At 50.9% G+C, this 57,671-nt stretch carries 56 protein-coding genes (2 of these 56 cut by a window edge); 1 reads left to right on the forward strand and 55 read right to left on the reverse strand.

What is annotated here, in order from left to right; all coding sequences use genetic code 11:
* Together M2298_RS14150 and M2298_RS14155 are read right to left on the reverse strand one after the other, a co-directional pair.
* Positions 1 to 2,352, reverse strand: the 5' portion of a protein-coding gene (locus M2298_RS14150) for an S-layer homology domain-containing protein (RefSeq protein WP_280648684.1). The gene continues 843 nt to the left of window position 1, outside the view; the window shows 2,352 of its 3,195 coding nt (coding positions 1-2,352); the start codon lies at positions 2,350 to 2,352; its stop codon lies beyond the left edge, outside the window.
* A gap of 456 nt (positions 2,353 to 2,808) precedes the next feature.
* Entirely contained in the window at positions 2,809 to 4,011 is a 1,203-nt protein-coding gene (locus M2298_RS14155; protein ID WP_280648645.1) for a TolC family protein, read from the reverse strand.
* A 286-nt stretch (positions 4,012 to 4,297) separates the two neighbouring features.
* On the opposite strand from M2298_RS14155, the gene M2298_RS14160 reads away from it, so the two are divergent.
* Entirely contained in the window at positions 4,298 to 4,960 is a 663-nt protein-coding gene (locus tag M2298_RS14160; protein WP_122962614.1) for a YigZ family protein, read from the forward strand.
* 86 nt (positions 4,961 to 5,046) lie between these two features.
* Here the strand turns inward: M2298_RS14160 and M2298_RS14165 are convergent, their stop codons facing one another.
* From M2298_RS14165 to M2298_RS14425, 53 genes are all read right to left on the reverse strand, one after another.
* Positions 5,047 to 9,543 (reverse strand): S-layer homology domain-containing protein, encoded by a 4,497-nt coding sequence (locus M2298_RS14165; protein ID WP_173596377.1) that lies wholly within the window; start codon positions 9,541 to 9,543, stop codon positions 5,047 to 5,049.
* A 186-nt stretch (positions 9,544 to 9,729) separates the two neighbouring features.
* Positions 9,730 to 10,830, reverse strand: a complete 1,101-nt coding sequence (locus M2298_RS14170; protein ID WP_063229025.1) for a glycosyltransferase family 4 protein — start codon at positions 10,828 to 10,830, stop codon at positions 9,730 to 9,732.
* Between the two features lie 27 nt (positions 10,831 to 10,857).
* Entirely contained in the window at positions 10,858 to 11,610 is a 753-nt protein-coding gene (locus M2298_RS14175) for a WecB/TagA/CpsF family glycosyltransferase (RefSeq protein WP_254456799.1), read from the reverse strand.
* Positions 11,611 to 11,665: 55 nt separating this feature from the next.
* Positions 11,666 to 12,124 carry a 3-hydroxyacyl-ACP dehydratase FabZ gene (gene fabZ, locus M2298_RS14180; protein WP_063229023.1) on the reverse strand — a complete coding sequence of 153 codons (459 nt, stop codon included), beginning with the start codon at positions 12,122 to 12,124 and terminating at the stop codon, positions 11,666 to 11,668.
* Positions 12,125 to 12,288: 164 nt separating this feature from the next.
* The gene (locus M2298_RS14185) at positions 12,289 to 12,810 is read right to left on the reverse strand and encodes a CDP-alcohol phosphatidyltransferase family protein (RefSeq protein WP_063229043.1); all 522 of its coding nucleotides are present in this window, start codon (positions 12,808 to 12,810) and stop codon (positions 12,289 to 12,291) included.
* A gap of 147 nt (positions 12,811 to 12,957) precedes the next feature.
* The gene (locus M2298_RS14190) at positions 12,958 to 13,212 is read right to left on the reverse strand and encodes a DNA-directed RNA polymerase subunit beta (protein WP_063229022.1); all 255 of its coding nucleotides are present in this window, start codon (positions 13,210 to 13,212) and stop codon (positions 12,958 to 12,960) included.
* 24 nt (positions 13,213 to 13,236) lie between these two features.
* Complete coding sequence (locus M2298_RS14195; RefSeq protein ID WP_122962610.1) at positions 13,237 to 14,070, reverse strand: flagellar hook-basal body protein; 834 nt, start codon at positions 14,068 to 14,070, stop codon at positions 13,237 to 13,239.
* 15 nt (positions 14,071 to 14,085) lie between these two features.
* Positions 14,086 to 15,057, reverse strand: coding sequence for a flagellar hook-basal body protein (locus tag M2298_RS14200; RefSeq protein ID WP_173596376.1), 972 nt, complete (start codon positions 15,055 to 15,057; stop codon positions 14,086 to 14,088).
* A 6-nt stretch (positions 15,058 to 15,063) separates the two neighbouring features.
* Positions 15,064 to 16,080, reverse strand: a complete 1,017-nt coding sequence (mreB, locus tag M2298_RS14205) for a rod shape-determining protein (protein ID WP_122962608.1) — start codon at positions 16,078 to 16,080, stop codon at positions 15,064 to 15,066.
* Positions 16,081 to 16,157: 77 nt separating this feature from the next.
* Complete coding sequence (spoIIID, locus tag M2298_RS14210) at positions 16,158 to 16,445, reverse strand: sporulation transcriptional regulator SpoIIID (RefSeq protein WP_005831806.1); 288 nt, start codon at positions 16,443 to 16,445, stop codon at positions 16,158 to 16,160.
* Between the two features lie 182 nt (positions 16,446 to 16,627).
* Positions 16,628 to 17,353 carry a M23 family metallopeptidase gene (locus tag M2298_RS14215; RefSeq protein WP_063229018.1) on the reverse strand — a complete coding sequence of 242 codons (726 nt, stop codon included), beginning with the start codon at positions 17,351 to 17,353 and terminating at the stop codon, positions 16,628 to 16,630.
* Between the two features lie 91 nt (positions 17,354 to 17,444).
* Positions 17,445 to 18,461, reverse strand: a complete 1,017-nt coding sequence (gene spoIID / locus M2298_RS14220) for a stage II sporulation protein D (protein ID WP_122962607.1) — start codon at positions 18,459 to 18,461, stop codon at positions 17,445 to 17,447.
* 243 nt (positions 18,462 to 18,704) lie between these two features.
* On the reverse strand, positions 18,705 to 20,030 hold the full coding sequence (gene murA, locus M2298_RS14225) for a UDP-N-acetylglucosamine 1-carboxyvinyltransferase (RefSeq protein WP_122962606.1): 1,326 nt from the start codon (positions 20,028 to 20,030) through the stop codon (positions 18,705 to 18,707).
* 18 nt (positions 20,031 to 20,048) lie between these two features.
* Positions 20,049 to 20,795, reverse strand: a complete 747-nt coding sequence (locus M2298_RS14230; protein ID WP_122962605.1) for a YwmB family TATA-box binding protein — start codon at positions 20,793 to 20,795, stop codon at positions 20,049 to 20,051.
* Between the two features lie 101 nt (positions 20,796 to 20,896).
* A complete protein-coding gene (locus M2298_RS14235) occupies positions 20,897 to 21,127 on the reverse strand; it encodes a DUF1146 family protein (protein WP_063229014.1) in 231 nt (76 codons plus the stop codon).
* A gap of 113 nt (positions 21,128 to 21,240) precedes the next feature.
* Positions 21,241 to 22,767: an NADH-quinone oxidoreductase subunit NuoN gene (nuoN, locus tag M2298_RS14240; protein ID WP_122962604.1), complete on the reverse strand. Its 1,527-nt coding sequence runs from the start codon at positions 22,765 to 22,767 to the stop codon at positions 21,241 to 21,243.
* Between the two features lie 3 nt (positions 22,768 to 22,770).
* Entirely contained in the window at positions 22,771 to 24,312 is a 1,542-nt protein-coding gene (locus M2298_RS14245; protein WP_173596375.1) for a complex I subunit 4 family protein, read from the reverse strand.
* Positions 24,296 to 26,218 carry an NADH-quinone oxidoreductase subunit L gene (nuoL, locus tag M2298_RS14250; protein ID WP_122962602.1) on the reverse strand — a complete coding sequence of 641 codons (1,923 nt, stop codon included), beginning with the start codon at positions 26,216 to 26,218 and terminating at the stop codon, positions 24,296 to 24,298. Before nuoL ends, M2298_RS14245 begins: the two co-directional genes overlap by 17 nt.
* Before the next feature lie 26 nt (positions 26,219 to 26,244).
* Entirely contained in the window at positions 26,245 to 26,556 is a 312-nt protein-coding gene (gene nuoK, locus M2298_RS14255) for an NADH-quinone oxidoreductase subunit NuoK (RefSeq protein WP_122962601.1), read from the reverse strand.
* Positions 26,553 to 27,062, reverse strand: a complete 510-nt coding sequence (locus M2298_RS14260; protein ID WP_280648646.1) for an NADH-quinone oxidoreductase subunit J — start codon at positions 27,060 to 27,062, stop codon at positions 26,553 to 26,555. The genes nuoK and M2298_RS14260 overlap by 4 nt, the downstream gene beginning before the upstream one ends.
* A 1-nt stretch (position 27,063) precedes the next feature.
* A complete protein-coding gene (gene nuoI / locus M2298_RS14265; RefSeq protein ID WP_063229008.1) occupies positions 27,064 to 27,477 on the reverse strand; it encodes an NADH-quinone oxidoreductase subunit NuoI in 414 nt (137 codons plus the stop codon).
* A gap of 105 nt (positions 27,478 to 27,582) precedes the next feature.
* Positions 27,583 to 28,593 carry an NADH-quinone oxidoreductase subunit NuoH gene (nuoH, locus tag M2298_RS14270; protein ID WP_173596373.1) on the reverse strand — a complete coding sequence of 337 codons (1,011 nt, stop codon included), beginning with the start codon at positions 28,591 to 28,593 and terminating at the stop codon, positions 27,583 to 27,585.
* The gene (locus M2298_RS14275; protein WP_063229006.1) at positions 28,590 to 29,738 is read right to left on the reverse strand and encodes an NADH-quinone oxidoreductase subunit D; all 1,149 of its coding nucleotides are present in this window, start codon (positions 29,736 to 29,738) and stop codon (positions 28,590 to 28,592) included. The genes nuoH and M2298_RS14275 overlap by 4 nt, the downstream gene beginning before the upstream one ends.
* A 3-nt stretch (positions 29,739 to 29,741) precedes the next feature.
* The gene (locus M2298_RS14280; RefSeq protein ID WP_280648647.1) at positions 29,742 to 31,067 is read right to left on the reverse strand and encodes an NADH-quinone oxidoreductase subunit C; all 1,326 of its coding nucleotides are present in this window, start codon (positions 31,065 to 31,067) and stop codon (positions 29,742 to 29,744) included.
* The gene (locus M2298_RS14285) at positions 31,064 to 31,582 is read right to left on the reverse strand and encodes a NuoB/complex I 20 kDa subunit family protein (protein WP_063229004.1); all 519 of its coding nucleotides are present in this window, start codon (positions 31,580 to 31,582) and stop codon (positions 31,064 to 31,066) included. Before M2298_RS14285 ends, M2298_RS14280 begins: the two co-directional genes overlap by 4 nt.
* Positions 31,573 to 31,944 (reverse strand): NADH-quinone oxidoreductase subunit A, encoded by a 372-nt coding sequence (locus tag M2298_RS14290; RefSeq protein WP_063229003.1) that lies wholly within the window; start codon positions 31,942 to 31,944, stop codon positions 31,573 to 31,575. The genes M2298_RS14285 and M2298_RS14290 overlap by 10 nt, the downstream gene beginning before the upstream one ends.
* 303 nt (positions 31,945 to 32,247) lie before the next feature.
* Complete coding sequence (locus tag M2298_RS14295) at positions 32,248 to 32,988, reverse strand: DUF6042 family protein (protein WP_122962598.1); 741 nt, start codon at positions 32,986 to 32,988, stop codon at positions 32,248 to 32,250.
* Between the two features lie 213 nt (positions 32,989 to 33,201).
* On the reverse strand, positions 33,202 to 33,600 hold the full coding sequence (locus tag M2298_RS14300; protein WP_122962597.1) for a F0F1 ATP synthase subunit epsilon: 399 nt from the start codon (positions 33,598 to 33,600) through the stop codon (positions 33,202 to 33,204).
* Between the two features lie 27 nt (positions 33,601 to 33,627).
* The gene (gene atpD, locus M2298_RS14305; protein ID WP_122962596.1) at positions 33,628 to 35,037 is read right to left on the reverse strand and encodes a F0F1 ATP synthase subunit beta; all 1,410 of its coding nucleotides are present in this window, start codon (positions 35,035 to 35,037) and stop codon (positions 33,628 to 33,630) included.
* Between the two features lie 48 nt (positions 35,038 to 35,085).
* Complete coding sequence (atpG, locus tag M2298_RS14310) at positions 35,086 to 35,949, reverse strand: ATP synthase F1 subunit gamma (protein ID WP_063228999.1); 864 nt, start codon at positions 35,947 to 35,949, stop codon at positions 35,086 to 35,088.
* A gap of 75 nt (positions 35,950 to 36,024) precedes the next feature.
* Positions 36,025 to 37,536: a F0F1 ATP synthase subunit alpha gene (gene atpA / locus M2298_RS14315; protein ID WP_063228998.1), complete on the reverse strand. Its 1,512-nt coding sequence runs from the start codon at positions 37,534 to 37,536 to the stop codon at positions 36,025 to 36,027.
* A gap of 40 nt (positions 37,537 to 37,576) precedes the next feature.
* Complete coding sequence (locus tag M2298_RS14320) at positions 37,577 to 38,104, reverse strand: F0F1 ATP synthase subunit delta (protein ID WP_122962595.1); 528 nt, start codon at positions 38,102 to 38,104, stop codon at positions 37,577 to 37,579.
* Positions 38,101 to 38,604, reverse strand: coding sequence for a F0F1 ATP synthase subunit B (gene atpF, locus M2298_RS14325; protein WP_122962594.1), 504 nt, complete (start codon positions 38,602 to 38,604; stop codon positions 38,101 to 38,103). Before atpF ends, M2298_RS14320 begins: the two co-directional genes overlap by 4 nt.
* 189 nt (positions 38,605 to 38,793) lie before the next feature.
* Positions 38,794 to 39,015 carry a F0F1 ATP synthase subunit C gene (gene atpE, locus M2298_RS14330; RefSeq protein ID WP_005831752.1) on the reverse strand — a complete coding sequence of 74 codons (222 nt, stop codon included), beginning with the start codon at positions 39,013 to 39,015 and terminating at the stop codon, positions 38,794 to 38,796.
* Positions 39,016 to 39,070: 55 nt separating this feature from the next.
* Complete coding sequence (gene atpB, locus M2298_RS14335; RefSeq protein ID WP_063228994.1) at positions 39,071 to 39,886, reverse strand: F0F1 ATP synthase subunit A; 816 nt, start codon at positions 39,884 to 39,886, stop codon at positions 39,071 to 39,073.
* 65 nt (positions 39,887 to 39,951) lie between these two features.
* Positions 39,952 to 40,320 carry an ATP synthase subunit I gene (locus tag M2298_RS14340; RefSeq protein ID WP_063228993.1) on the reverse strand — a complete coding sequence of 123 codons (369 nt, stop codon included), beginning with the start codon at positions 40,318 to 40,320 and terminating at the stop codon, positions 39,952 to 39,954.
* 11 nt (positions 40,321 to 40,331) lie between these two features.
* Positions 40,332 to 40,541 carry an AtpZ/AtpI family protein gene (locus M2298_RS14345; RefSeq protein WP_005827760.1) on the reverse strand — a complete coding sequence of 70 codons (210 nt, stop codon included), beginning with the start codon at positions 40,539 to 40,541 and terminating at the stop codon, positions 40,332 to 40,334.
* Positions 40,542 to 40,678: 137 nt separating this feature from the next.
* Positions 40,679 to 41,869: an acetyl-CoA C-acetyltransferase gene (locus tag M2298_RS14350; RefSeq protein ID WP_063228992.1), complete on the reverse strand. Its 1,191-nt coding sequence runs from the start codon at positions 41,867 to 41,869 to the stop codon at positions 40,679 to 40,681.
* A 124-nt stretch (positions 41,870 to 41,993) separates the two neighbouring features.
* Positions 41,994 to 42,812 carry a malonyl-ACP O-methyltransferase BioC gene (bioC, locus tag M2298_RS14355; protein WP_217022119.1) on the reverse strand — a complete coding sequence of 273 codons (819 nt, stop codon included), beginning with the start codon at positions 42,810 to 42,812 and terminating at the stop codon, positions 41,994 to 41,996.
* On the reverse strand, positions 42,760 to 43,518 hold the full coding sequence (locus M2298_RS14360) for an alpha/beta fold hydrolase (protein ID WP_280648648.1): 759 nt from the start codon (positions 43,516 to 43,518) through the stop codon (positions 42,760 to 42,762). The genes bioC and M2298_RS14360 overlap by 53 nt, the downstream gene beginning before the upstream one ends.
* 1 nt (position 43,519) lies before the next feature.
* Entirely contained in the window at positions 43,520 to 44,710 is a 1,191-nt protein-coding gene (gene bioF / locus M2298_RS14365) for an 8-amino-7-oxononanoate synthase (protein ID WP_242773945.1), read from the reverse strand.
* Between the two features lie 17 nt (positions 44,711 to 44,727).
* On the reverse strand, positions 44,728 to 45,723 hold the full coding sequence (gene bioB / locus M2298_RS14370; RefSeq protein WP_242773942.1) for a biotin synthase BioB: 996 nt from the start codon (positions 45,721 to 45,723) through the stop codon (positions 44,728 to 44,730).
* Positions 45,724 to 46,458 carry a dethiobiotin synthase gene (gene bioD / locus M2298_RS14375; protein ID WP_280648649.1) on the reverse strand — a complete coding sequence of 245 codons (735 nt, stop codon included), beginning with the start codon at positions 46,456 to 46,458 and terminating at the stop codon, positions 45,724 to 45,726. It lies immediately after the preceding gene.
* Entirely contained in the window at positions 46,455 to 47,852 is a 1,398-nt protein-coding gene (gene bioA, locus M2298_RS14380; RefSeq protein WP_122962588.1) for an adenosylmethionine--8-amino-7-oxononanoate transaminase, read from the reverse strand. The genes bioD and bioA overlap by 4 nt, the downstream gene beginning before the upstream one ends.
* 134 nt (positions 47,853 to 47,986) lie before the next feature.
* A complete protein-coding gene (locus M2298_RS14385; RefSeq protein WP_122962587.1) occupies positions 47,987 to 51,151 on the reverse strand; it encodes a phosphodiester glycosidase family protein in 3,165 nt (1,054 codons plus the stop codon).
* A gap of 237 nt (positions 51,152 to 51,388) precedes the next feature.
* Complete coding sequence (gene wecB / locus M2298_RS14390) at positions 51,389 to 52,537, reverse strand: non-hydrolyzing UDP-N-acetylglucosamine 2-epimerase (protein WP_173596364.1); 1,149 nt, start codon at positions 52,535 to 52,537, stop codon at positions 51,389 to 51,391.
* Positions 52,538 to 52,555: 18 nt separating this feature from the next.
* Positions 52,556 to 53,185 (reverse strand): uracil phosphoribosyltransferase, encoded by a 630-nt coding sequence (gene upp, locus M2298_RS14395; protein ID WP_122962586.1) that lies wholly within the window; start codon positions 53,183 to 53,185, stop codon positions 52,556 to 52,558.
* A gap of 210 nt (positions 53,186 to 53,395) precedes the next feature.
* On the reverse strand, positions 53,396 to 54,646 hold the full coding sequence (locus M2298_RS14400) for a serine hydroxymethyltransferase (protein ID WP_122962585.1): 1,251 nt from the start codon (positions 54,644 to 54,646) through the stop codon (positions 53,396 to 53,398).
* 45 nt (positions 54,647 to 54,691) lie between these two features.
* The gene (locus tag M2298_RS14405; protein WP_122962584.1) at positions 54,692 to 55,261 is read right to left on the reverse strand and encodes a TIGR01440 family protein; all 570 of its coding nucleotides are present in this window, start codon (positions 55,259 to 55,261) and stop codon (positions 54,692 to 54,694) included.
* The gene (rpiB, locus tag M2298_RS14410) at positions 55,262 to 55,717 is read right to left on the reverse strand and encodes a ribose 5-phosphate isomerase B (protein ID WP_063228980.1); all 456 of its coding nucleotides are present in this window, start codon (positions 55,715 to 55,717) and stop codon (positions 55,262 to 55,264) included.
* Positions 55,718 to 55,867: 150 nt separating this feature from the next.
* Positions 55,868 to 56,326, reverse strand: coding sequence for a low molecular weight protein arginine phosphatase (locus M2298_RS14415; RefSeq protein ID WP_122962583.1), 459 nt, complete (start codon positions 56,324 to 56,326; stop codon positions 55,868 to 55,870).
* 32 nt (positions 56,327 to 56,358) lie between these two features.
* On the reverse strand, positions 56,359 to 56,919 hold the full coding sequence (locus M2298_RS14420; RefSeq protein WP_063228978.1) for a manganese efflux pump MntP: 561 nt from the start codon (positions 56,917 to 56,919) through the stop codon (positions 56,359 to 56,361).
* A gap of 55 nt (positions 56,920 to 56,974) precedes the next feature.
* Positions 56,975 to 57,671, reverse strand: the 3' portion of a protein-coding gene (locus M2298_RS14425; RefSeq protein WP_173599031.1) for an L-threonylcarbamoyladenylate synthase. The gene runs 383 nt beyond the window's last position; the window shows 697 of its 1,080 coding nt (coding positions 384-1,080); its start codon lies beyond the right edge, outside the window; its stop codon occupies positions 56,975 to 56,977.

Raw genomic sequence — 57,671 nt, forward strand, 5'->3', positions numbered from 1 at the left:
AACGTTGCCGCTCTCTGCATCTTTAGTCAGAACTTTGATGGTATCTTGTTTGTTGGAAGTGTTATAGTCTTGAACAACACCATAAATAGTGTCGCCTTCAAAACCTTCACCTTCAACTACGAAGATTGCTTCTACTTCATCTTTCTCTTCATCGATGGAGTAGTAAACTTTCAGATCGCTTTCATCCGCAACGTCTTTGAACTTCGCAACGCCAGCGTTTTTCAGTTCAGCGCGTTTTCCGGAATCATCCAGTTTACCAGTCATTTTGAAGATAGCAGTTTTGTCAGTTACTTCGTAGTCGCCAACAACATCGTCTTTTTCATCCGCCAGTTTATCCCAAGCAGTTCCGGAAGAAGGAATCAGTTTGGAATTGAGCAGCTTAACTTTGTCAACTTCACCTTTGGAATCGAAAGATACTTCCAGCAATGCGATGGAGTCATCTTTGCTTGGTTGGAAAATAGCTTCGATGTCGTCACCGTTTTTGCCATCTTTGTTGAAGCTCTTGCCATCTTTATCGTAGATGTCTTTCTTCTCCAAAGAGATGGACTTAGCTTTACCTTTTTGAGTCATAACAGTAAAGTCATAAGTGTCTTTGGAAGAGTTGTATACAGCACCTTTTGTGATGATAGCTTTTTGTTTGCGATCGTCGATTGGATCTTTTGTTTCAACGTGACGAACGCGGCCGGAAGCATCCAGGACCAATTTCACTGTTTCGCTATCCAGGTTGCTGATCAGATCCCAGTTGGAATCGTCGAGTTTCTTAACGTCTTTGTTACCGTTGTCGGAGTAAGTAGCTCCTTTGTAGATACGGTAAGTTTTGTCTCCAACAGTCAGACGGTAGTCAGTAGTGCTGCGGCTAACTACTTTGTCAACTTTACCTTCTACTACTTGGCGGTTAGCGAATACCAACAGTTTGTCATCATCGCCATCCGCATAGTAAACGGAGTATACGTCTCCTTCTTTCAGGTCGCTCAATTTAGCTGGTTTGCCATCGAGGAATACCAAGAAGTCTTTACCTTCTTCTTTGTCATCCAGCTCGTTGTATTTACCAGTATCGAGGTTGGTGATTTTCTTTTTCTCAACATCGATTTTACCGATAACTTCAGAACCGTATTTCACTTTGGAATTTTGGTCCATTTGAGTGTCATCGATTACGTGCATGTAAGAAATTTCGTTGTTGTCATCCAATACAACTTTCACACCGAAAGAATCGTTAGCAGCGATGATGTCTTTCAGAGCATCAACTGGATCGTTGTAACGAGTGAAGTTGTAAGTGATTTTTGTGTTTTTGTTTACGCGGTAAGTTTTGCCACTAGCATCCAGTTCGATTTTCAGATCGGACAGGGAAGAAGTGCTCAGGTCTTTACCGTCGGAAATGGATTTGCCTTTCAGGATGAAGTCGCTCAGACGATCCAATACTACTTCTTCGTCTTCGGAACCTTCCATCCAAACGATTACGTTTTCACGGTCTTCTTTGATCCACACTTGTACGCGTTGACCATCGAAATCGTTAGGGTTGATGCCATCAGCTACTTTGTAAGTAGTGTTGCCCAGACCAGCATCTTTACCGTTCAAAGTAACTTCGTTAGCTTTCAATTTGCCCAGACCGATAGCTGGTACGTTAGTCACGAGTGGCAGATCTTCGGAATCACGATCTTTCTTGTGAGCCCACTCCATGTCAACAACGTTAACTTTCAGGTATTTCGTCAGGAGAGTTTTGTCAGTTACTTCGTAACGAATGTCCGTTCCGAATTCAACTTGCTCCATCAGGTCTACGCGAAGAGCGTTGTCGAGCATTTTGAAGATGTCGCCGCGAGTTGCTGCATTGTTAGGAGTAGTGATGCTCTTAGCAATGTTCAGCTCGGAAGCTTTGGAGATCATGTTGTTAGGCCATCCGCTGGAGTTAACAGCTGGACCATATCCCAGAGCGCGAACGATCATAGTTACTGCTTCAGCGTAAGTAACTTGGTTTTGTGGTTTGAAAGTTTTGTCCGGGAAACCTTTTACGATTTCTTCACCGGATGCTACGTTTACGAAACCAGCGAACCAGTCAGTAGAACGAACGTCTGTGTAAGTAGTGTTGAACTGTGCCAGTTTCGCACCTTGCTCCAGTCCGCGAGCGCGAACGATCAGAGTAGCGAACTCTGCACGAGTGATAGTTTTGTCTACACCGTATTCGCCGTTGCCATAACCTGCTACCAGGCCAAGAGCTTCCAAGCGCTTAACGGTTTTTTCCATAGCTGCATCCATTTTTGGAGCTGCTGTAGTAGTTGCATCTTCTGCTGCGAAAGCCATTGGAGCAACGGAAAGTGCGAGTGCACTAGCCAATACACTGTTAACGACCTTTTTCATAACCTTGTGTTCTCCTCCTCTAGTATAAACAAATTGTTCTTGGGGAATATTTGTTGTCAATCTATCTTTCTTTTTAAAGCCCGAATCCTGCAAGCGCGTGTCACCTCCTTTCGCAGGTCAGCTTCGCTTTTTTGCGTTAAAAATCTCTAGTATATTCAGTATTGTGTAAAATGCAACAATCACTAGTGTAACATAACTGCTAGTATTCGTGAATCTTTTTTACACAATTCCCCGTATTTCGTGTGACATCCTATTAAACGCCTGAGCTAATCAAAAGTTGCGGCGCCTTCGAAAAAAATTTAAAGATTTTTTCGTGGGTTCTTATTCACCTGTCAATTATGTACGAAGTGACATCCGCCACAATTCGTATTATAGGGTACGCAGGGCGGACTGTCACGACTGAACCTTTTTCCAATTCCATTCAAAACCTTACAAATCTTTCTTCCCTAACTCAACTTAGTTTCCAAGCGCTGTTTCAAAGTTCACAACCGCCAGATTGTAGTTGAGAATTGCCTTTTGGTACTGGTTCTCACGATCGGACAATTCTTCTTCTGCCTGAATCACTTCGAGCGTGGTTGCAAGTCCATTTTCAAAGCGCAGATTCGTCAAACGATAGCTTTCAGCAGCGGAATCCTTCGCTTTTTTCTGGAATTCAATAGCCTGCTTGGCTGCGTTCAGGTTCAGATAGGCTTGAGCAACTTCCTTGGAAATCGTGCGTTTTTGCTCTTCGATCGCCAATTTTGCCTTTTCCACGTTATTGCGAGCTTGTCGGCCTGGCAATGTGGAAAGCGCGGAATATTCCTCGATCAGCTTCACATTCAGCTCTGCAAGCTTCAGCTCTTCCTGAACTCTTGTCAATTCAATCCGTTTGGAGAGTGCTTGTTTTTGCGCTTCTTCCATTGTCAATGTAATCGGAGCTGTCTGTTTATTTGCAGCTACAATCTTCCACTTTTTCTGCAAATCGACCCCAAGGAAATCATTCAAATCCATACGTGCTACTTCCACGCTGTTTGCGGCACTTGTCAAAGCTGCCTGTGCCCCAGACAAGCCCATTTCTGCCTGCAAAACATCTGTTTTTGCTTTGGTTCCGACATCAAAAGCAGCCTTGGCTACTTTCAGTTGAGTTTCGGCGCGGGACAGACTTTGTTTTTTCAAGTCGTAGTCATCCTGAGCAAAAATCATGTTGTAATAAGCTTGTTGCGCACCCAGCTTAATTTTGCTTTCTGTAGCTGTTACCGCAAGGGCATTCAGCTTCTTGTTCATTTCACCTTGGGCATTTCCGACGTGTTTCGCTTTAGCAAGCTCAAGCGATTCGATCATCTCGGCTGGCATATCTGCAGATGTTTTATAAGAAAGCGACTCGTTAATATCTGCATTTTTGGCATCCAGGCGAGCGTTGTTCAAAGTAACATTTGTTTGCAGCGCTTGCTGTACTGCTTTTTCCAGAGTCAACTCTTCTTCGGCCGTTGCAGGTGCAGTTGTGGTTCCTGTTTCCGCCGCTACTTTTTCAGTGGAAGCCTGAGCAGCCACAGGTGCTTGTGTCGCCGCCTCTGTTGCTGTATTCGCAGACGCTGTCAAAGCCCCTGCTCCCAGTGTCGTTGTGAGTACAGCTGCCAAACTGATGCTCATCCATTTTTTGCTTGAGTATGGAAAATTCACGTAATTCCACTCCTTTATTTTGTATTGATCATAAAATTTTTCACCACTTGAAATATTACAGTTTGTCCCAAGATCACTATATCACAGAGTAATGTTTCGTACACGAAAAATTAGTGTCGTACCAGCATTTTCATAAGGGATTATACGCACTCTACCATGTATAGATCATCCCTTTCTGATTTAGTCCTTCATTTCCACATAGATTACTACGATTATGTGTCAAAAACATTTCAGGATTCGCCAACATTATTTTGACATGATATCCTTTTCTTGAGGTGATTGTACGATGTTAACGGAATACAAAACTGTCGCTGGTTATGGAGAGGACTATATCGTCATCGAGCGCTCCCGCTTCATCGGCTATGCGCAAAGGGTTACGACGGAAGAAGAAGCCGTTGCCTTTATCGCCATGATCAAAAAGAAGCACTGGGATGCGACGCATAACTGCTCGGCTTTTGTCATCGGCGAAAACGATCAAATTCAACGTTCCAGCGATGACGGCGAACCGAGCGGTACCGCTGGCAAACCGATCCTGGAATGCATCAAGAAAAATGGCGTAAAGGACACGGCTGTGGTCGTCACTCGTTACTTCGGCGGAATCAAGCTGGGAGCTGGCGGATTGGTTCGGGCTTATACAGCAGGAACCGTCACTGCTTTGAAGGCCGCCAAAATCGTCATCCATACTTTGCACCAAACGATCTCTGTGAGCGTGGACTATACGTGGTGGGGAAAAGTCGAAAACGAACTGCGCGTTGGCGAGTACCGGGTGAGTGGTACTGACTTTACAGACAAAGTTACCGCGCATGTCCTCATACCTGAAGGTGAGCAAGATGCGTTTGTGGCTCGCTTTACCGATTTGACGAATGGACAGGCTCAAATTTCTTTGGGTGAAAAAGAGTATGTCGAGGTTCCTGTAGAAGCTGTGGGAGATGAGCAGGGAGAAGCCTGATTTTATTGAGGGAGATAACAAAGAAAAGCTGAAGGGGCAGACGCCGTCTTCAGCTTTTCTTCTATTATATATGCGTAAGTTTGGAACTACTGCTTAGGCAGTTTTTTGAGTTGGACCATCACACGAACAGTGATAACGGCCATCTCGGCACGAGTCAGGTTATTTGTAGGTTTGAAACTGTAAGTTGGCTTTTTCACATTGGCTTCATTCGGCTCGCCGTTCATCAACTTGGCTTTGTTCACAACGAGAACAGAAGGTGCTGCGTAGTAACCAATATCTTTTGCATCTGTAAACAGTTTGTTCAGAGCAACTTTGGAAGCATCAAGCGTTCCTACTTTCAAGTTCAAAGCACGTGCAATCATGATAGCAGCCTCTTCGCGAGTCAGTGAGTCATCTGGTCGGAAGTAGCCTGGCTGCTTTCCACGAATAATACCTGCTCTCGCAGCAGTCTCGATGTACTTGTACTGATAATCCCATGTATCACGATTTGGACGTACATCCGAGAATGTCGGCTCAGATGGATCACGTTCATTGCTATCGCGATAAGGACCAGCATTGATTGGCAAAGCCAGAGCTTTTACAAGCATCGTTGCAAACTCACCACGAGTCATGTCCCGGTTTGCTCCGAAGCTGCTGCCGCTGTATGCCGGCATGATTCCTTTTGCATACAATGTTTCAATGGCATCTCGGGCAAAGTCATGGCTCACTACGTCATCATAGGACTCTCTAGTTTTCATGACCATGTAGAAACCAAATCCGGCAAATGGCACTTGTACTGTTTTGGAGCCAGTATTCACAACTCCACCGATGTTTTTCCATTCATTCCCGTTATGGTAGTAAATCGTGAGGATGTTGTTTGCTGCATTTACGATAGAAGAATCGTACTTAATCGTAAGCGTTCCTCTGCGGCTTGGAACCAAATTGTCTTGCCAACGGCTCTTGAAATCTTCCGCATCGCCTTCGTCATAATAAGGATCTCGACCGAATGGCGCTTCCGTATCCCCTGCGTCTACATAGTAGAGTGGGCTTGCGTAGTTGAAGTTGGATTCAAGTACGAGCCTATCTTCCATGTTGTCATCAGCAATGTTTACTTGGCCGGTAGTACGGTCGGCAATACCGAAGTACAGCGGGATATCAACGAAGATATCTCCATTCGGGTTCTTGACCTCTTGACCTGCTCGTCCATCATCTGGCGACAAGAGAACAGTACCTGCCGGGAACTTCAATTCAAACTGCTTTTCAAACACGCTGAATGCTACTTTCTTGCCTAACACATCGCGATACTCAGCACCGTTTACAGACGAGTTTGCGTTGTAAATCTTGATCTCGTCATTGTACGTACTGTCTCCCACCACTACGGAAAACTTCACCGTATTCAGACCCTTTTTCAGCGGGACAGTGGATGTAAATACATAGTATGTCTCTGGAATGGTTTTTCCTTGTTCATCATCGTAGTAGAAGTCAGGGTTTGTTGTATTCGTTACTTTCGCTTCTGTTTTGCCAAACAATACTTTGTTTGCATTCTCAGCGAAGACTTTTACAACAGCGCTGTTGCTGTTTACAATGATGTACTGGTCTGTTTCTTTTGCCTTGACTGGGGAAAGAACTTCCCAGCTGGAATATTTTTGCTCGATATTGATGTCGTAACGGATCACAGTTCCGTTGTCATCTTCTGCGACGATCGTGTAAACTGTCGTTCCGCCTTTTTTCAGGGTCAGCGGGAAGAGTGCCAGTTTTTTTTCCTGTTCTTTTGCATCCGTCACCGCATCCTGAACTTCCTCAACCAAATCCCCGTACTTCTTCGAGCTCATCTTCCCTTCGAACTTGGAGCGAGACAAAGAGTCGATATTGTGGTCATCGAACAGATCTCTCAAATCATTGTTCAGGGCTGCTTCCAAGCGAGTATTCACATACTCCTGGTTCGTTGCATCCTGATCCCAGTCTCCGCTCTTGTAACGGAAGTCGTTGATGCGTTTACCGTTTTTCTCGATGTAAACATGCGTAGCGTCGTTAACGGTAAAGCTCAAGTTGCTCAAGAAGTTTGCTCCCGTACGGTAAGACGGATCAGCAGCTTTCTTCGTCAATTCTTCTGTATCACCGTTGGAGATAATCTCCAGCTTCACATCCTCAATAGATGGTGTCTTGGATGTGTTATAAGAAACATTGTAAGTAAACACGGTTTTAGGGTCGTCCGTCAAAGTAATTTTCAAGACGTTGTTCCCTTTTTTGTAAGGCAATTGATCTTTAAGGATCGAAAACGTTCCCTTATTCGTATCCACGTCAGAAATAGTAACGGGAGTGCCATTCAGAGTGGCTTCAATATTCGTGGATTTCAACACATAATTGTATACTTTCCCATCCAAGTTCCGGATATCATTTTCACTTTTCACTTGATATCCATCTTCAAAGCTTCGAACTTGTCCAGATGCGTCAACATAAGTCAGTTGTGCATACGGTGTAATTCGAATATCAAGTGTATAGGCCGTTGACGTCGGAGTACCTCCCGTATAGTCAATAACCAATTTCCCAGTGCCTTGTGGCAGTTTTTTCAGGGTAAGTGTAAATTGATTGGAACCTGGTGTAATCACATAGTCCTGGTTCGCTGTTAATGTTTGATTGTTATACTTGACTGTAATGCTGCTAGCCAAAATATTTTGCGTCTCTACCTTCAATTCCAAAGGCGAGGACACAATGGTGTTTGCTGCTGTTTGGGACAGGACTTGACCATTCGCCAGGTTTGTTACTCGTTCAAAGCTTGGTTTTGTGCTGTCCAGATATTTAAACTCATACTCGTAGTTTGCAATCCCGATATAGCCCGACGGGGATGTAACCGAACCGCTGGAGTCTTTGGACAAATACTGATAGCTCAGTGCAACTTTATAAGTTTTCCCGTCCTGGAATGCTCCTGCTGGTACATTAAGGTTAATCGCATATTCTGTAAATCCGCTTTGTGGATTGCCGATAGGAGTGAACGTTACTCCTTCAGCTGTTTTGTATTCTGTTTTATTTGTTCCTTCGTAAATCGTCACCTTAAATTCCTGGAACAACTGCTGTCCTGCAATGTCCACATACTTCAACAAGGCGGAACCGTTCAAGTTCATCGCAGTAGATGTAGCAGCTCCTTTAAGCACCGCCTGCTGATTCGGCTGCAATGCCACTCCACCCAAGCTTACCTTGTAAAATTGATCGGAGCTTCCTGCTGAAGTAGTCGTGACGAGCAATTTCCGCACAAACGTTCCTACTTCTTTGTTTTGGTTAAACACGCGAATTTCCAATGTGTTTTCACCAATCTGCGATGGAATGCTCAGTCCAAATGAACCTGTTCGGTTGACCTGAGTCTTTACTACGTCTCCTGTGCGAACGTTTTTCACTTCAACGGTATCAGCATTGAGCGCTTTCCCGTCCATGTTCAGGTTCAGACGATTTAAAGATGGTACGGTAATATAGGTTGGGTTGCTTGTAACATTCGGATCGTTCAGCACCGTATCGTTAACTCTCAAGTCACTCACGAGCGGTGTATTGTTGTATTGCACGAAAAATTGATAGTGCTCTTTCGTAACATTGCCTACTTTTTCGTAAAAAGAAATCTGATTCAGCCCTGGCTTCAGGCCGATATTGCTGAATGTAAATGTACTGCCGCTAACAGATGGTGCTGTATTGCTCAAATCTTGAATGGTCTGTCCATTGTTGGTTAAAATTTTCAAGCGCAGGCTGCTGCCTGTCACACCGCTTCCAAACGTACCTACGATATTAATCGTAGAATCACCGTAAACAACCGGATTGTAGGCGGTTGTTCCGCCAGAGAAGTTCGTGATCGTGATCGGACTGTTCAGCGAGTTGTACTCGTAATAAATAACATCTCGCTCGCCTGTATTGGAAGCAAACAGTTGAACAGCGTTTAGGCCAGGCGACAAATCAAAATCTGGCAGTGTTCCCCCGCCCCCATACACAGTGCGGACTGTAGTGCCGTTTACTTGTACTTCGACAGCCTGTGTTTTATCGATGGTCGCTGCGACCCCGTATGTGTATTTCAAGCCAGATACGGTTCGATTCGTTACTTTTTTCGGATCGCTAGCATGCTCCCCTTGACCAGTATTGTCAAACTTCAGGGGCCCTGTTCCAGATGCAGCTGGATTGGGTGCATACTGGATGTAAAACTCAGCTGTATCATTCGTTGGATCTGTCGTTACTTTAGGTCTAACTGTAACTCTTGTAACTGCTCCACTGCTGTTTAGATTAAAATCTGGCAAGGTGATGATGTCGTTAGCAAACACTGTATTATTGATGAGCGGAACCCCATCTACCGTGATGTCAACACCTTGCCCATTTTTGGAGGTATCCTTATAGGCCAGTTGGATTCCATATACCAGTTTCGAAATTGTCTTGAAAGGCGCAGCATATGTTTGCCCATTACCACTGCCTGATGCGATATATGCTGCCGGCACAACAACACCCGTCGTCGTATTCCAATTAGAACCCAGTGCCGCAGACGCAGGCAATGCCGGCAACACTCCCGTAACAACAAGCATCATCGTCAAGCACATTACCAGCCAGCGACGAAATTGTTGAATTGGCTTATTCATTTTTTCACCTCTCCATTTTATTCATAATCTAATATTTGTCCCATTCTCTGTTGAAGTTGAGATGGGCTCGGACCTTCCCCTTTCCTTTATCGGCTAATTTCCTCCCTCAGTTAAGTGCTTCCCCCTAAAAATTGGCGAAAAAAGACCACTGCATAAACCATGCAGTGGTTCCGTTTAACTCATATCCTAATTCGTCCGTCTCTCCTGCTCCGTCTGCTTGATCTTCAACCGTCTGTACGCATTGATCAGCGGACGGTGGCGGCGGCTGACGAGGCCGACGATTTCTGTTCCCAGGTGGATTGCGATCAGGAGTACGACCATGACGATGATGGTCGTCCACTTCGTCGTCTTGGTGAGCAGGATCGCCATCGTACCGAAGAAGATGCTGATCGAGTAGATGGTGAGCACGGTTGAGCGGTGGGACAGGCCCATGTTCAACAAACAGTGATGCAAGTGTCCTTTGTCCGGACTGGAAATCGGCTTTTTGTTGACGATTCGGCGCACGATGGCGAAGAACGTGTCCCAAAGCGGAACGCCGAGCACGACGATCGGGATGATGAAGGAAACGAAGAGCGCTTCCTTAAAGCCCATAATCGACAGCGCAGCCAGGTTAAAGCCGAGGAATAGCGAGCCGGTGTCGCCCATGAACAGGCGGGCCGGGTGAAAGTTGAAGTAAAGAAATCCAAGAATAGCTCCGAGAAGCACGAAACAGTAGGCAGAAACTTTGTAATCGCCCATCAGAAGAGCCATGACGCCCATCGTCGCTGCTGCAATTGCCGATACGCCGGCAGACAGACCGTCCAGGCCGTCAATCAGATTGACCGCATTGGTCACACCGACGATCCAGAACATGGTGATCGGAACAGCCAGCCAGAAAAGCCAGCCACTGCTAAAGTCGATACTGCCCGAGTAGGGCAGGTTGACGACTCCGATCTTGAGACCGAACGGAATGACGACGATTGCGGTTGCCACCAGTTGACCGAGCAGCTTCCATTTTGGCGAGAGCTGGTACTTGTCGTCCAGCATGCCTACGGTCATGACGATCGTGCTTCCAATGAATATTCCAAGCATTTCCGACATGCTGGAGTAGGGCACGAACAAGAAAAAGGCGACGAGATAACCCAGGTAAATAGCAAGTCCACCCATGCGCGGCATGATTCGCGTATGTACCTTGCGCTGGTTGGGAGCATCTACTGCCCCGACCTTTTCAGCCAATTTCTTTACATACGGTGTTGCAATAAACGATATGATCAGCGAAGTCAGAAATCCGAGGATTAATGTAGACATCGACTGTTCTCCTCTCTACGGATGCATCTAGGAACGGCTACTCCATTTTTCTTTTAATACGGTCAAAACAAACCGGGGAATAGCCAGCTGACGCTTCCAGCGAGAAGGCTGCGAAGCTAGTCGGTAAAACCATTCCAAATGCAATTTTTGCCAAATTTCTGGCGCTCGTTTTACTTTTCCGGAGATGACATCAAAGCTGCCGCCTACCCCCATCATCATCGAGGCATTCAGCCGATCGCGATATTTTACCATCCACTCGTCCTGCCGTGGCGCGCCGAGCGCAACGAACAGCAACTCCGGCTTGGCTTCTGCGATCTCCTGTACAATCTTTTCCTCGTCCTCTGCCCGGAAAAATCCGTTCCGATACCCGACGAGACGTGCGTTCGGGTAGCGAGCAGCCAGCTTTTCCGCAGCCAGACTGATGACATCCGGCTTGGCTCCCAGCAGGTAGACGCCCCACTGGTGCTTGTTCGCTTCCGTCATCAATGCTTCCAGCAGCTCCACGCCCGTAACGCGCTCACGAATGGGTTGATTCGTCCATTTCGCAGCGTAGACGATCCCGATTCCATCCGGAACGACATAGGCTTGTTCCACAATCGACTGAAACGCGCGATTTTCCCGCGCCAACATGACGATCTCGGGATTGGCGGTTACGACATGGGTCTTTTGGCCGTTTTCAATACGCTCTGCGATATATGTGACTGTCTCGTGGAAGCCACGAGTTGAAAATGGCACACCTAATATGGTTGCGACCTGTTTGGCCAATGTTTTCACCTTCATTATATAAGTTGCCCACTAGCCATTTTACCCGAAAAGAAAAGCACATTCAAGATGATCATGAATGTGCTTTATTTCCTGCAGTCAGCGCAAACATCAATTCGCCTTCTGCGACTACTTTCCCATTAACGATCGCTTTCCCGTATCCTTTGCCTACCGTACCGCGCACGCGTGTAAGCTCAACGTCGAGTGTCAGCGTGTCGCCAGGCTTCACCTGATCTTTGAAACGGAACCCGTCAATCCCGGCAAAAAGTCCGATTTTGCCTTGATGTTCTTCCATGCTGAGCATCGCTACAGCTCCAACTTGCGCCAGTGCTTCCACAATCAGGACGCCAGGCATGACTGGATAACCAGGGAAATGTCCTTGGAAAAACGGCTCGTTGACAGTGACGTTTTTGATTCCGACTGCCCGTTTTCCTTGCTCCAGCTCTTCAATCTTGTCCACCAGCAAAAAAGGATAGCGATGAGGAATGATTTCCTGAATTTGCATGATATCAAGCGGTGCTTTGATTTCCATATGTAATCGCTCCATTTCCATACTTATCTAGACTTGTCCGTGCATGAAGACCAGTTGGCAAACTGAGAATAAACATAACTCCCGCCTCCGACATGTCGGCACAGCGGGGTTAAAATAACAAGGGCACTTCCTCCCCAAACGGGAAGTGCTCTTTTATCCATCCCTTACGTGCGGTTTAACAGACGAAACTTCCCCAAGTAGATCGCGCTCGTAATGAACGAGAACGCGATTACCGTCCACAAAATCGCTTCGCTGTATGGGAATCGGTACATAGCAAGCGGGATGACCACATACAAAAGAACCGTTGTCAACTTGCCAAACGCGTTTGCCGGCACCGTTTTTTTGCCCCGGAAGTGATAAACAGCTCCTGTAATAATCATAGCCAAATCACGCAAAAAGAAAAACAGGGCGGCCCAAACGCTGATCCGCTCTGTCAAAAACAATGAGGCGATCACCGCCAACATCATTAACTTGTCTGCCAGAGGATCCAACATCATACCGATTGTGGTTACAAGCTTATGTTTCCGCGCGATGTACCCATCTGCAATGTCCGTGACTCCCGCCAAAATCAGGATAGCCAGAGCGATTTCAACGTGGTACGGAATCCCGGAAAAAAAGACATACAGGTACAAAGGGATGAGCACGATGCGAAAGATCGTAAGCAAATTAGGAAGATTCACGGACATCCCTCCGTAGTAAGAATCGTCGCTTCCTTTTTCAACCACTCGATCTATTATACTCTGTGGACAAACTGTGCAACAAGTCCCTCTAAAAAACAGGCAGCCCCAACCATCAGGTTCGGGCTTGTCCACCTTGCTTTTTCTCTTGGATGCTTACGTGTTTGCAAACAGCAAGTCCCACATGTGTTTGTACGTGCCAAGATCAAATACTTCCGCTGTCGGCTTGTGTCCCACAACTCCGTACCCGATTGCCAAACCGATGACGAGAGAGAAAAACAACAGGATCGGGACCAGCACAATTTTGGCAATCGTCACTCGCCAGTTTCTGCCGCTCCGTTCCCGCTCTCTCGGCTTCGTCCTAACCTCTTCGGTATCACGCGGGAACCTTCTGCCCTTCCCTTGTTCCATGCTCCTCTCCTCCGTCATCACTGATTATCTGCTGCGCAACGAGTTGGCAATGCCCATCATTTGGTCGCTGATGCCAATCGCCCGTGAGTTCAACTGATAGGCACGCTGAATGTTCACCAGTTGCGACATCTCTTCTGTCATCGTTACATTGGAGCCTTCGAGCGCTCCTTGACGCAACGTGGCAATTCCTTCATCAATCGCGTTAGCATACTTGGTCGCAGGATTTTCTCCGGAAGCAAGCTCTGCGTCGAACAAGTTTTGCCCCACCTGTTTCAGTTGATCGGGATTATCCACTTTCCAGATGCCAATGTTGCCATAGGCGACTCCGTTTGCTGTCAACGCGCCCTCTGGCGTAATCTCGATATTTTGCACTGGCTCAGGCAACACGATGTTTACTCCGTTGTTGTCCGTGAGAATGTGTCCCGACGGCGTGTGCAGCACGTAGCCGCCTTCGTCATCGTCAAACTGCACCTTGAAGGAGCCATCTCGTGTCAGCCGGCTTTCTTCCTGGATAACCGCACCGTTCGCATCTTTGATTTTATGCGTGACCAAAAAATAACCTTGCCCTTCAATGGCTACGTCTGTCGGCACATCTGTCATCTTGACGTTGCCTTGTCCGAGATCCAGCTTCGACAAGCCGAGACGTGCACCACTGCCAACACGCAAGCCTACTGGCGTATTGCGGTTTTGATTATCCGCTGCCGGCTGCTCGGTCATCGAATCGGAGAGAAGCTCGGAAAACGATGCCACCCTGCGCTTGTATCCGTTTGTATCGATATTCGCCAGATTGTTGGCCGTATTGTCCAACGCCTGTTGAATACCGCGCATGGCCGATGTGGAAATATTAAGCGACTGCATCCTTCCTACCCCCTATTATCCGTTCACTCGTCCGATTTCATTAGCAGCCTTGTCCAGCGTACCGTCAATCGTCGTAATGACTCGCTGGTTTGCCTCGTATGCACGCAGTACGCTCATCATGCTTGTCATAGTTTGAGCCGGGTCAACATTGGACCGCTCTCTCCATCCTTGCTGCGTACCGTATCTGCCTGCAACAGTCGGCGTATCGTACTCTCCGGCAGCCAATGCAGCCTGGTCTTCCGCTTCCGCGATGTCGATCGCTTTTACCTCTGCGTCTCCTTCATAGCGGAAAATGTTCGTTCCCTCACGAACCAGCTTCTGAGGGTCTGTCACGACGCTCAGGCCGAGCCTCTGGTGGTTGGTCAACACCTGGTAGTCCTTGCTGACCGAATCCCGGTACAACAGCTCGCCAGCCTGATTGATCTTCAAGTCTTGCCCGACATTGACCCCTGTAAGCGGATCATTGTTCAGCCGAATCGCCTGATTTTGATTGTCGAGAACGTAATATCCGTCTGGCGTCACCAGGTACCCTTCCGCATTGACGCTCCAGTTTCCGTTCCGCGTGTAGCGAATATCTTCTTCCTGGGCTGGCTGGGTCAAATCTTCAATCCGTGCCACGCTGTAAAACAGACGGCGCTCATTTCCGTCCTGATCAGGCTGGAGGTTGTCCAAAAGCGCCACATCGTACGGATTGCGCGTCTCTTCAATATCTCCTTGCGTAAAGGCAGGGATCGCTTCCGACATGTACACCCCTGAGTTCAGCCGTCCGATGATCGCAGGCTGGCCAGGCATGGTCGGAACGCCCGGGAAATCAGGTCCTTCGGAATCGCGCATGCGCGAAAGGAGCTGCTCCGGGAAAGCGCGCATGACACCAACATCCTGTTTGTATCCAGGCGTGTTGATGTTAGCCAGGTTGTTCGCCAGCGAATCTTGCCTGTTTTGCAAGGCAAGCATGCCAGATGCAGACGTATACAAGCCTCTGATCACGTAATCTTACCCCCTGAATAATCGCTTATTCGAGTGAGCCGGCACCTTGTCCAGATAGTCCAGCATCATTCCGGTTCCTTTGGCTACACACATCATCGGCTCGTCCGCTACCAGCACAGGAACCTTCAGCTCCTCTGCCAAAATCTCGTCGATGCCATGCAAAAGTGCGCCGCCGCCAGTCAGGAAAACACCCTTATCAATTATATCGGCAGAAAGCTCGGGAGGTGTTCGTTCCAAAACAGATTTCGAGGCTTGTACAATCGCACTCACCGACTCGGCCAGGGCTTCTTGGACTTCGCCGGATTGAATGGTAATGGTTTGCGGCAATCCGCTTACCATGTCCCGACCACGAATGTCCATTTCGTCCTGGCGCCCGCCGGATACGGTTCCGATTTGAACCTTGATATCTTCAGCTGTACGCTCTCCGATCAGCAGTTTGTATTTATTTTTTATGTACCGCATAATAGCCACATCGAATGTGTCCCCAGCTATTTTGATGGAGGAAGACGTGACAATATCGCCCATCGACAGCACCGCTACATCGGTCGTACCCCCACCGATATCCACTACCATATTGCCGGACGGCTGAAAAATGTCCATACCTGCCCCAACTGCGGCAACTTTCGGTTCTTCTTCGATAAACACCTGTCTTGCGCCTCCACTGCGCTCGGCTGCTTCGCGAATCGCCTTTTGCTCTACCGAGGTAATGTTCGTTGGGCAGCAAATCAGGATGCGTGGACGTGCAAACATGCTTTTTCCACCGATTTTGTTCAAAAAGTGCTTCAGCATCGCTTCTGTAATCTCAAAATCGGCAATAACACCTTCGCGCAAAGGTCGGATCGCCACGATATTTCCTGGGGTTCGGCCCACCATGCGATGCGCTTCGTGCCCCACGGCCAATACTTTTCTAGAATTGCTATCTATTGCCACGACAGATGGTTCGTCTAGGACAACACCCTTGCCTTTTACATACACCAAGACATTGGCCGTCCCCAAGTCGATTCCGATATCTTTGCCAAACATGAAAGGTCCTCCCTGTTACCAGTTACATTTCTACCTAATATCATAGGCTCTTCTACGTGAGAGGACAAGGAAATTCTTTATTGCACGCTCTCCTCCTGTTCAACTCGGACTTTTTTACTACGCCGCTTGTATTTGATTTTAGTCGCTTCGCCTCCCCGCAGATGTCTGATAGCTTTGTGATATTCCAAAATTTCCTTAACTTGGTTAGCCAACTCCGGATTTATTTCAGGCAGCCTTTCCGTCAAGTCCTTGTGCACTGTACTTTTGGAAACTCCGAATTCTTTGGCGATCATCCGAACCGTATTTCGCGTCTCTACAATATATCGGCCAATCTTGATGGTCCGCTCTTTGATGTAGTCGTGCACATTACTCGCCTCCTTGTATCTACATTGTCTGATACAATATATGGGTGGGCAGGGACACATATTCTACGTTTCCAAGCCTGACAAGCCAGCACGGCCGCATCTTTTTTCAACAGTTTGTACCAACAGCAAAAAAACACCCGCAAATCGCTTGATTTTACGGGTGTTTTCCATCATTTCGCTAATTATTGATTTTTCGCTTCCGCTTGAATCAAATATTGTTGTGGATTCACTGGCTTGTCGTCGACACGTACTTCGAAGTGGAGATGCACTCCGAAATCTTTCTCGAACTCGTTGCGGCCTGCTGAACCGATCACTTGGCCCTGGGTCACTTCATCACCTGGTTTGACTGTCGTGTTTTCCAGGCTTTGATAGACCGTCACCATTTTGTCAGCGTGCTCCACTTCAACGGTTTTGCCGACGAGCGGATCGTTTTCCACCTTCACGACTTTTCCGGCGAGGGCAGCCACGACATCAAAGCTCTTGCCATCAGTTGCTTTCAAATCAATTCCGGTGTGCGGGTAAAAAGAGTTGCTGTACTTGACCAGCGCCTTTTGCTGCTCGTCTTTGGACGCTTGTTCGTCGTAGTAGCTCATTCCCATTTCATACTGGACATTTTTCCCTACAGGCCATGCCAACGGTTGAACGCCACTTGTCACAGGTACCGCTTCATCGTTTTGCTTCGGTGTCTCAGGAGTCGCTGGAGTTGTCACTGCCACGTTATCCCCGACATTTGCCACTTTGGATACCGTGTCCATGACGCTGCCCTGATACCACATCACAAAAGCGAGAATGATTGCTGCGGTTCCGATGTAGATTGCGGGGAACGCCCACTTCTTACCCAAAACTTTTTTCCAGGAGCTTGCCTTCTTGAATGGAATCGGTTGATTTTGATTCTTTTGATCTTCCATTTTATTCATCACCTCATCCCTCAGTATCGCCAGAATTTTGGCGTATAAACCTGAGAGAGTAGGGAAAAGTAAAAATTTGCGTTCTTTTTCGCTAGGCGCGCACGATTTGAGAGTAATCCTGGAGGTTGATTCCCTGGTAGAAGTGCTTCACGATCTGCTCGGCATTTTTTCCGCTCTTGGCCATGCCGTTTGCTCCCCATTGGCTCATGCCGACTCCGTGGCCGTATCCTTTGGTTGTAATAAACACCTGGTTGCCTCTCAGCTCCAACGTAAAAGAAGACGAGTTCAAGTTCAGCTTTTCGCGAAATTCCCGCCCGCTAAACTCCTTGCCGCCAATGCTGATTTTCCCCACGCGATTTCCCGTCGTGCGCGACTCAATCCGATACCAGGCTCCGTTGGAGGAAGCCTCCTGCACAAGCTTCACGCCCAATTCCTTTTCCAGCTCAGCCGTGGACTTGACCACTGTTTCCTCGTAGCGCGGGGATTCGATATCCCATGGACTTGCCACACTTTTCAGGTACGGAATCGGCTTTTCCCAATATTCGTTCGAGTTCTCGGTAAAGCCGTTGCTGGTGGAAAAGAACGTGGCGTCAATCGGCTCTCCCTGATAAGTCAGCACGACGCCCGCTGTTGCTTGCACAGCCTGCTCTATGCGCTTGCTTTTCCATTCGTACTGGTCTCCCCAGCGTGCACGGCGCTGCGCTTCATCCATATACACCTGATGAGCGACCGTATCCAGCACCTGTCCTCCCGCGGGCACATCATCGAACTTCCCTTGCTTCAGTCTGCGTACGATATACGTCCTCGCTGCCATCGCCTGGGCCTTCAACGCTTCCAGTTCGAACTCGGCCGGCATCTCAGCCGCTACTACCCCTTCGATGTACGTCTCCAGCGGCAATGTTTCCACAACCTTTTTTTCGGTACGGTACACCTTGATGGGAAGCGATTGGGCAGCTCCTGCTGTCGCCGGTTTGTTCTGCTGCTGAACGGCTTCATGTGGGGATGCTGCGGACTCGTGCGAAGGTGCAAACAGATAAACCAGAGCAGCCGGCATCAGGACGAGCAAGATCGGCAAAGTGATAAACCCTATGAGCAAGTAGCGTTTCATCCAAGTGATCCTCCCCGTTAAGTGCTAGACACTTTCAGTCTATGTATGGCAAAAGACCGATAGAACGAGAGAGTAAGAGAGTAGCGAGGGCGACAACAGCTGCAAGCAGACCTCTGCCGGAGCCGTATTGGAAGGGGAAGCAGCTTGGCTTGGGTCTTCGCGCTGACCATTTTCACAAACGAAAAAAAAGATCCCCTGCTTTCGCAGAGAATCTTCGTGTTTGTCATATAGCTGACACATTCGTTACGCAAAATTAGGAGAGAAGCTTACCTTGATCGTATCTGGCAAAACCGCTTCCCGCTTTTTCTCCTCAGGAGTTACGCGCTCCACATCCGCTCCGAGTGCCAACAGCTTTTCCGTGAAGTTCACATACCCGCGGTCGATATGGTGAAGAGCCGTTACCTCTGTCTCTCCTTCCGATACCAACCCAGCCAGCACCAGAGCTGCACCTGCGCGCAGATCGGTTGCCGCCACTTTGCTTCCGGTCAGCTTGGAGCCGCCTTCCACAATGGCACTGCGTCCTTCGATTTTGATATTGGCATTCATGCGGCGGAACTCTTCCACGTGCATAAAACGATTTTCAAAAACCGTCTCGGTCACGATGCTCGTGCCTTCGGAAACAAGCAAAAGCGCCATCATTTGCGACTGCATGTCAGTCGGGAAGCCCGGATATGGCAGCGTCTTGAGATCGACAGCTTTCAGAGCACCTGTGCGGCGAACGCGGATGCCGTTTTCCTGCTCGTCTACCTCTACGCCCATTTCACGCAGCTTGGCTGTTACGGATTTCAGGTGATCGCAAATCGCGCCTTCTACGAATACATCTCCACCCGTGATCGCTGCTGCCACCATGAAGGTTCCAGCTTCAATCCGGTCAGGAATGACGCAATGCGTGCAGCCCTTCATCTTTTCCACGCCTTCGATGCGGATAGAGCCTGTTCCCGCACCGCGGATTTTTGCTCCCATCCGGTTCAGGAAGTTGGCCAGATCGACAATCTCCGGCTCCTCCGCTGCGTTTTCAATCACGGTCGTGCCTTCTGCCAAAGCGGCAGCCATCATGATATTTTCCGTTGCGCCGACGCTTGCGATATCGAGGTAAATCTTTGCCCCTTTCAATCGCCCGTCTGCTTTTGCTTCAATAAACCCTTGTCCGATCTCGATTTTGGCTCCCATAGCCTCAAACCCTTTAAGGTGTTGGTCGATCGGGCGGGTACCAATGGCACAACCACCTGGAAGAGCGACACGAGCCTGTCCTTTTCTAGCCAAAAGCGGCCCCATTACCAGGAAAGAAGCACGCATTTTGCGGACCAGTTCATAAGATGCTTCGACGCTGGTAAGCTCAGAAGCATTGATTGTCAGCACTTCATGATCATATGTAAGGGAGATTCCCATCGATTTCAAGAGGTCGCATATCGTCCTGACATCGTCAAGAGCAGGTACATCCGAAATAACGCATGTGCCTTCTTCTGCCAGGATAGATGCTGCAATAATAGGGAGTACGGCATTTTTGGCGCCAGATACTTTCACATTACCCGCCAATGCCTTACCACCACGGACAATAATTTTATCCAATGTGTACCCCTCCGCGTGCTAATATTCCACTGTGATGATTGGTGTACCTACAGTAACCCATGTGCCAGCATTGCCGCTGTCACGGTGAGTCGCTACCTGCAGATTCATCTTTTGCCCGTTTAACGCAATGAATGGTTCCCACATAGGGGTATGTCCAGAAATACTGACGACCGTCTCATCTTGTAAACGTTCCAATTCTGTTGCCTGGAGGGTAGCAAAAATCGACATAATTTTACCCCCCTGTTGGTCAACACTCATCTTAACATTGTACAATCCGCGAATACAAGTGCTAATTTGCGGAATAAAGTCGGCATTTTTCAGGGCTTTCGCGAAGGTTTCCTGTATCTGCTCTATATATAGTAGGGATTCACGGCTTCCCGATAACTGCAGCACTAGATATGTGTCAAATGAACCATTTTCAGGAACACTTGTCATCTCGTAGCGCACGGAAACGCCGTTTTGCTTATATGTCGTTCGATACATAAGAACATCGTGGTTCCGCGATTCTTCGATGAGCGAAAGCGGAATCTCTAGCTGTTTTGCCCACATCTTTGCCAACTCAGTGACTTCTTCCTGCCGCTGTACTTCCCCCAGCGCCACTCTCGCACGAACCTGAATGGACACGCCCGTCGCTCCCGAATCCTCAAGCGTTTGCAAGAGCTTGCTCGCAACAGGTTTTGCTTCCGACGCCTGCGCAGGCATCCAATAAACAGCGCCAGTGACCAGCAACAAAGCAAGTACAAGAAGGCCAGACCATTTCCCCATTTTATATCCTCTCCCCATGTTTCACGTACATCTCTTTGTACTTCCCATTTTGCACATGAAACTGGGTGGATATACCAGCAAACTGAATGAAGTTTGGGCGATTAGGAAAACAGATTGCCGAACGTCATGGACCAGCCGAGATAATCGAGGAAAAATCGCGATACTTCGTAGCCGATTACGATCGACAGTAAAATTTGCAGCAGCTTCGCTTGCGCTCCCGCCGGATGCTTCAAGATTTTTTCAAAACGAAATGATTGCAGAGCCCACCATGCGAGTGCAATGAATACAATCGACAAGACGATGCTCAATACGCCGTATACTTCTTGCGGCATGCTTGTTCCTCCTCATGCAGATCAGTCAGCCATCTTCGTCAAAAGAAAAAGGGACAGCCCGAAAAGCGAGCTATCCCTTCTATTGTACATGATGTAGCCATCCGTTACGAGTGTCACTGAAAGTTGGGAGGAAGCATATTCCCAAAGTCAAAAGACGGATTGAAATGAACTTGCACATAATCGGTGACCAGACCAGGGAATGCCCCGAACACGACTGTCAGGATGGCCAGCACGAGGACCAGAGTCCAAATGCCTTTTGGCACGGCAAGCGGAGCTTCGCTCGTTCCCTGACGCATGTACATCTGTCTGATAATCCCGAAGTAATAATAGTAGGAAATGACGCTTGTGACGATCATGATTGCCGCCAGCCAGTAATTTTCCTGGGCCAGCGCACCCATGAACAGATAGAATTTCCCGAAGAATCCTGCGGTGACAGGAATCCCTGCCAGCGACAGAAGGAAAATGCTCATCGCAATCGCCATGACAGGAGAACGGTGATACAAACCGGCAAAACCTTTCAGATCTTCTGTTCCCTGCTCACGTGTCACCACCATGATGACGGCAAAAGCACCAAAGCTGACGAGCATGTACCCGAACAGGTAGAAGATCACTTCACCGAAAAACAAAGTCGTCGGCGGCACAAACGGAACGAGTATATACCCCGCCTGCGCAATTCCCGAGTAGGCCATCATGCGCTTGACGTTTGTTTGTCTGAGCGCCATCGTGTTCCCGATAATCATGGAAGCAGCCGCCATGATGCCGAGATAGAGACTCGCCTCCTGGAAAAAGAAGCGATCCGTTCCGTTCGAAACGTTGAAAAACGAGATCAGCAAGACTCTGAATACGAGCGAGAAGCCTGCCGCTTTTGATACGACGGCCAGAAAAGCCGTTACGGGAGTCGGAGCGCCCTGGTATACATCCGGAGCCCACATGTGGTTAGGCGCCGCGGATATTTTAAAAGCAAGCCCGACCGCCAGAAACGCAAATGCCATGTACACGAGGAACTGATAGCCCGCCATTCCCGCTTCTGCGAGACGGAACGAAATCTCGTAAATATGTGTCGTACCCGTCAAGCCGTACACGTACGACATCCCAAACAAGATGACGGCCGTGGCGATTCCGCCCGATACCACGTATTTAAAAGCTGATTCATTCGATTGCAGCGACTTTTTTCTCAATCCCACAAGCACGTAGGATGACAGGGACAGCAGCTCAAGTCCGACAAACAGCGTGATCAGGTCTGCCGAAGACGCCATGACCATGGCCCCCAAAAGTCCTGTCAGCATCAAATAGTAATACTCTCCTGTGTGGGTGACCTCCCCCTTTTTCAGATACGAAAGAGAGAGCAAAATCGCAAATGCCGTCCCGGCCAGGAATAGCAGCTTGAAAGCATTGCCGTAGTCATCGATGCGGATCATGTCCGCCATGTAGCTGTACGGCTTGTCGAGCACATTCACATTGACGAAGACAAAGACCGCTGCCAACACTACCCCTGCAAGCGACAGCCAACCGATCACCTGTCTACCGAGACGCTTGCCCGCAAACAAATCCAGCAGCGACAGAAACGTCGCAAATCCGAGAATGATAAATTCGGGCAGAAGGTAGCTCCAGTCATATGAGAATATATCTTTTACGTCCATGGATTACCCTCCTATTCCCGTTACAATCGGTACGATCGTCTTCAGAGCCTGCTGCATCGGATTTCCCAGGACAGCTGGATATACGCCGATGAGGATAATAAACCCGAGAAGCACGACCATCGGAATCACTTCCATCGGCTGTGCATCCGCAAGACCTGTGAAGCGGCTTGGTGTCGGCCCAAATGTCGTTCGCATGATCGCTCGCAACAAATAGACGGCTGTAAGCACGATGCCAAGCGCCCCGATCGCAGCCAGTACAGGCATTCGACCGAACAGTCCCAGGAAAGCAAAGAACTCACTGATAAATCCGGACATGCCAGGCAGTCCGAGCGATGCCATACCGCCAGCCAAAAAGACGCCGCTGACAAATGGCATGGATTTGGACAAGCCGCCAAGGTCGTCGATCATCGAAGTTTGCGTCCGGTCCCAAATGACGCCGATCAGGAAGAACAACAGCGCCGAAATAAAACCGTGAGAGACAACCTGGAACATCGCTCCTTGAAAGCCGATCGAGTTCATGGCCGCAAAACCAAGGAGAACGATCCCCATATGGCTGATACTGGAGTACGCCAGAACCATTTTCAAATCTTTTTGCACAAAAGCGAGCACCGCGCCATACAGCACGTTGATGATTCCCAGGATCGCCAGCCATGTAGAGAACTGGTACGCCTGTTCCGGGAAAAATCCGATGCCCATTCGCAAAAGTCCGTATGCCCCCATCTTCAGCAAAATGCCGGAGTGAATCATGACGATGGACGGCGGAGCCTGTACGTGCACTTTCAGCATCCACGTATGGAACGGAAACACCGGAAGCTTGATCGCGAAGGCAACGAACAGGGCCATGAACAAGGCGAAGCGAACTGTTGGCGTCAGCGCTGCTGTGACCGGATGGTCCGGTGTCGTCAAAATCGCGGCAATCTGATCGATATTCAGTGTCCGCATGACGACGAAAATAGCGATGAAGGCCAGCAGCATGATGCCGGAACCGATTCCGTTGTACAACAGGAACTTGTTGGCCGCATGCTCGCGTTCGCCATAGCCCCATATTCCGATCAGGAAGTACATCGGCACCAGTGTCAGCTCGAAGAAAATGAAGAACAGGAACAGGTTGTCGGCTGCGAAAACTCCGAGCATCCCGATCAGCAGCAGATGGAACAAGATGAAAAATTCCTTCAGCCGCTTTTTGATCTGCCAGGAAGCGACCGCAGCGAGAGTTCCGATAATCGCTGTCAGCAAAATCAACGGCATGGAAATCCCGTCCACACCAAGCTCATAGTTGATTTCAAAAGCGAATACCGTACCTGTCTGAGCAAGTCCGATCGGAATGGAAATCCAGTCATGACGTTCGACAAACTGCAGATTGGATGTATCGTAATTGAACAAACCGAACATCCAAAATGCCAGGATCAACGGCAACAAGGTTCCCAGTATCCCGACCTGCTTGATTGCCGCGAATCGACGACCAGGGATGCAAGCGATCACGAGAATCGCCAGAAGTGGAGAGAACACCAGCGACGACAAAAGGATATTAGCGCCCGAAACCAAAGAGTCCACCTCCCTCGACCGTCAAACTGATGGCAAGGATCAACAGCAGCAGGCCAAACAGAACCATCGCCCCGTAAGACTGGATCTGGCCGCTTTGCACACGTGCATGTAAAGCGCCAATTCCCTGCGTAATCTTGGCTGTCAGCCCAACCAGGCCATCCACCACGTATTTGTCAAACCCGTTCAAAATGATTCCCAGCCAGCCAAGTGGCCGCACAATCACATTCTGGTACAGTTCATCCACATAGTATTTTCGGTAAGAGAGTCGATAGAGCCACGGCATCGCTTCGGGAATGCTGTTTGGCGATACCGACTTTTTGCCGTACATCAGGTAGGCCAAAATGACGCCCAGCACCGAGATGAGCAAAGCGACGATTTGCAGCCAGGAAGCGGCATGCTCTGTTCCTTCGCCAAACACGTTGACAATTGCCGTACCTGTTCCTGTTGACAAAAGCCAGTCAGTCAGCAAAGGTGCGTAAGGCGTGTTCACGAATCCGGCGACTACAGCAAGCAGCGCCAAAATTAGCAAAGGTCCAGTCATGACTCCAGGTGACTCGTGTGCTTCGTGCTTGCCCCGAGCTTTTCCCGTGAACGTGAGGAAAAACAATCGGAACATATAGAATGCGGTAAAGAAAGCCGCAACCAGCGCAATAACCAGCAGATCGTAGCGATGCGCTCCATATACAGCGCCCAAAATCGCTTCTTTCGACCAGAATCCGGCGAAAGGAAAGATTCCCGCAATAGCCAGACAGCCGATCAAAAATGTCAGTGCTGTGACAGGCATCTTTTTCCACAAACCGCCCATTTCAAACACATCTTGCGTATGTACGGCGTGGATTACGCTGCCCGCTCCGAGGAAGAGCAACGCTTTGAAAAAGGCGTGCGTCATCAAGTGAAACGATCCGGCCACATAGCCGGCAGCACCGGCAACCCCCAGCGCCATCATCATGTACCCGAGCTGACTGACTGTGGAATACGCAAGCACACGCTTGATGTCGCGCTGTGTCAAACCGATGGAAGCGGCAAAAATCGCCGTGATGCCACCTACATAAGCCACTACAGTCAAAGCCGTATCAGAAGCGATGAACAGCGGATAAGTCGCAGCCACCAGGTACACACCGGCAGCAACCATCGTCGCTGCGTGAATCAAGGCAGATACAGGCGTAGGACCTTCCATCGCATCAGGCAACCACGTATGCAGCGGGAATTGACCTGATTTCCCCATCGCACCGATAAAAATCAAAATCGCTGCGACTGTAATCATCCACGGCTCCAGTCGTCCGAGAGCTACGCTTTCGAAGATCGGCCCGTACTCAAAACTTCCGGTCCACCAGAACAGCAAGCATATCCCGATGAACAATCCCAGGTCGCCAATCCGCGTAACGATAAATGCCTTTTTCGCAGCCGCTTTGGCTTCCGGTTTGAAATAGTAATAACCGACGAGCAGGAAGGAACAGACGCCAACCAGCTCCCAGAAAATGTACACTTGCAAAAGGTTCGGAGAAATGACCAGCCCAAGCATGGAAAACGTGAACAGGGCGAGATATTGGTAAAACACCGGAAAGCGCTCGTCGCCATGCATGTAGCCTTTGGAATAAATCTGAACGAGCAAGCTGACCAGCGTGACGATAACCAGCATCATCGCATTGAGCGGAGTTACCTCAAAGCCCATATTGATCACGATGTCACCGACATGAAGCCAATCTACCACATAGTTGTAGTCTACTCCCCCATCCCGGAATCTCTGCCAAAAAGCGAGGACGGCGATTCCGAAAGAAACAGCTGTCAGCCCGATGCCGACTATGGCCGCTCCTTCTTTCAACTGGCGACCAAACGAAACGATCACGATGAAAGCAAGAAGCGGAAACAGAGGGATGAGCCAGGCGTAGTGCAAAAAAGTATCCATCTTTGTCCTCCTTATCAGGTCTCCATCTATCGTTTCATTTGGTCTATTTCATCTACATTGACTGTTTCCTTGTTGCGGTAGAGCGCGATCAAGATCGCCAGACCCACTGCGACCTCGGCAGCAGCAACCGTCATGGTGAACAAGGTGAAAATTTGCCCGGCTACAGCGGGGTACAAGCCGTATTTGGAAAACGCGACCAGATTGATATTCACCGCATTCAGCATCAATTCGATCGAGATTAAAACGACAACCGCATTTCGCTTTGTCAGTGCTCCGTACAAACCGACACAGAACAAAATCAATGCGACCATTAAGTAGGAGGTAATGCTCACTGTCATTCGTTATCCCCCTCCTTTTTTGCCATGATGATCGCACCGACCAACGCGACCAAGAGCAGTACGGACAACAGTTCAAATGGAATGACGTACTTCGTGAATACTTCCAGTCCGATTTCTTTTGCGTTGCTCACGGAAGAAGCCACTGGCGGCGGTGGTGCAGGCCACGGTGTGTTTTGGATTCCCCAGAACAACAGGCCGAACAAACCAGCGACAAACAACAGAATGAAGCGGTTTTTCCACTTGCGCCCTGTTCCTTCGTCCTGGGCATCGTGCTTGGTGAGCATGATTCCAAACAGCATCAGAATGGAAATCGCACCAGAGTAGACCAGCACTTGCGCCACGCCTACAAACTCTGCTCCGAGCAAAACAAACAGTCCTGCGATGCTGATAAATGTGACCCCGAGCGAGATTACCATGTGTACAACACGAGTAAAACTGATCATGAAGACTGCGCCGCCAATCGTCAGGAGAGACAGGATAAAAAAGGCTGCAAATTCGCCAGTCATGCTAGTTCTCCTCCCTGACGTTTGTATTGTTGTCATCCAGCCATTTCAAGTTTTTGTACAGTTCGTCCCTGCTGTAAGCTGCCAGCTCGAAGTTGTTGGTCATCACAATCGCTTCGGTAGGGCAAACCTCCGTACAGAGATCGCACAAGATGCATAGCTCGAAGTTGATATCGTACGTATCGATGATCTTTCCCTTTTTATCCGGATCAGGATGGGGCTTCCCTGTCAATTGAATGCACTCGGTCGGACAAATGCGGGCGCATTGGTTGCAAACGATGCATTTTTCCGGGGAAAAGTGTTGGATGCCGCGAAAGCGTGGCGGCATGGGAAAGGGCACATCCGGATAAAAATGGGTAACTTTTTTCTCCGTGAGTTTTTTAAAGGTATACCCAAGGCCTTTAGCCAGTCCAAGCATGTGTGTCACCCCTCAGAATTTGAGTTACTTGACTATCGCCTTGCCAATGGCGAAGCCTGCGCGTAGAAACCCGTAACGCCTAGCAGTTGCTTTCTGCCGCCAAAATCAGAACATCCCGTTTTGATAGGAGACGACGACAGCGGTAAGCAGTATGTTGAACAGCGCGATTGGCAGAAGCACTTTCCAGGCAAACGACATCAGTTGGTCTACTCGCAAGCGCGGCATGGTAGCCCGAATCCAAAACTGAAGGAAGATGTACAGCGAGAACTTGAGCACAAACCAGACGATTCCCGGAATAAAGCCCAAAGCCGGATGAATCGGCAGCCATCCACCAAGGAACAAAATCGTAATCAGCGTCCCCATCCCGAACATGTACACGTACTCTGCCAGCATGAACATGGCAAAACGGAATCCGGAGTATTCGACGTGATATCCGGCTACCAGCTCCGATTCGGCTTCAGGCAGGTCAAACGGCGTACGGTTCAGCTCTGCCTGAGCAGCAATGATAAATACGGCAAACCCGATAAACTGCGGAACAATATTCCAGACATCCCGCTGCGCCTCGACAATTTCCCTGAGATTCATGCTGCCCGTCAACAGAACGACACCAACCACGGACATGACCAGCGGCACTTCATAGCTGATCATCTGCGCAGCAGAGCGGAGACCCCCGATCAGCGAATACTTGTTGTTCGAAGCCCAGCCAGCCGTAATCACCCCGAGCACCGTAATGCCGGAAAGCGCGATATAGTACAGCAGGCCGATTCCCAAATCGGCAAACTGGATGCTTTCCGTAAACGGCATGACTGCCAGGACAGCGAAGGCGGGCGCATAAGCCAAAATCGGCGCCAATGTGAACAAAGCTTTGTCAGCGTGCTTGGGACGCGTATCTTCTTTCAACAGCAGCTTGGTAACGTCAGCAACGGTTTGCAAAAGTCCCAAAGGCCCGACGCGATTGGGCCCAATGCGCAGCTGCATCCAACCGATGACTTTGCGCTCGAAGTAGATAGCGTATGTGACGAATCCCAGCAAAACTGCCAGCAGGATCACCGCCGCCAAAATAAACCAGAGAGTGTTTCCCCATGAGGGGGCTTGCTGCAAAAGCGCATTCATCAACAGTCAACCTCCCCGAGCACGATGTCGATGCTGCCCAGGATGACGATCATGTTGGCAAGGCTTTCTCCCTGCAACAATGTGGGCAGAATTTGCAGATTGGTAAAGGACGGCCGTCTGAATTTCAATCTCCAAGGCTTATCCTTACCCTGGCTTGCGATGTAGCAACCGATTTCCCCACGCGGAGACTCGATCCGCACATAAGTCTCGCCAGCTGGTGGCCGGATGACACGAGGCACTTTGCCGATCACTTCCCCTTCGCTCGGGAACTGCTCCAGGGCTTGCTCCAAAATGCGCAACGACTGTTCAATCTCTGCCATGCGCACTTGATAACGCGCCATGCAATCGCCCTCTGTCGCAGTCGGAACATCAAAATCGAAGCGATCATAGATGCAATATGGCTCATCTTTGCGCAAATCCCACTTCACGCCAGTGGCTCGCAGCATAACGCCAGACAGCGAGTAATCCAATGCCGTACTGGTGTCGAATTTTCCGATGCCTTTGATCCTGCTGATAAAAATTTCGTTTCCGGATACGAGCTGGTGGTAGTTGTTCAGTTCCTTCTTCATGTATTGGACAAATTCCTTTGCCTTGTCTACCCAGCCTGGAGGCGCATCCCACTTCACGCCGCCGATCCGCATGTAGTTGAAAGTCATTCGCGCTCCACACAGCTCGTTAAACAGGTCAAGGATCATTTCCCGATCGCGGAACGCATACAGGAACGGTCCCATTGCACCGATGTCGAGCAAATAAGTTCCCCACCAGACCAGGTGACTTGCCACCCTGTTCAATTCCATGGCAATCAGGCGCAAGAACTGGGCACGCTCGGGTATTTCCAGACCCATCATCGTCTCTACCGCGTGACAGAGCACGTAGTTGTTGGTCATGGCAGACACGTAGTCCATCCTGTCGGTGTAAGGAATAATCTGCGTATAGTTCAGGTTTTCCGCCAGCTTTTCGGTGCCGCGATGGAGATAGCCCATGACCGGAATAGCTTCCTTGATCGTTTCGCCATCAATTTTGACGACCAAGCGAAATACTCCGTGTGTACTTGGATGCTGCGGGCCGACATTCAGAAGCATCTCTTCCGTGCGAATGCCGTTTTCTGAAGAGGTATCGACACTTGTTGTGAGGATGTTCTGGTTCATCAGTTAAACCTCCTCGTCGTATTGCACATAATCTTTTCGCAGCGGATAGCCTACCCAATCATCCGGCAGCAAAATTCGACGCAAATCCTTATGTCCCGGGAAATGAATCCCCAACAAGTCAAAAGTCTCTCTTTCATTCCAATTGGCGCCGTTCCATACGTCCATGACAGACGGCACAGACGACTGTTCCCGACTGGTTTTGACTTTTACCGCCAGGCTTTGCCGATTTTTGTAGGAGTACAGATGGTAATAAACTTCCATCCTGTCCTCATAATCGACGCCATGCAAATCTGACAAATATTCAAAGGCCAATTGCCCGTCTTCTTTCAGAAACTGGGCAATCTCGTGCCACCGTTCGTTCTGAATAACCAATGTCGGGACTTCCTTGGCCAATTCGTTAATATAACTGGCTTCCAGCACTTCTTTGCCGAACTTCTCTGTAATACGCAGCACGTACTTGTCGAGATACGGTTGGTTTTTGGAAGGAGCTTTTGGCGTTTCTGCTGCTTCCGCTCCATCGCCAGTCGCTTGAGCAGCTTTTGCCTTTGCAGCGGCTGCGGCGGCAGCCTTGGCTTTTGCTGCTGCGGCGGCTTTCGCTTTGGCGTCATCATCCCCGCCATCTGCTGGCGAGCCACTCGCTTCTCTCTCGGCCTTCGCCTTAGCTGCAGCGGCGGCAGCTGCTTTTGCTTTGGCCGCTGCGGCGGCTTTTGCCTTCGCTTCCGCATCTGCCCCCTCTGCTGACGAAGCGCCATCTCCCTGCTGGGCAGATTCTTTTGCTTCCTTGGCAGCTTTCGCTTTTGCCAGCGCTTCTGCTGCTGCCGCTTTTTTCGCTGCTGCCTTTTCTTCCGGCGTCATTTCCGAGACTGGCTTCGCTGCTGGCGTGGCTGCTTCGCTTGGCGTATCTGCTCCGGCTTCCTTTGCAGCTTTGGCTTTGGCAATCGCTTCTGCCGCTGCCGCCTTTTTCGCTGCTGCTTTTTCTTCCGGCGTCATTTCTGAGACTGGCTTAGGCGCTGGTGGTGCTGCTTCGCTTGGCGTATCTGCTCCGGCTTCCTTCGCAGCTTTGGCTTTGGCAATCGCTTCTGCGGCCGCCGCCTTTTTCGCTGCTGCTTTTTCTTCCGGCGTCATTTCCGAGACTGGCTTCGCTGCTGGTGCTGCTTCCTCTTGCGAATCTGCAGCTTGTGCCTGAGCTTCTTCTTGAGCTGGTGGAGCTGGCTCTGCGCCCTGCTCTTCCTGTTCTCTTAATTTTCGCAAAGCTTCAGCTTTGGCACGCGCCTCGGCTGCTGCCTGCGCCTTTTCTTCCGGCGTTGGCCTGCGTTTTTCTTCACTCATGGACTGGTCACCCGCTTCCCAGTCTTCGCTTCATAGCGAATTTTTTCCTGAAGTTTGTTGATTCCGTAAATCAGGGCGGCAGGGTTAGGTGGACACCCTGGAATGTATACATCGACGGGAACGATCTGATCGACACCTTTTACGACACTGTACGAGCGCACATATGGTCCGCCCGCCGTCGCACAGGACCCCATCGCAATCACCCACTTCGGTTCAGGCATCTGGTCGTACAAGCGGCGCAGCAATGGAGCCATTTTTTTCGTAACCGTTCCGGCTACGATCATGACATCGGATTGGCGCGGCGAAGCCCGGAAAATTACCCCGAACCTGTCCAGATCGTATCGCGCTCCCCCGGTTCCCATCATCTCAATCGCGCAACAGGCAAGGCCAAAAGTCAAAGGCCAGAGCGAATTGCTTCGCACCCATCCTTTTACCGTTTCCAAAGTCGTAAACATGACGTTTCGATTCAGTTCTTCTTGCAATTCAGGCGCAATGCTTGTCAGATCTAGTTCCATTCCAGCACCTTCTTTCTCCACGCGTAAATCAGCCCTACCACAAGCAAGGATATAAAGATGACCATCTCGACCAGGGCGAACAGCCCCAACTCTTTGTAAGCGACGGCCCACGGGTACAGAAAGAGTGTTTCTACATCGAAAATGACAAACATAAGGGCAAAGATGTAATACTTCACGTTGAAACGTACCCAGCTGTCACCAACAGGAATGTTACCGCTTTCATAAGTGGTTTGCTTCTCCCGTGTCGGTTTCTTTGGACGCAGTAGTGGACCAACGAAGCTGACAGTAGCTACGGGCAACAACACACCGAGAAACAAAAAGATCGCGACAATAACATAATTGTTGGTATAGATGTCAATCACCCACGTTCCCTCCGCTCGTAAGAAAGATATGAATCTGTCTTGCGCTGCCCTCCAGATGAAGTATGAACATCATCAAAAGGGTACTCCTTGCAGCATCGCAGATGAAGGTATGAACGTAGTCGCAGACCGATACTGCTAGAAAAAAATACCTTTATCATTATATCAAATTGCCAATTGGGTGTCTAACGAAAGCCTTCCTGTAGTCCCATATAAAGGGAAAAACTTAGAGATTTTTCCCTAAGTTTTTCCAGCATCATATAATAGCCAAACGAATATGTCCGTCAGGCGTATTTATTTTGTGCATTATTGAACATTGCTTGAAAACTGCTGACCGAGGAAGTCTTCGTAAATGCGCTCCCATACAATGGTGAAATTCAGTTTCTCATCATCCGGAAGTTCCAGTACGTTCTCGATCGCCTCTTCCATATACGGAGTCAGCTTGATCAAAACTTCAGTAAGCATCTGGTCATTCGTATTCAGCATTTCTTTCATTTCTGCCTTGGAGATGCTAAACGTGTTTTCATCGCGTTCATGCAGCATCATGACCAGACGGCTGAAAATAGGGTGTACCAGCGCTTCCAGCTTTACATGCGCCAGGGCGAGCGATTCCGCTTCACTCAGATTGAACAACTGAGGTACATCCGGGAACGGGTGGACAGGAATATCCCACGCGTCTTCGTTGTCGATCACAAGACCCCATTTTACGAAAAGCTCAATCGCTTCCACACGGGATGCAGGATAAGCGTAATCGGAACGCTTCAGGAATGCCTTGAAGCGGTTCAGCAGGTCTACATAGCCTTCATAGTCTTCTTCCGATTTAAATGCTTCCTTGGCAGGTACAGAAAAGGCGCCTTTCAACGCTTCGATTTCATCCAGTCCTTTTTCCATCTCCGCTTTTGTCTCGTACTCTGTTACGACAAAACACAGAGCCTGAAACAGGACATTCATCTCATGAGACAGCACGTTCGACCAGCCATTGGCCGCGAAGCCGCTCGGAATCACTACGCCATCCTGATTGTGGCGAATATCGCGAATGGTTTGCATCAGTACACTCTCCTTTAATTCCACTAGCCAGTGCCGCGCATTATGCTGTCGCAAAAAATCATGTCAGACGGCAGGGCATTAGGTCTATTATACACAGAAACGATAGGCGATTACCAACTGGAAATATCATGCCCAGCATGCATGTATCGCCATACGCGCTCGTAACCGAAAAATCCCCGCAGCCACATGGGCGCGGGGATATCAAGCTTACGCTTACTTCGTTACGTCGAGACGTGCCATCGCACGTTGCAGCGCACGCTCAGCACGCTGGACGTCGAGCTCGGCATATTTCTCAGCCAAACGCTTCTCGGCGCGAGCTTTCGCTGCCTTCGCGCGTTCAACATCGATGTCTCCCGGCAATTCAGCCGTTTCAGCAAGGATGGTTACTTTATCGCCGCGCACTTCCATGAAGCCGCCGCTTACAGCCATCTTTACTTCTTTCTCGCCTTCTGTCTTGATCCGAACAGGCGCTATTTTCAGCGGGCTCACCAGTGGCATATGGTTCGGCAAAATACCGAGATCCCCTTGAACACCGCGAGCAATGACCATTTCAGCCTGACCGCTATAGACAACCCGTTCAGGAGTTACGACTTCAACTGTCATCTTACTCATTTAATCGTCTCCCCTTTCCAGGGTGTCTTACGCCATTTTCTTCGCTTTTTCTACCGCTTCTTCAATCGTTCCTACATACAGGAACGCGCCCTCTGGCAGGTGGTCGTGCTTGCCTTCGAGGATTTCTTTAAAGCTGCGAACCGTTTCTTTCAATGGCACGTATTGGCCTGGGTTACCAGTAAATTGCTCGGCAACGTGGAAGGACTGGGACAGGAAGCGTTGGATGCGGCGCGCGCGGCCAACCACTTGTTTGTCATCGTCGCTCAGCTCGTCCATACCAAGGATCGCGATGATATCTTGCAATTCTTTGTAACGTTGCAGGATTTTTTGCACGCCACGAGCCACATCGTAGTGTTCTTGACCAACTACGTCAGGAGTCAGAGCACGGGAAGTGGATGCGAGTGGGTCTACCGCAGGGAAGATACCCAACTCAGCGATGGAGCGCTCCAGGTTGGTAGTAGCGTCCAAGTGAGCAAACGTAGTCGCAGGCGCCGGGTCAGTATAGTCATCCGCTGGTACGTAGATCGCTTGAATAGACGTTACGGAACCTTTTTTCGTAGAAGTAATGCGCTCTTGCAGCTGACCCATTTCGGTAGCCAGTGTTGGCTGGTAACCTACCGCGGATGGCATACGGCCCAAGAGAGCGGATACCTCGGAACCCGCTTGGGTAAAGCGGAAGATGTTGTCGATAAACAGAAGAACGTCGCGGCCTTCTTCATCACGGAAATACTCCGCCATTGTCAGACCGGTCAACGCTACGCGAAGACGCGCACCAGGCGGTTCGTTCATTTGACCGAATACCATCGCGGTTTTCGGCAGAACGCCTGCATCTTTCATCTCGTGGTACAGGTCGTTACCTTCACGGGTACGCTCACCTACACCAGCGAATACGGAAATACCACCGTGCTCTTGCGCGATGTTGTTGATCAGCTCTTGGATCGTAACGGTTTTACCTACACCCGCACCACCAAACAGACCGATCTTACCACCCTTGATGTACGGAGCCAAGAGGTCAATTACTTTGATACCTGTTTCCAGGATTTCAACAGTAGTTGCTTGGTCTACGAACTCAGGAGCTTTACGGTGAATTGGGTCGCGACGATCTACTTGACCCAGCTCTTGCAGGTCGATCGGCTCTCCCAATACGTTAAATACGCGTCCGAGGGTAACTGCACCCACTGGAACGGAGATAGCTGCACCTGTATCAACGGCTTCCATACCGCGAACCAAACCGTCAGTGGAAGACATCGCAACGGTACGAACCAGGTTATCACCCAGGTGAGTTGCAACCTCAACTGTCAAGTCGATGTCGCGCTCGCCAGCGCTTTGTGCTTTATGTTGAATCTTGATCGCATTGTAAATGGCAGGCAGGTGTCCGCGGTCGAACTCGACGTCAACAACCGGACCCATTACCTGAACCACGCGTCCATTCGCCATCTTACTTCTTCCCTCCTGTAAAGCTAAATTGGGAGCTATTCGCTGCCACTAAGCCTGTGCGTTTGCACCTGCAACGATCTCGGAAATCTCTTGAGTAATGGCTGCCTGACGGGCACGGTTGTAGATCAACGTGTAACGGTTAATCATATCCGTTGCGTTGTCTGTCGCGTTGCCCATCGCTGTCATACGGGAACCTTCTTCGGAAGCCTTCGCTTCGAGAAGCGCACTGTACACCAGTGTTTCCGCGTATTTAGGCAACAGATCGGCCAGAACTTCTTCCGAGGACGGCTCATACTCGTAATTGATTGTGCGCACCGTGTTGCTCTCGGGAGCTTCCAGTGGCAGCAATTGTTTTACGGTAGGTATTTGCGAAATTGCACTTTGGAACTTGTTGTAGCACAGGTACAGTTCGTCAATTTGTTCGTTCGCGAACATCTGGACTGCCGCACCGGCAATTTTCTTGATATCAGCAAAGGCCGGGCTGGCTGGCAGACCTGTTACCTCTTCCAGAAGCGGATAGTTCCGTTTGCTGAAGAAGTCACGACCTTTGCGACCGATCACAAAAATACCGTACTCATCCTTGGATTTGTGCTTTTCGCTGATGGTGGTAACCACTTTGCGAAGCATGTTGGCGTTATATCCGCCAGCAAGTCCACGGTCGGAAGTGATGACAATGTAACCAGTCTTTTTCACCGGACGATTTTGCAGCATCGGATGTTTGGAACCAGTTGTTCCGCTCGCAATGCTTGCAATCACTTCCTGGATTTTGTCAGCGTAAGGACGTGCTGCCTCAGCCTTCTCCTGGTTGCGGCGGAGTTTCGCTGCCGCCACCATTTTCATCGCTTTCGTGATTTGGCGCGTATTTTTGGTACTTTTAATACTGCGTCGAATCTCACGTATTCCTTTTGCCACTCGTTTTCACCACCTTGAGAACGCATGCCCGGGCTTTCTTGCCCGGCATGCATCTGATGTCTATCAGGTTAACGATTAGCGAGTTACCGAAAAGCCTTTTTTGAACTCTTCGATCGCTGCGTTCAGTTCTTTTTCATCTGGAAGGTCTTTCGTAGTGCGGATGTGCTCCAACAGTTGTGGTTTGTTGGAATCCAGGAAAGACAGCAGCTCTTTCTCAAAGCGGCGTACATCTGCTACTGGAATGTCATCCAGGTAGCCGCGTGTAGCGCTGTAGATAGAAGCAACTTGCTTCTCAACAGGCATTGGATCGAACTGGCCTTGTTTCATGATTTCCATCAAGCGCTCACCGCGGGTCAGACGAGCTTGGGTAGCTTTGTCCAGGTCGGAACCGAACTGAGCAAACGCTGCAAGCTCACGGTATTGAGCCAACTCAAGCTTGAGCGGACCTGCTACCTTTTTCATCGCCTTGATTTGCGCGGAACCACCTACACGAGATACGGAAAGACCGGTGTTAACCGCTGGACGTTGACCTGCGTTGAACAAGTCTGTCTCCAGGAAGATCTGACCATCCGTGATGGAGATCACGTTAGTAGGAATGTATGCGGAAATGTCACCCGCTTGGGTTTCGATGAACGGCAGAGCAGTAATGGAACCTGCGCCCAGTTCATCAGACAGTTTCGCAGCGCGCTCCAGCAAGCGGGAGTGCAAGTAGAATACGTCACCAGGATATGCTTCGCGGCCTGGAGGACGACGGAGCAACAGGGACATTTCGCGGTATGCAGCAGCCTGTTTGGACAGGTCATCGTATACGCACAGAACGTGTCCGCCTTTGTACATGAAGTACTCAGCCATAGTAACACCAGCATAAGGAGCCAGGTACAGCATTGGCGCTGGGTCGGAAGCTGTAGCGGAAACGATGATGGTGTAATCCAGAGCGCCTGCTTTACGCAGGGTTTCTACGATGTTCGCAACGGTCGATTGCTTCTGACCGATCGCCACGTAGATACAAATCATGTCTTTGCCTTTTTGGTTGATGATGGTGTCGAGCGCCACTGCTGTTTTACCAGTTTGGCGGTCACCAATGATCAACTCACGCTGTCCGCGGCCAACCGGGATCATCGCGTCAATCGCTTTGATACCTGTTTGGAGCGGTTCGTGTACGGATTTACGCGCCATTACGCCAGGAGCCGGGCTCTCGATCGGGCGGTAGCCGTCATTTGCGATAGGTCCTTGACCATCGAGTGGTTGGCCCAGTGGGTTTACTACGCGGCCGAGCAGCGCTTCCCCTACTGGAACTTCCATAACGCGGCCGGTACGTTTTACAGTATCGCCTTCCTTAATGTCGCGGAAAGGTCCCATAATAACGACACCCACGTTATCTTCTTCCAAGTTGAGTACCATACCCATTACGCCATTTTGGAACTCAAGAAGCTCCCCTTGCATGGCCTTTTCCAAACCGTGAACGCGAGCAATACCGTCACCAACCTGGATGACTGTGCCTACGTCTACAACTTCGATTTCAGATTTAAAATTAGCGATCCGCTCTTTGATGAGGGAGCTAATTTCTTCTGGTCTGATTGCACTCACTTAATTCACCCCATTCATCCAACTTCGTTAAGACCGAGCTTTACGCTTTTTGCGCAAAGGTTTCCAACTTTGTTTTCAGGCTGCCATCGTACAGACGGTCGCCAATTTTGATAACGATGCCGCCGAGGATTGCAGGGTCTACGACCGCTGTCAACCGCAGCTTTTTATTCAAAGTTTGACCGAACTTCTCAGCCAACTCTGCCTGTTCTTCATCAGAAAGCGGCTTTGCGCTCGTGACGACAGCATCTGCGTAGCCACGCGCTTCATTTGCCAGTTGCACAAAGGAGCTGTAGATGTCAGACAATTGAACTTCCCGTCCGTTTTCAATCAGGACGTTCAGGAAGTTGAAGCTCTCTTCCCCTACATGGCTTTTGAAAAGCTCATCAACCAGTTTGCCCTTTGCATCTGCAGCGATGTGCGGGTGCTGCATGATCTTTTGCAGATCTTCGTTGCCTTCCACAGCCTGCACGATCGCACCAAGGTCAGCTTCCACCTGATCGATCTTGCCACGCTCGCTCGCTACCTCAAACAGAGCGCGAGCATAACGCTTTCCTACTGCGCTACTCATAGGCGATCTCCTACTTGAGCCAGGAATTTGTCAACAGTGGACTTTTGAGCTGCTTCGTCCAGTTCTTTCTCGATAATCTTGGAAGCCAAGAGTACGGAGAGGCTGGTCATTTGTTCACGCAGCTCGGATTTTGCTTTTTCTACTTCACGTGCCAGTTCAGCGCTTGCGTCCGCTTTCATACGCTCGGATGCAGCTTGAGCTTCTGCCACGATTTTCGCCGCTTCATCAGACGCTTGCTTGCTAGCGCGGTCGATGATTGCTTTGGATTCAGCGCGAGCTTCATCCAGTACGCGACGTTGTTCAGCCAAGAGTTTTTCCGCTTCTGCGCGGTTGCGCTCAGCAGATGAAATTTGGGTTTCGATATGCTGACGACGTTTCTCCATGATCCCAACGATCGGGCCCATAGCCAATTTACGAACCAAGAGCAGCAACAACAAGAACACAATTGCTTGGGTTAAAAGCGTTCCCCACTCCAGGGACACCGCTCCAAAGTCGAGCATTCGTTTCACTCCTTCCTGCGAAAAGAAAGATGTATCATCACGGTATATACCGTTTGTTTCAGACACTCTGGCTTCGTACTATGACGAAGTTTTCTTGCTTGCGTCGAATGGCAGCTTCATAGACTTCCACTCGATCAAAAATAGAGGCGGGTATCAAGCGCCCGCCTATTGTTACCAATTGCTCGCTGACTACATACGACCGAAGAGAATGAAACCGATCGCTACAGCGATGATCGGAACCGCCTCTACCAGACCGAGACCCAGGAACATGAGACCCATCAGGTTACCACGTGCTTCTGGTTGACGAGCTACGCCTTCAATTGTACGGGAGATTACCAGGGAGTTACCGATTGCTGCGCCAAGAGCAGCGAGACCAAATACGATACCAATTGCAAGAGCCAAACCTTCCATTGTTTAAAAACCTCCTTAGTTTGTAAAAGCGAGTATAAAATCGGGGAAATGCTGATTAGTGATCTTCATTCACCTGCTGAGACAGGTAAACCATCGCCAGCGTAGTGAAAATGAATGCCTGTACAGAGCCGACAAACACCGAGTAGCCCAGCCACAGGAACAACGGAATACTTCCGAAGATCCCTACACCCAACAGGAAGGCGATCAAAACCTCACCCGCAAAGATGTTACCGAATAGACGCAGAGGAAGCGTCAATGGTTTGATGATGAACTCCTCCAGAATGTGAATCGGATTCAGGAATGTATGTTTCAACCATCCACCGAAACTCTTCTTAATGCCCAGGTAGTGAGCGTACAGCAAAACGATGAACGCGAGAGCGAAAGTTACGCTCGGTGTCGCGGTTGGAGATTTCCACCAGCCGATGACAACACCGTGAGAATGCGGATCGTTTGAGTTAAGCTCTTCCTCAAGCTTGGCCATCTTTTGTTGTTTTGCCTCAGGAGTCGTGGAAGCCGTCAACAGGTCTTTAACCTTTTCGCTTACTTGATGGTCAGGACCGTTGTGGTGTGCTGTATTTACGTTAAATACGAGACCCAGTTGGTTTCCAAGGAAAATGTAGAGGAACAAAGTCAGCGCCAGCGAGACAAAACCCGCAGCTTTTTTCGGTGAGATATAGCTTTTTGTAATGCCAGTAACGAAATCCACAATCCATTCCATCACGTTTTGCGCGCCGCTTGGTGTAGCGGAGGTCAAGTTGCGGGTCATCCCGATACAGAGCAAAAGCACCACCAGAGAGGTTACCAAAATCATGAGAACAGTGGAGATGTCAAATACCATGCCCAACCATTCAAATCGCAGAGAATAATGCATGTATTTCACCCCTTTCTTCCGCGCGAGTATGTTACTTACGTACATGAAAAAAAGTATTCTGCTATCTATTTAAAGGAGCGATACACAAAAAGGAAACTGAGAACCTGGAAAAGGAACAAGCCGATCAACACTCCGGCAAGCCCAAACAAGTGAGGAAAACGCATAGTCAAAAAGACAGCAAAACCTGCCACGACCAAGCGTTGCAGCATACCTGTCCCTTTCGGACGCACGCCCGGATCGACAGCCATCTGGCCAATTCGCCATGTTTTGCTGAAGAGGACCGTGCCATTCACTAGACTGCCAGCCATCCCGAGCAGGAGGCTTTGCAAAAAGAAACGCGATGATGGCAACAGCGCCCAGAGTATCGCGGCGATTGCCATACAGAAAAAGGCATAGCGAAACGTGGATCGCATTGCCGAAGAAAACGTTTGCATGTCCCATCTCCCTAGAGGTAACCGCGAATGATGCGGTAGACGCTGTACACGCCTATTCCTAATCCCGCGAGCAGTCCAACCATCAAAAACAACGGATTGGTAGCGAAAAGGCCATCCAAGTATTTTCCCAGAAAGACTCCCGCAACCACGCAAACGGCCATATCGACACCAATTAAAGTGACCAACGTGATGGCTCGCCAAGGATTATCAATTTTCGACACGGAACAACATTCTCCTTTCATACATAAGGAGAGGGCTGGTGTCAAGTGCCCCTTTGCCCTCATCCATATTAACGAAGAATTATTCCCTTTGTCAACGTTCGTCTTGTTCTGTACACAAAGCGTTCACAATTGAAAATCTACATTTTTTCAACAATTGTCGAAACCCCTTGTCCGCCGCCAATGCACAAGGTTGCTAGACCATATTTTACCCCTTCGCGCTTTTGCAATTCGTGAACAAGCGTAACTAATATTCTCGCCCCGCTTGCGCCAATTGGATGACCCAGAGCAATCGCTCCGCCGTTAACGTTCAGCTTTTCCCGATCGAAGCCGAGCGCTTTGCCGACAGACAGCGATTGAACGGCGAATGCCTCGTTCGCTTCGATCAAATCGATGTCGGACAAAGACATGCCCGCTTTTTCCAAAACTCGCTTGGTCGCTGGCACCGGACCGTAGCCCATGATGCTCGGATCGACGCCCGCACTGGCATTGGCGACGATGCGCGCGAGCGGTTTTACGCCCAGCTCCTCCGCCTTTTCCTTGGTCATGATTAAAAGCGCAGCCGCGCCATCGTTGATGCCCGAAGCGTTTCCTGCGGTCACGGTGCCGTCCTTTTTAAAGGCTGGCTTCAGCTTGGAAAGCATCTCGGCGGTTACGCCAGCGCGCGGAAATTCGTCGACAGCAAACAGCACAGGGTCGCCTTTGCGCTGCGGAATCGGAACAGGCACGATCTCCTCCTGAAAACGGCCGCTTTCCAAAGCTTTCTGCGCTTTTTCCTGGCTCCATGCCGCAAACTCGTCCTGCTCTTCCCGTCCGATCTCGTATTTGGCGCACAGATTTTCGGCTGTGATTCCCATGTGGTAGTCGTTGAATGCACACCAAAGACCATCGCGGATCATCGAGTCGACTGCCTTTTGATCGCCCATGCGATATCCCGAGCGCGCTCCATCCAGCAAGTACGGAGCCTGGCTCATGTTTTCCATGCCACCCGCCAGCACGACTTCGGCATCTCCGCTCAAAATCGCCTGTACAGCCAAATGAACGGCTTTCAATCCGGAGCCGCATACTTTGTTAATCGTCAAGGACGGCACCTCGTGCGCCAATCCTGCTTGAATGGCAGCCTGACGGGCAGGATTCTGGCCCAGTCCTGCGGAAAGTACATTGCCCATAATCACTTCATCAACCGAGTCTTTGGACACGCCAGCGCGCTCCAAAGCCGCTTCCAGGACGATGCCGCCCAGTTTCGTTGCGGAGATTCCTGCGAGCGATCCTTGAAAACTGCCTATAGCTGTGCGCACTGCGCTTGCGATAACGATTTCCTTTTGACTCATCTTCCATACACTCCTTGAATGAACAGGATAGCCAACCTTCTTAAAATTCCATTTCTTCATGCAGATTCCTGCTGCGAAATCGCTTTCATGAAGAAAAAGCTGCCCATTCTCTCAAAAGAAAACGTCATTGGCTGCGAAAGCCGCTGACAAAAAGCATCTCGTAGGTTACACGCACTCCCTTCTCATCTCCGTACGTCCGCTGATAATAGTCAGCCATGGCAAACAGCAGCCTTTTTCTGCCCAAGCCTGCCGTTTTGTCTTCGCTGGCGCTTGCTCCTACCGCTTTTACGGCACGCAAAAAATCCAGCACGCCCGGGTAAGTCAAAACTACCTTGTGTACAGTCGCCTGCAACGATTCCATTCCCGCCGAATCCAGCAAGGCAAGCCACTGCTCTGTCGTCAAATACGACAGTCCGTGCCGAACTCCTTGCTCTCCCAGGCTGGCATGGGCGCGGGCAAAGGAGTCGTGCAATTCGCAGAAGGTGTTGGGGCCAAACGTCGAAAACAAAAGCGGCGAACCCGGCTTGAGCAGCTTGCACAGACGGCGGATCGTCGGCTCAGGGCGAAGCAGCCATTGAAAGCACGCTCCCGACACGATCAAATCCCTGGTTGCCTCTGGCTGTGTCCAGACCCATTCTTCCGTATCAGCCTGGCGAAAGCTCACTGCCAATCCGTGCTGCTCAAGGTTCGACCTCGCCTGCGCAATCATTCCGGGCGCGATGTCAATCGCTTCGTATGCGGCTTTCGGGTACTGCCCCCTGATCAGACGCGTCAGTCCGCCTGTGCCGCAGCCGATTTCCAGTATGCTCTCGACACTTTTATCCGCCAACGTCGCGGACACGATTGCGCCGAGACGCTGCGCCATCTCTTTTTGCACAATCGCATACTGTTCATAAGATGTCGCCTTGCTGCTGAATCGACGCTTGATCTGTTCTGTGTGCAATGCGCTTCACCATCCTCATGATCGCTTCGCTGACTTGCTCAGGATGAACCAGGTGTGGGGCATGCCCGCAGTCTTTCAGTTGCAAAAAATCGGCTGCCGCCAGCTTGCCCGCAAGCTCTTTTCCCGCGCCGAGCGGACAGATGACGTCGCCTTCGCCATGAATGACAACTGCCGGACAAGACAAGCGCTCAGGGGCAAACCGGCAGTCCTCGCTCGCCAGGTAATCCAGCCCTGCGGACAGCGCCTGCTGGCTCCAGCGGCCCTCTGCAATCCCCACATCGACGCAGTTTTGCCCGCGTTCTTGCCCTGTGAACATCTGCTCTACGAATTGGGCCATGACCCGCTCGCGGTCTTTTGCCAGCTGCCGCTTCATCCGTTGAAGCATTGCTGCGCCAATGCCGTGCTCTCGTTCCGCCGGGTCGCGGACAAACCGCAATGTCGTCCCAATCAGCACCAGTCCGGCTACGCGCTTTTCAGTTGCCAGCCTAAGGGCCAGCATTCCGCCCAGCGACCAGCCAACGACAAGCAGTTCTTTTCCACTCAAGCTTTGAATGGATTGCGCAACCACTTCGTAAAATTCGTCCGGCCGGGAAACTTGCGAATAGTCAGGGACCACATGACGTACATCGGGCAATCGCTCGCGGACTTTGTCCCAGCATGAATCCGCCATTCCCCAGCCTGTCAGCCAAACAATGACTGGCGCCACTTCACATCCCTCCTGCGCATTCATCCCGGACAGCAGTCAATTGCTCGACCGCCCAGACCAGCTCTTCTGGCTGATGTGTAGCCATTACCGTAAAGCGGATGCGCGCTGTTCCATCCGGGACGGTCGGCGGGCGAATCGCGACAGCTGCAACTCCCCGTTCCCACAGCTTCTGGCTGAATTGCAGCGCCCGCTCGTTTTCTCCCAGCGTGATCGGAACAATCTGCGTGTCGTCTGAAGTTACGGCAAAGCCTTTTTCCGCAAGCAACCGCCGAAAAAGCTGCGCGTTGTGCTGCAACGCTTGTCGCCGCCACTCGTCCGCCTCAATCTGCGTCAGGGCGGCAATCGTCGACCCGACGACACCAGGAGGCAGCGCTGTGGAATAGATGAGCGAGCGCGCTTTCGAACGCAGATGGCGAATGACGACCTGATCGGCACAAACATAAGCGCCGTATACGCCAAAAGCTTTGCTGAACGTTCCCATCAATACATCCACCTGCGACGCGATCCCGAGTTCGTGGCACAGACCTTGTCCCCGCTCGCCCCGTACCCCGCCCGCATGCGCTTCATCGACCATGAGAAAAGCACCGTACCGTTCTCGCAGCTTGATCAACTCCAGCAATGGTGCCTTGTCGCCATCCATGGAAAATACGCTGTCCGTCACAATCCACTTCCGTTTCGTTCCCTGATGTTTTTCCATTAGAAACGCCAGATGCTCCCAATCGTTATGCCGATACCGGACGTGCTCGGCACGGCTCAGGACGATTCCGTCCACAATGCTGGCGTGGTTCAGCCGATCGCTGAATACTACGTCGCCCCGACCAGCCAACGCAGCAAGCACCCCCGTATTCGCCTGATAGCCGTTCGCGAAAACGAGCGCTTCCTCACGCTGCTTCCACTGGGCCAGCCGCTGCTCCAACTCGTCGTACAACGGGTAATTGCCGAGGACGAGGCGGGACGCAGTTCCTCCTGCGCCCCATTGCCGCGCTGCCTTTTCACCCGCAGCCATGATTTGCGGATCGTGAGCAAGCCCCAAATAGTTGTTGGAGGACATGTTCAGCATCTTTTTTCCGCCAACGACAATCCACGTTCCTCCATGCTCCGCCAAAGACTCTACCGTCTGCCACTCTCGGCAAAGCGACTGCTCCCGCATCTTGCTCCATTCCGTCTCCAGCCATTCGTACCTTTGCCTCATTTGCCGCACCTCTTCGCTTACAGCGCGCATAGCTCGATTTCAAACCCGAGGTCTTCAATCATCTGATGATCGCTGGTGATTTCCTGCCCCGGTGTCGTCAAATAATCGCCCACAAACAGCGAGTTGGCGGCGTAGAGCGACAACGGCTGCAAGCTGCGCAAATTCACCTCGCGCCCGCCAGCCACGCGAATTTCTTTGTCCGGGCAGACAAAGCGGAACAGCGCCAATACTTTCAATGCCTTTTGCGCCTGCGTGCGTCCTTGATGCTCCAAGGGCGTTCCCGGGATCGCGTTCAAAAAGTTGACCGGAATCGAATCCGCATCCAGGCTCCGCAAGGCAAAAGCCATCTCCGCGATTTCTTCGTCGCTCTCCCCCATGCCGATGATGACGCCGGAGCATGGCGACATTCCCGCTTTTTTCACCGTATCGACCGTTCCCACGCGCTGCTCGTACGTATGCGTGGTGGTGATCGCCGCGTAATGATTCCGGCTTGTGTTCAAATTGTGGTTGTATCGGTGCACCCCCGCTTCCTTCAGCCGCTTGGCTTGCTCGTCGCTGAGGATGCCCAGACAAGCGCATATTTTCAGCGGCATGGTGTCGCGAATTTCTTGCACCGCTTCAATGACCTGGCCCAGCTCCTTTTCCGTCGGCCCTCGCCCGGAAGCGACAATGCAGTATGTACCAGCCTTGCGGTTCATCGCTTCTTTTGCGCCTGCCAGTAACGTCTCTTTGTCGAGCATGGTGTACTTGGCTACAGGCGCGGTAGAGACGATCGATTGCGAACAGTAGCCGCAATCTTCCGGGCACAGGCCGCTTTTGGCGTTTAAGATCATGTTCAGCTTGACCTTTTTCCCGAAAAAATGCTTCCTGACCTGAAAAGCGGCGTGCAGCAGCGGCAACAGCTCATCGTCAGGCGCTCGCAGCACGCAAAGCGCTTCTTGCAGCGTCAGTGCTTCCTTTTGCACAGCCTTTCCTGCATACTCGTTCCAATTGGCGACAACGGTTCTGCTCATCTATCGAACCTCTCCTTTGCATATTTGCTGTTTTAGCAATCTCGCAATCCATTCCACGTGGACATGCTGCTTCACCAACGCAACTACCTGCTCGCTTGTCAGTTCGGCAGGCGTGTGCGGCAGCGCACCCCAAACCGGAACGTTTCCGTAGCACTCGATCATTTTGGCGTTGGTAGCAACGCTTTGATCGGCAGCAGAAGCCCCCTCATTCAAAATCACTCCTGCCACCACAAGCCCGCGCGAACGAGCGTACCAGACCGATAAAAGCGTGTGGTTGATCGTTCCCAGACCTGCCCGGGCAACCAGCAAAAGCGGCAGTTTCAAGCGCGCCGCGAGATCGACCATCATGTCTGTCTCGGTCAACGGAACTGCCAGGCCCCCTGCCCCCTCGACCAGCAGCCAGTCGTGCTTCGCCAGCAACGGGTAACCATGCGCCGTTATTTCCTCTATCGTGAGCTTCTTACCCTCTGCCTGCGCAGCCAGCCACGGTGTCAAGGGCGCTGAAAAAGCCAGCGGCGCAATCTCCTCGCACCTGTCTGCCACACCGCTCCATGCCCGCAAGCGAAACGCATCGCTCATTTCCTCGTGCGCAAGCGCCCCGGACTGGACGGGCTTCCATACCCCGACATCGCAGCCTGACTCGCGCAATGCCGCTGCAATCCCCGCCGTCACGACCGTTTTGCCCACCTCCGTGTCCGTCCCGGCAATGAACAGTCCTGCAAACTCCTTGCTCATCGTACCGCCTGCTCCTTTTGCTCAATCGTGACCTCGCGAATCGATTCGGCCAAAATGCGCATCATGTCCGCAATCTCGGCCATTGTGGAAGCGAGCGGGGGGATGAAGACGATCACATTGCCCAGCGGTCGGGTCAACAGCCCTTTTTCTCTGGCTCGCTGACAGACGCGCACGCCGATCCGTTCATTCCAGTGGTACGGCTCCTTTGTTTGCTTGTCTCTGACTAGCTCAATCCCTGCCATCAGCCCTTTTTGCCGGATATCACCGACATGCGGCTCTCCTTTTAGCGGCTGCAAAAGCTCCTCAAGTCCCGCCGCTTTTTCCACCACTTGATCGACCAGTCTGCGTTCCTCCATCAACCGCAAATTCGCCAAAGCCACCGCACAGCCTAGCGGATTTCCTGTGAAGGAATGGCCGTGGAAAAACGTCTTTTGTTCCTCGTAGTCCGCGTAAAATGCAGCGTAAATCTCTTCCGTAACCAAAGTGGCGGCGACAGGCAAGTAGCCCCCTGTCAAACCTTTGGCAACCGCCATAATATCCGGGACCACACCGTCATGCTCACAGGCGAACATTTTTCCCGTCCTGCCGAAGCCTGTCGCCACCTCGTCTGCAATCAGCAGTACGTCATGCGCCCGCAGCAGCTCGGCAATTTGCTTCAAACAACCGTCAGGCATGACAATCATCCCGCTGGCTCCCTGTACGACAGGCTCGACGATCATCGCTGCAATCTCATCTGCCTTCTGCTGTAACAAGCTCTCCAACTGGCGCAAGGTCGCTTCCACAGACGCTTCCTCGCCCCCATCACGGTACGGATATGGGTACGGAACGATGTGCGGCGAGAAGAGCAGCGGCTTGTAAACCTGATGGTACAGCGGGATCGCGCCCACACTGGTAGCTCCAATCGTATCCCCGTGGTAAGCGTTGTTCATCGTAATAAATCCGTGCTTCCCCGTCCGCCCTCGGTTCTGCCAATACTGGAACGCCATTTTCAGCGAGATTTCCACCGCTGTCGCACCATTGTCCGAATAAAACACTTTGCTCAGCCCCGGCGGTGCTATACGAATCAATTGCTCAGCCAGCAAAATGGACGGCACATTCGCCATCCCCAAGAGCGTCGAATGCGCGATCTGCTCCAGTTGTTCCGTAATCGCCTGATTCAGTTCCGGGACATTGTGGCCGTGTACATTCAGCCATACAGACGAAAATCCGTCATAGTACGCTTTGCCGTTCACGTCGATCAGCTTGACCCCTTCGCCCCTGGCGATAATCACTGGCTCCTGGGCGTTGTAGTCCTTCATTTGGGTAAAAGGATGCCATAAAAATCGTCTGTTCTTTTCTGCCAGTTCGGCATAGTCATACATATGTAACAACCAGATCACATCCTTAGTTAACATATATTTGTTAACCAAAATAATAAAACAGTTAACTTATTTCGGCAATGACTTTTTCCCACGCATGGGCAAACGAAAAAGACCAGTCTCTCCAACAGCGGGAGAAGACTGGTCTTCGCGTTTTTACTTGCCTCTACTTATTTGGTTTGGTGCAAAATCCGATAGAGCGCTACCACGCACACTGCGCGAGTCGTAGACTTGTTCGGTTGGTATTTTCCGCTGATCGGATCAATCAGGCCCAATCCGACCATGTTGGTGATCGAACCGGATGCCCAGGATGGCCACGTTCCTTTGTCGGAAACGGTTTTAGCCGCTCCTTTTTTGTTCACCAAACGATCCAGAATGACGGCAGCCTCGGCTCTTGTCACAGGTTTGTCGGGACGGAACGTTTTGTCCTCGTAGCCTTTCACCAGCCCTTTGGAAACGGCAACCTGCACAGCCCCTTGCGCATAGTCAGGCACCTTGTCCTTGAAGCTGAGCTTAGGCGAAGCTGGCAGCTCCCAGTTGAACGTGCGCGCCAGCAAAGTGACGAACTGTGCCCTGGTGAGCGAAGCTTCCGGCCCGAATGTCGTGTCCGTCAAGCCTTTCACGTACCCGTTTTCCGCCATGTACATGATTTCCGCTTTGGCAGGATGGTTGGCGATATCCGTGAATGATGGACTGAGAGTTCCAACGTCGTCCGAATAGTACGGAACGTATTTGCCGTAGCTGTTCACTTCGTAAACCCATTGTCCTTGGGCGTTTCTTGTACCCAGCAGCGGGTCGAGCGTTTGGTTGGCTTCATTGACGTACAGCAATCCGACGCCTTTTCCGGCAATCCACTTCTTCGGCACAAGTGTCAGCTTGATCGAAGATGTCGAAATCGCGTCTTCTGCGCCTGCTTTGCGCTCGCCAGGCTTGATCGTGAACGAATAGTCGGCAGGTACATATCCCGGAAGCTGTTGGCCGACGATGGAGTCGACTTCCACCAGTGCCGTGTCCAAAAACGGTGTTGTTTTCTCAAACGAGTAACCGAGATCCAGTTCCGCTCCCAAAGACATGCTGCCTGGCAGTTCAGGCACAACCGTCGCATTGCCTGGTTTGCCTGTCTGGTTCGGCAACAGCAGGGAGAACTCGTCGAAGTAAAGGGTTCCCTTGTCTTGTGTAATGCCGTCGTTTGCCTGATCGACTACATAGATGCTTCGCAGTTGCAATGGATAGGCGACATTGCTCGGGAAGTACCCCTTCACTTGCTTCCAGCCGGACCAGTCGATTTCTTTTGCCAGATCGACGTAGACCGTCTTGCCGTTGGCGTCCAGCACTTCTGCGCGCAGCCAGTGTCTGCTGTTGTCTCCGTTCACCCACAGGCCGAGACCGAGCGGTTTGCCTGGAATCGCCACAGGCTGGGCACCCAGTATGCCGTAGGAGATGCGCATGTTGCCCGCTGGCGCACCCGAGAAGTTATAGACGAGCTTCGCCGCTTTTTTCGTGCGGAATACTTGATCTGATACGAGCGAAAACGATCCGGCGGAGCTGATGCTGCTCGGATTCGCCGCATGGTACATTCCTACCTGATTGTCAAACGTCAGCCAAGGCTGTTCGAATTGACCGACAGCAAACGGAACGGTCGTCGATACGCCGTCGTAAGTAATCGTCAAGTTTCCATTGCCCGGCTCATTGCCGGCAATCAGTTGCAGCTTGTCGTTGACAGTAGCGACAGCGGAGTCTACGCTTGCTTTCACGCTAAGCGGAGTCGCCTGAATCGTCGCGCCTTTTTTCGTCTTGATTTTGACATCAAGCGTCAAGGCTTGTCCAGGCGCAATTGAAACTGGGCTTGGGGAAACAACGATTTGCTGGACTTCACTGCCTGCAACGACTTGAACATCTTTGTTTTGCGTGACGTTGCCCAGTCGGCCCGTCAGCGTAATTTTTCCTGAGCGGGCTGGAGTAAAGCGCTGGCCGTCCACTGTTCCGGCGTCCGATTGCGGGATATCCCAGGTGACGTTTGCCGGATTGATCGCGTAAGGCTGGTAATGCGTGTCGTATCCTTTGGAAGCAGTGAGCGCTACCGTTTGCCCGATCAGAATATCGGACGGCACATCAATTTGGAATCCTCGCAATTCTCCTGGCGGAGCGGTGTTGTAAACAGCAAGCCCTGTCGGCACCCGACGCTCGGAACCGCCACTTGGCTTGTTGGACAGATTGGCGTGTGTCTCCCCGAGCATGCGGGCTGCGAGTGTCGTGGAGCCGCCGCCGTCAAAATTCACGGCACGGTAGGAGCCAAGCTCCGCCATGATTTTTGCCAGCTCGTCCAAACTAACCTTGCTGGCCGCATCAATCGTCACCATGTACAAAGTTTTTCCATCCTGGGAAACCCCTACTGCCGTGCGGGCATTGGCCGCGACAATAGACTTGTCCGCCTGAAACGAGGTCAGTGCTTTGCCTTGATTGACCAGCAACACGTTTCCGCCCACGGCTTGCTTCAAATCGAGGGTTTGCGGTGTGGTTTGGTATTCAACCGCAGCTGTGGCGCCCACCGGGAAATTTTGCTTGAGGAAAGCGGCTGCCTCTCCGTGTCCCCACAGCACGTATCCGTTGTAAGGTATGTATACTCCCGGCTGATTGATGCGCACTTCCTTGGCGACGTTGTCGACGAACAAAATCTCGACGACATCTTTGTAGCCTGAGATCGCACCGAGGCTCGTTTTGCCAAAAGAAGGCGTGTAGACGTTCAACTGATTTTGGTGACTTTTACGGCCTTCGCTCGGATTGTACACTTCTTTATTGACGCCCTGGATCGAATAGACAGCCCCGTTCGGCGCGGTGACTTTTCCCCCGAATCCGAACTTGTCGATGATGGCCATCTTGTCGCCCGTGATTCCGAGGCTGTACCAGTACGAAATCAGTCCCATCGAGGAAATCAGCTGCTCGTCTTTCTGAACGATGCCAAACGGCGCTCCCCGCTTGGACATGTCGAAAAAGTCAGCGTTGATCGCAGCGACTGCCCCTGTCTCCCTGGCCATCTGCGTCACGGTTTGTCTGTCTGTCAGTTTGCCAGCCGTTCCGTATACGGGCTTGACCTCAACATACGGATTGTTCAAATCCACTTTCGTCACCATGATGGTCACGAGCTGGTTGGCGAACGATTTCGTATATTTAAGCAAAGTGGTTCCCTCACCAATCGGGGTTTGCCACATGATATTCAATGCACTGGTTTCCGCCCGGGCGTGCGCGACATTGGTCGCAAGCGGCACAAACGGAACAAAAGCTCCCCAGGCCATAGTCGTGGCCGTGAGCAGCGTCACCATCCTTTGCGCTCTCATGTTAGTAACTCCTCTCCATTTTCCAAACTCTGTCTGTTCGCTATGTAAGTCGGTAACTAATCGTTAGACGCTCCCAAGTAGTGGATAGTTTCGCCAATTTTGCAGATTCTCTCTTAGCAAAACATACCAAATCGTCAGTCTGCCAAAAGCACGAAAACCCGCCCGGATTTACAATCCATACCGGACGGGTCGATTCTAGCTGTATGCCGCTTTTGTTCAAGCGCACTATCCAGATGCTTATTGCCCCGGTTGGAACGGTTCCGGGCGATCGGAACGGATTCCGAAATGATACAGGATCGCTTCTACAATCCGGCGGGATGCTTCTCCGTCTCCGTACGGATTCGCAGCATGAGCCATCGCATCGTAGGCTGCCTGATTGGTCAAAAGCTCGTTTGCCATCGCGTATACTTGTTCTTCGTCTGTTCCCGCCAGCTTGAGAGTTCCAGCTTCGATTCCTTCCGGACGCTCGGTTGTGTCCCGGAGCACGAGCACAGGCACGCCAAGAGACGGCGCTTCTTCCTGAACACCGCCAGAATCGGTCAGAATCAGATGAGCGCGGCGGGCAAAGTTATGGAAGTCGAGTGCATCGAGCGGTTCGGTCAATGTAATGCGCTCGTGATCTCCCAAAATCTCCTGGGCCACCTCTTGAACAGCCGGGTTGAGATGGACTGGATACACGACGAAAATCTCGGGATGCTCGTCCACCAGTCTTCTGACAGCGCGGAAAATGCGGCGCATTGGCTCACCCAAGTTTTCGCGGCGATGAGCCGTCATCAGTACCAGCTTGTGGTCGCCCACCTGTTCGAGAACCGGATGCGTATAATCTTCACGCACCGTCGTTTTCAATGCGTCGATCGCTGTGTTGCCTGTGACGTAAATGCTCTCTTCCGGTTTGGCTTCCCGTCTGAGGTTGTCAGCCGATCCTTCGGTTGGAGAGAAGTGCAGATCGGCCATCACGCCTGTCAGCTGGCGGTTCATCTCCTCCGGGAACGGCGAGTATTTGTCCCACGTGCGCAGGCCGGCTTCCACATGGCCGATCGCTACCTGGTTGTAAAAAGCAGCCAGGCTCGCCACGAATGTGGTCGTCGTATCGCCGTGCACGAGCACAATATCCGGCTTTACATCCTTGATCGCGGCATCGAGACTTTGCAAGGCGCGTGTCGTCACGTCTACCAATGTTTGACGGTCTTTCATGATGTTCAAGTCAATGTCCGGCGAAATATCGAAAATACCCAACACCTGGTCGAGCATTTGGCGATGCTGTGCGGTCACGCATACGATCGACTCGATTTGCCCTTCGTACTTTTTCAATTCATGTACGAGAGGTGCCATCTTGATCGCTTCCGGGCGCGTGCCGAAAACCGTCATTACTTTTACTGTTTTCATCTTGGATTCCCTCTCCGCCTACTTTGTGCCGTACAAGCGGTCACCCGCATCGCCCAAGCCAGGCACAATGTATCCATGGTCATTTAAATATTCGTCAATAGCAGCTACGTAAATATCTACGTCAGGATGCTCGTCCTGCACCATTTTGATGCCTTCTGGAGCAGCAATCAGGCACATCAGCTTGAGGTTTCTCGCTCCGCGTTTTTTCAAAGCCTGGATGGCTGCCACGGCAGAACCGCCAGTCGCCAGCATCGGGTCGATGACGATCAGTTCGCGCTCCGCTACATCGGAAGGCAGCTTTACGTAATACTCTACCGGTTGCAGGGTTTCCGGATCACGGTACAGCCCCACATGGCCTACTTTTGCGGCCGGAATCAGCTTCAACAGCCCGTCCACCATGCCGAGTCCTGCACGCAGGATCGGAACCAGACCTACTTTTTTACCGGCAATCACATTAGACTGACAGGTAGCTACCGGGGTCTCGATCGTGGTTTCTTCCAGCGGCATGTCGCGTGTGATTTCGTAGCCCATCAGGGTCGCTACTTCATCTACCAGTTCGCGAAATTCCTTGGTTCCTGTATTCTTGTCACGAATAAACGTCACTTTATGCTGAATCAGCGGGTGGTCAAACACATATACACGGCTCATGTACGTTCCTCCGTTTCCCTATCAATGCATCTTTTCCATCATAGCGAAGGAGCGGGTCGCCGTCAATTTGCCTAATCTTCGTACTTTTTTCTTTTGCCTGGTGACCAGCTATGGCTGTTGTCAGGAAAAAATCGTTTAGGATGTAAAAGAAAAACAGACCCGCGCGAGCAATCACAGGGTCTGTTTGATTGAAGCCATTTTATCAAAACCTTAAATCGTCAAACCTTCATACATCGGGAAGCGTTGGCACAGCGCTGCTACGCGTTGGCGAGCTTCTTCGTGTTTGGCAGCGTCTTCTGGGTTTTTCAAAGTCAGGGCGATGATCGCTGCTACTTCTTTCATTGCTTCTTCGTCGAAGCCACGGCTTGTTACCGCTGGTGTACCCATGCGGATACCGCTTGTGACGAATGGGCTTTGTGTATCGTAAGGGATGGTGTTTTTGTTAGTGGTGATGCTTACTTCGTCCAGCAGGTGCTCGGCTACTTTACCAGTCAGGCCGATCTTGCTCACGTCAATCAGCACGAGGTGGTTGTCGGTTCCGCCAGAAACGAGTGTCAGACCTTCTGCTTGCAGCGCTTCAGCAAATGCGCGCGCATTGCTCACGATGCGGGCTGCGTAATCTTTGAAGTCCGGTTGCAGCGCTTCGCCGAAGGAAACCGCTTTTGCCGCAATCACGTGCATCAACGGTCCGCCTTGTACGCCAGGGAACACAGACTTGTCGATCGCTTTTGCAAATTCTTCTTTGCACAAAATCAGACCGCCGCGAGGACCGCGCAATGTTTTGTGAGTGGTAGAAGTAACGAAATGAGCGTATGGAACCGGGTTTGGATGCAGGCCAGCCGCAACCAGACCAGCGATGTGCGCCATGTCTACCATGAAATAAGCGCCGACTTCATCCGCGATTTCACGGAATTTGGCGAAGTCGATTGTGCGCGGATAAGCACTTGCTCCCGCTACGATCAGCTTAGGCTTGTGCTCCAAAGCTTTGGCGCGAACGTCTTCATAATTGATCAGGTGGGATTCTTGATCCACGCCGTATTCTACGAAGTTGTACAGTGTACCGGAGAAGTTAACAGGGCTTCCGTGCGTCAAGTGTCCGCCATGGGAGAGGTTCATGCCAAGTACGGTGTCGCCCGGCTGCAAGATGGTGAAGTACACGGCCATGTTTGCTTGTGCGCCGGAGTGCGGCTGTACGTTTGCATGCTCGGCACCGAAGATTTCTTTTACGCGATCGCGCGCAATGTTTTCCACGATGTCCACGTATTCGCAACCGCCATAGTAGCGGCGTCCTGGATAACCTTCTGCGTATTTGTTGGTCAGAACAGTACCCATCGCTTCCATTACGGCGCGGCTAACAAAGTTCTCGGATGCGATCAACTCAATTTTGTCACGCTGTCTTCCCAATTCCAGTTGAATGCCTTCCAATACTTGCGGGTCCTGTTTACGCAAAAAATCTAGCATGATGTATGTTCTCCTCCTTGAAAATGGGCTTGTCCCACATTCTTTTTAGGTACAGCTTTCATTTTGAGGCGCCACTTCGTAGACCGCGCGAGCGCCGCCAATCAGCTTGGGACGTGTCCGCGCTGCCGTGACATGCGCCTCTCCCACAGTCCGTTGAGAAGGGCGTACAGGCACAGCTACCTGTTTCAGGTGCATGCCAATGAACGTATCGCCGATATCGATACCTGCATGTGCGCGAATATTTTCCACGACTACAGCATCGGCAAGCTGCGCAAAAGCATGTGCCGCCATGGAACCGCCAGCGGTAGGAACGGGAACGACCGAAACCTCTTCCAGTCCATATCGCTCCATAACCTCGCGCTCCACAACCAGTGCGCGGTTCAGATGTTCACAGCATTGAAAGGCGACAGCAAAGCCGCGCTGCTCCTGCACACTGCGAATGCCGCGATAAATAGCAGCCGCAGCATCCCGACTGCCAGCTTTGCCGATGTGCTTGCCCAGCACTTCACTGGTACTGCACCCGATCACCAAAATTTGTCCGGCTCTAAGCTCGGCCAACCCGGCAACCTCCTCAACCAATTGACGAGCCTGTTGTTCGATAGCGGCCAGTTCCACTTACTTCACTCCCGCGTGTTTCGCTTCGATTTGTGCGATCTTTTCCACACGTCGCTCATGACGGCCGCCCTGGAACTCTGTCTCCAGCCAAATTTTCACGATATCCAACGCCAGACCAGGGCCAATTACCCGCTCACCCATAGCCAAAACATTGGTATTGTTATGCTCACGGGTCGCACGTGCAGAGAATGTGTCGTGCACCAGCGCACAGCGAATGCCAGGCACTTTGTTGGCTGCAATCGACATGCCGATGCCCGTACCGCACACCAAAATTCCCCGGTCGAACTCGCCTGCTGCCACTTTTTCTGCTACCGGCAAGGCGTAATCAGGATAATCTACCGAATCCTCGCAAGAGCAACCGAAGTCTTCCGTCTGGATGTTCATGGAGGAGAGCAGAGTCTTGATTTCCTCTTTCAGCTTGTATCCACCGTGATCAGCAGCAATCGCCACTTTCATCTGTCATCCCTCGCTTGTTTCATGATCTCACTCATTATACATCAAAATCCCATAAGTAAAAAGTGAACATTTTGGTTGGTTGATCAAAAAATGTTCGTACTCTCACACGAAACAAGGTCCTGGCTAGTTACCAGCACCTCTTCAACCTTGTTATTCACGAAAACGGACTTCCGCCAATCGCTCCAAAAGCCTGTCCAGCGACTCCTCAATCTCTTCTGCGCACCTGCGATAGTCCTCAAGCGCCCCGCCAAAAGGATCAGCGATATCTCTTATGCCTTCTATTCCCGCAAACTCTTGCAAAGTATGGACTTTGTCCGCCGCTTCCGGGAAGTAGGTCAGAATGGCACGCTTGTGACTGCCCGTCATCGTCAAAATAAGATCGGACCACGCCAAAAGCTCTTCGTTTAGCTGGCTTGATGCGTGGTTGTGAGCAATCCCGCGTTCAGCAAGCACCGACTGGGCATGCGGGGAAGCTGGTTGTCCGGCATACGCCGCCACTCCGGCCGAGCGCACTTCAAATGGTTGTCCGGCTGTCTTTGCGCGAAACATCGCCTCTGCCATCGGGCTGCGGCAAGTGTTTCCCGTACAGACGAAGAGTATCCGTTTCAATGATCGCCCCTCCTTTATGTCAGCATCCTTTTCTAGATGACAAATTTCAATCCGAAGCAAAACAAGATCAATCCCCCTACTAATTCGCTATAATCGCCCAACCATCCTCCCACGCTTCTGCCAAGCAAAAGGCCGAAATAGGACATGGCTGCTCCCATGATACCGAACAGGGAAATTGCCAGGACTTTGTTCACTTCGATTAGACCGAACGAAAAACCGACCGTCAACGCGTCGAGACTGACGCTGAAGGCAAACAGCAACAGCCCGAACCCTTTTGTTTTTAACATGCTTTTTTGATCACTGTGAACCAATCCGTTCCACAGCATATGCAAACCGATCAGCATCAGGACTCCGCCGCCGATAAAAACGGCGATATCCCCAACCAAATCGGACAAGTAAGCTCCGACAACTATTCCGACGACAGGCATCATAATATGAAAAAGTCCGATCGTAATGCTGACCTTTACAATTTCCCGCAAGCGAATGCCAACCATGCCCACGCCGATCCCCAGCGAAAAGGCATCCATGCTCAAAGCAAAAGCTATAATGAGCAACGTCAAAAATTGCCCCCATTGAAACAAAACCAGGTCCAAGCCGCCTCCCCCCCGTCCCTTCACTCTATGCGGACAAGGAGGAGTTTATACTGTTTTAAACGGACAAGATGCGACCGCCCGCCGCTTTTTCCAGACGGTTCATGACAGCCATTCCCAGGCCTTCCCGCGAAAAGGTTTCTCCCACGATGAACTGAACCTGCTGATTGTCAAATTCCCGCAAAACAGCGTACAGCTGCTGGGCGACTTGTTCCAAATCTGCTTGGGCACCTACCGTCAGAACGACATCGGCTGCCTCGTGATCACGCCAATAGCCAGCCGACTCTTCCGTTGCCAGCACCCCTGTTTTTTGGCCATCGATTTTGGCTTGCGACAGCAGCTCCGCCATTTTTATGCGAGCCTGCTCTTCGCTTCCCGCCACCAGCCACAGCTCGCCCTCCGGAGCATAATGCGTATATTTCATCCCGGGAGCGCGCGGAGTTTCTACTGCTCCCACTTCAAAAGAAGGATCAAGCTCGACCGGGCCGATTACGCTTTCCAGCTGTTCACGGGTAATGCCGCCGGGACGAAGGATAACAGGCGGCTCCACAGTCACATCAATGACAGTAGACTCGACGCCTACTCCTGTTGCTCCGCCATCGACGATCCCTGCCACTCTCCCGTCCAGGTCGGCTAACACATGCGCGGCTGTAGTCGGGCTTGGACGACCGGAACGGTTCGCACTCGGCGCAGCAATCGGTACGCCCGCTTGTTTGATCAAAGCAAGGGCAACCGGATGAGCAGGCATGCGCACA

Origin of the sequence: Brevibacillus sp. 1238 (assembly GCF_029892995.1) — a bacterium.
Taxonomy (GTDB): Bacteria; Bacillota; Bacilli; order Brevibacillales; family Brevibacillaceae; genus Brevibacillus; species Brevibacillus parabrevis.

Coding starts and splice junctions, on each gene's coding strand:
- M2298_RS14235 (WP_063229014.1), bottom strand. CDS start 21,127: ATGCCGCAAGAAGTATACGGCGTATTGAGCATCGTCTTGTCGATTGTA.
- M2298_RS14260 (WP_280648646.1), bottom strand. CDS start 27,062: ATGACTGGCGAATTTGCAGCCTTTTTTATCCTGTCTCTCCTGACGATT.
- M2298_RS14190 (WP_063229022.1), bottom strand. CDS start 13,212: ATGGAACAAGGGAAGGGCAGAAGGTTCCCGCGTGATACCGAAGAGGTT.
- M2298_RS14165 (WP_173596377.1), bottom strand. CDS start 9,543: ATGAATAAGCCAATTCAACAATTTCGTCGCTGGCTGGTAATGTGCTTG.
- bioA (WP_122962588.1), bottom strand. CDS start 47,852: ATGTTAACTAAGGATGTGATCTGGTTGTTACATATGTATGACTATGCC.
- M2298_RS14230 (WP_122962605.1), bottom strand. CDS start 20,795: ATGGGGAAATGGTCTGGCCTTCTTGTACTTGCTTTGTTGCTGGTCACT.
- mreB (WP_122962608.1), bottom strand. CDS start 16,080: ATGTTTGGCAAAGATATCGGAATCGACTTGGGGACGGCCAATGTCTTG.
- M2298_RS14275 (WP_063229006.1), bottom strand. CDS start 29,738: ATGAACCAGAACATCCTCACAACAAGTGTCGATACCTCTTCAGAAAAC.
- M2298_RS14340 (WP_063228993.1), bottom strand. CDS start 40,320: ATGCAAACGTTTTCTTCGGCAATGCGATCCACGTTTCGCTATGCCTTT.
- rpiB (WP_063228980.1), bottom strand. CDS start 55,717: ATGAAAGTGGCGATTGCTGCTGATCACGGTGGATACAAGCTGAAAGAG.
- bioD (WP_280648649.1), bottom strand. CDS start 46,458: ATGAGCAAGGAGTTTGCAGGACTGTTCATTGCCGGGACGGACACGGAG.
- M2298_RS14160 (WP_122962614.1), top strand. CDS start 4,298: ATGTTAACGGAATACAAAACTGTCGCTGGTTATGGAGAGGACTATATC.
- M2298_RS14285 (WP_063229004.1), bottom strand. CDS start 31,582: ATGGAACTAGATCTGACAAGCATTGCGCCTGAATTGCAAGAAGAACTG.
- atpF (WP_122962594.1), bottom strand. CDS start 38,604: ATGCTCGACTTTGGAGCGGTGTCCCTGGAGTGGGGAACGCTTTTAACC.
- upp (WP_122962586.1), bottom strand. CDS start 53,185: ATGAGCCGTGTATATGTGTTTGACCACCCGCTGATTCAGCATAAAGTG.
- M2298_RS14170 (WP_063229025.1), bottom strand. CDS start 10,830: ATGTCTACATTAATCCTCGGATTTCTGACTTCGCTGATCATATCGTTT.
- M2298_RS14350 (WP_063228992.1), bottom strand. CDS start 41,869: ATGAGTCAAAAGGAAATCGTTATCGCAAGCGCAGTGCGCACAGCTATA.
- nuoL (WP_122962602.1), bottom strand. CDS start 26,218: ATGGATACTTTTTTGCACTACGCCTGGCTCATCCCTCTGTTTCCGCTT.
- spoIID (WP_122962607.1), bottom strand. CDS start 18,461: ATGAAACGCTACTTGCTCATAGGGTTTATCACTTTGCCGATCTTGCTC.
- M2298_RS14320 (WP_122962595.1), bottom strand. CDS start 38,104: ATGAGTAGCGCAGTAGGAAAGCGTTATGCTCGCGCTCTGTTTGAGGTA.
- M2298_RS14300 (WP_122962597.1), bottom strand. CDS start 33,600: ATGAGTAAGATGACAGTTGAAGTCGTAACTCCTGAACGGGTTGTCTAT.
- wecB (WP_173596364.1), bottom strand. CDS start 52,537: ATGAAAACAGTAAAAGTAATGACGGTTTTCGGCACGCGCCCGGAAGCG.
- nuoI (WP_063229008.1), bottom strand. CDS start 27,477: ATGCTTGGACTGGCTAAAGGCCTTGGGTATACCTTTAAAAAACTCACG.
- M2298_RS14195 (WP_122962610.1), bottom strand. CDS start 14,070: ATGCAGTCGCTTAATATTTCCACATCGGCCATGCGCGGTATTCAACAG.
- nuoK (WP_122962601.1), bottom strand. CDS start 26,556: ATGACAGTGAGCATTACCTCCTACTTAATGGTCGCATTGATTTTGTTC.
- atpE (WP_005831752.1), bottom strand. CDS start 39,015: ATGGAAGGTTTGGCTCTTGCAATTGGTATCGTATTTGGTCTCGCTGCT.
- M2298_RS14185 (WP_063229043.1), bottom strand. CDS start 12,810: ATGTCCGTGAATCTTCCTAATTTGCTTACGATCTTTCGCATCGTGCTC.
- bioF (WP_242773945.1), bottom strand. CDS start 44,710: ATGAGGCAAAGGTACGAATGGCTGGAGACGGAATGGAGCAAGATGCGG.
- fabZ (WP_063229023.1), bottom strand. CDS start 12,124: ATGGAAATCAAAGCACCGCTTGATATCATGCAAATTCAGGAAATCATT.
- atpD (WP_122962596.1), bottom strand. CDS start 35,037: ATGGCGAATGGACGCGTGGTTCAGGTAATGGGTCCGGTTGTTGACGTC.
- bioB (WP_242773942.1), bottom strand. CDS start 45,723: ATGAGCAGAACCGTTGTCGCCAATTGGAACGAGTATGCAGGAAAGGCT.
- M2298_RS14385 (WP_122962587.1), bottom strand. CDS start 51,151: ATGAGAGCGCAAAGGATGGTGACGCTGCTCACGGCCACGACTATGGCC.
- atpB (WP_063228994.1), bottom strand. CDS start 39,886: ATGCATTATTCTCTGCGATTTGAATGGTTGGGCATGGTATTTGACATC.
- M2298_RS14280 (WP_280648647.1), bottom strand. CDS start 31,067: ATGAGTGAAGAAAAACGCAGGCCAACGCCGGAAGAAAAGGCGCAGGCA.
- nuoN (WP_122962604.1), bottom strand. CDS start 22,767: ATGGACGTAAAAGATATATTCTCATATGACTGGAGCTACCTTCTGCCC.
- M2298_RS14215 (WP_063229018.1), bottom strand. CDS start 17,353: ATGGAAGATCAAAAGAATCAAAATCAACCGATTCCATTCAAGAAGGCA.
- M2298_RS14295 (WP_122962598.1), bottom strand. CDS start 32,988: ATGCAAACCATTCGCGATATTCGCCACAATCAGGATGGCGTAGTGATT.
- M2298_RS14175 (WP_254456799.1), bottom strand. CDS start 11,610: ATGAAGGTGAAAACATTGGCCAAACAGGTCGCAACCATATTAGGTGTG.
- M2298_RS14400 (WP_122962585.1), bottom strand. CDS start 54,646: ATGCTAGATTTTTTGCGTAAACAGGACCCGCAAGTATTGGAAGGCATT.